We start from the raw sequence: 55965 nt of genomic DNA, 5'->3' as shown, positions 1-55965 counted from the left end.
CCGGGGCGCCAGCTGCGACCTCGACACCATCGTCGGGCAACTGCGCGGGGGGCGGGCATGAGCGCCACCCTGCTGCTGACCCTCGGGCTGGCCGTGCTGATCGGGGTCAGCCTCGGCCTGCTCGGCGGCGGCGGATCCATCCTCGCCGTGCCGCTGCTGGTGTACGTCGCCGGCCTGCCGGCCAAGGAGGCCATCGCCACGTCCCTGCTCGTGGTCGGCGCCACCAGCGCGGTCGGGGTGCTGCCGCACGCCCGCGCCCACCGGGTCCGCTGGCGCACCGGGCTGGTCTTCGGCCTGGCCGGGATGACCGGCGCGTACGCCGGTGGCCGGCTGGCCGCCTTCATCCCGGCGGCGGTCCTGCTCACCGGGTTCGCGGTGATGATGCTGGCCACCGCGGTCGCGATGATCCGGGGTCGCCGGAACGCCGCGGGCCGGCCGGTGCCGCACGAGCTGCCGGCGCTGCGGGTGATCCTCGACGGGATCGTGGTCGGGCTGGTCACCGGCCTGGTCGGCGCGGGCGGCGGCTTCCTGGTGGTGCCCGCCCTGGCCCTGCTCGGCGGCCTGCCGATGCCGGTCGCCGTCGGCACCTCGCTGGTGGTCATCGCGATGAAGTCCTTCGCCGGCCTCGCCGGCTACCTCTCCAGCGTGAGCATCAACTGGGGCCTCGCCCTCGCGGTGACCGCCGCCGCGATCGTCGGCAGCGTCCTCGGCGGTCGCCTCGCCGGGAAGATTCCCGCGGATCTCCTGCGCAAGTCGTTCGGCTGGTTCGTTGTGGTGATGGGCGTGTTCGTCCTCGCCCAGCAACTGCCGCCGCGAATCGGGCTCGGCCTGGTCGCCGTGGGGGCGCTTGCCGCAGCCGGTACGGTCACGGTGGCGGTGGTGCGCCGCCAGAGGGGGGAACACAGTGGACAGCAGCGCCTGGGACGCCCGGTACGCGAGCGCGTCGGGACTGGTGTGGAGCGCTGAGCCCAACCGTTTCGTGGTCGAGTCGGTCGCCGGGTTGACCCCCGGCGCCGCGCTCGACCTGGCGGCCGGCGAGGGCCGCAACGCGGTCTGGCTGGCCGAGCGGGGCTGGCGGGTCACCGCCGTCGACTTCGCCCCGGTGGCCGTCGAGCGGGGCCGCGAGCTGGCCGCGCGGCGGGGCGTCACCGTCGAGTGGCGGGTCGCGGACGTCACCGCGTACCGGCCGGTGCCCGGCAGCTACGACCTGGTGCTGCTCAGCTACCTGCACCTGCCCGCCGCCGACCTGGCCGGCGTGCTCGCCTCGGCCCGCGAGGCGCTGCGCCCGGGCGGCAGCCTCGTCGTCGTCGGCCACGACCTGGCCAACCTGCGTGACGGCACCGGCGGGCCGCAGGACCCGGCCGTCCTGCTCACCCCGGAGAGCGTCGTCGACGGCCTCGCCGGGCTGCGCATCCAGCGCGCCGAGACGGCCCGCCGCCCGGTCCCCACCGCCGACGGCGGCAGCATCGATGCCCTCGACACGGTCGTCGTCGCCACCCGGCCCACCGACTGAGCGCGGCGTGCCGGGCACGGGCGGCCGGGCGCTCACGGGCGCAGGATCAGGCGGATCGGGTTGCCCTGCTTCTTCTGCACCCGGCGCACCGCCTCCGGCGCGTCGGCCAGCGCCAGCACGTCGCTGACCGACGCGGACAGGTCCAGCCGGCCCAGCCCGGTGAGCGTCACCAACTGCCCGACGTGCTCGGCCTCGGAACCGTAGTGGCCGAGCACCGCCTGCCGGTTGTAGCTGAACCGGCTGTCGGAGGGGATGCTGACCGGCTGGTTGGCGATGCCCGCGAGCACCAGCCGGCCGTGCCGGCCGAGCACCGTCAGGGCCTGCTCGCGGACCGCATTCACGCCGGCGAAGTCGAACGCCACGTCGAGCCCCCGGGTGCCGGTCAGCTCCAGCACGGCGTCCTTGAAGCCGCCGTCCTTCGGATCGAGGGCCAGGTCCGCGCCGAGCACCAGGGCCCGGTCCCGGGCCGCCGGCAGCGGGTCCACGGCGATCACCGGGGCCGCGCCGACCAGTTGCAGCAACTGCACCGCGTGCGCGCCGAGGCCGCCGACACCCCACACCCCGACCGCCTCCGCCGGCCGGACCCGCCCGGTGTCGGTCACGGCCGCCCACGGCGTGGAGACCGCGTCCGGGATGATGCAGGCCTGCTCGAACGGGAGCAGGTCCGGCACCGGTACGAGGGTGTCCTCCCGGGCCAGGGTGTACTCGGCCCAGCCGCCGTCGTAGTCGACACCACGGGTGAGCACGAGGCCGAACCGGTCCCGCTCCCCCGCCTGGAGCAGCACCCGCGCGCCCGGCTGCCAGCCCCGCACCCCCTCGCCGCACACGTCCACGGTCCCGGCCACCTCGTGGCCGAGCGTGACCACGTCGCCGTCCAGGTACAGCGGGGTCAGGGTGCCGTCGATCAGGTGCACGTCCGACAGGCACACCCCGGCGGCGGCCACCCGGACGCGTACCTCCCCGCGTCCCGGCTCGGGCACCGGCACCGACTCCATCCGCAGCGCCCGCTCGGCCACGTACAGCCGTCCGGCCAGCATCTCCGCCACGCCGCACCCCTCTCTCCGGCGTCCCCGACCGCCGACGGCCCGACGCCGGACGCGCCGAGCCGGAGTCGGCGTACCCGGAACACGCCGGGCAATGCCGGCCGCGGCGGAAAACCGCGCCTGACCGACGGCGGGGCGACGGGCCGGTAACATCCCGTCACGGGATCGGCGGAGAGGACCACCGGGTGGGCGCGCGATTCGAGGAACTGGCCTGGCGGGAGACCCCGATCGGCGAGATCAGCCTGCGCCGGCGCCGCGACCCGTCGCTCGACGTCGACGTGTACGAGGTGAAACTCGACGACGAGTTCCTGATGTCCAGCCTCTTCCCGGTCGCGGAGATCGAACTCGCCCGGCTCGGGCTGGCCCCGCTGACCGGCGAGGCCCTGGACGTGGTGGTGGGCGGGCTCGGGCTCGGCTACACCGCGCGGACCGCGCTGGAGGATCCCCGGGTGCGCTCCCTGCTGGTGGTGGAGGCGATCGAGGACGTGATCGACTGGCACCGCCAGGACCTGCTCCCGTTCGCCGCCGGGCTGGCCGCGGACCCGCGTACGCGGTTCGTCCGGGCGGACTTCTTCGCGGCGGTGGCCACCGGCGCCGGGTTCGACCCGGAGTCGCCGGGCCGGCGGTTCCACGCGGTGCTGCTGGACGTGGACCACTCGCCGCGCCAGGTGCTGCACCCCAGCCACGCCGGCTTCTACACGGTCGAGGGGCTGCGGCGCCTCGCCGCGCTGCTGCATCCCGACGGCGTCTTCGCGCTCTGGTCGAACGACCCGCCGGATTCGGCGTTCCAGCGGGTGCTCACCGCGGTGTTCCCCACCTCGGTGGCGCACGTCGTCCGGTTCCCCAACCCGCTGCAGGGCCGGGAGGCCGCGAACACCGTGTACGTGGCGCGCTTCTGACCGTGTGACGAAGTCCCCAACTTACGCGAACGTAAGTTACCGGGCGGTTAAGTTAGGCTGAGGGCCGTCATCCGGCAGCGAGGAGAGACGGCGATGGACGCGACCGCGGAGCGCCCCTGGACCCGCAGCTACGCCCCCGGCGTACCGGCCACCGTCGCCGAGCCGGCCGGCTCGCTGGTGGACCTGCTGACCGACGCGGCCCGCCGGTTCGGCCCCCGGGTGGCGCTGGACTTCTACGGGGCCGCCACCACGTACGCGGAGCTGGCCGACCAGGTGTCCCGGGCCGCCGAGGCGTTGCGCCGGCTCGGGGTGGGGCGCGGCGACCGGGTGGCCCTGGTGCTGCCGAACTGCCCGCAGCACGTGGTCGCCTTCTACGCGGTGCTGCGCCTCGGCGCGGTGGTGGTCGAGCACAACCCGCTCTACACCGCCGAGGAGCTGGCCCACCAGCTCACCGACCACGGCGCCCGGGTGGCGATCGTCTGGGACAAGGTCGCGGCGCTGGTCACCGGGCGCGGCGCGGTGGAGACCGTGGTCGCCGTCGACCTCACCGGGGCGCTGCCCCGGGTCAAGCGGTGGGCGCTGCGGCTGCCGCTGCCCAAGGTGCGCGCCGCCCGCGCCGCGATGACCGCCGCGGCGCCCGGCGCCCGGCCCTGGTCGGCGCTGGTCGCCGCCGCGCCGCCGCTGCCCGCCGACCATCCCGCGCCCGCCGTCGAGGACATCGCGCTGCTCCAGTACACCGGCGGCACCACCGGCGTCCCGAAGGGCGCGATCCTCACCCACCGCAACCTGCGGGCCAACGCCGCGCAGGGCCGCGCCTGGGTGCCCGGCCTGCGCGACGGCGAGGAGACCGTGTACGCGGTGCTGCCGCTGTTCCACGCGTACGGGCTGACGCTCTGCCTGACCTTCGCGGTGGGCATCGGGGCGACGCTGGTGCTGTTCCCCCGCTTCGACGTCGACCAGGTGCTCGACGCGGCCCGCCGCCGGCCCCCGACCTTCCTGCCCGCCGTACCGCCGATCTACCAGCGGCTGGCCACCGCCGCCCGGGAACGCGGCGTCGACCTCACCTCGGTCCGGTACGCCATCTCCGGCGCGATGGCGCTGCCGCCGGCCACGGTCGAGCTGTGGGAGTCGGTGACCGGCGGCCTGCTCGTCGAGGGGTACGGGATGACCGAAACCTCCCCGATCACCCTGGGCAACCCGGTCGCCCCGACCCGCCGGCCGGGCACCGTCGGGGTGCCGTTCCCCTCCACCGAGGTACGCATCGTCGACCCGGAGGACCCGTCCCGGGACCGCGCCCCAGGAGAGGCCGGCGAGCTGCTGATCCGCGGCCCGCAGGTGTTCGCCGGCTACTGGAACCGTCCGGAGGAGACGGCGCGGGTGCTGCTGACGGGCGGCTGGCTGCGGACCGGCGACATCGTCACCATGGACGCCGACGGCTTCGTGACCGTGGTGGACCGGATCAAGGAGCTGATCATCACCGGCGGGTTCAACGTGTACCCGTCCGAGGTGGAGGAGGCGCTGCGGCGCATCCCCGGCGTACGCGAGGCCGCCGCCGTCGGCCTGCCCTCCGCAGACGGCGAGGAGGTCGTCGCGGCGGTGGTGCTCGACCCCGGCGCCGGCGCGGACCCGCAGTCGGTCCGGGCCGCCTGCCGGACGCACCTCGCCGGCTACAAGGTGCCCCGCCGGATCGTGGTGGTCGAGGACCTGCCCCGCTCCCAGATCGGCAAGGTGCTCCGCCGCGAGGTACGCGACAAACTGATCGCCGAGAACTGAACCGCCTTGTCGCGGGCAGCGCGTAGCTCCAGGGTCACAGAAATCGCGGTGCGTAGGGTGTGAGCGTGGTTGATCGGCGCCAGATCATGAACTTCCGCGTCCGGGCCCAGCAGCTCGACCGAGCCGAGGGCACGCTCGCGGACACCGCCGTGCTCGACATCGGGGCGCAGGACACCGGCCCAAATGGGGGCCGGTGGGCGATGGCCGTACGCGGGGTCGACGTGGCGGCGCTGTCCGGCGAGGGTCTGGTCCTGCTCTGGAGCGTGCGCGGCGCTCCCCACCTCTACCGCCGCGCCGACCTGCCGGAGGTGGCCGCCGCGGTCGAGCCGTTCTCCGACGCCGACGCGGGCAAGCGCATCTACGACGCCGCCAAGCCATTGAAGGCGGCCGGCATCAGGAACCTGGCCGCCCTCGATGAGGTGGCCGCCCAGATGCGCGCCATCGTCACCGAACCGACCGTCAAGGGGGACGTCTCTGGCCGCCTGGCCGAGGTGATGCCCGAGCCGTACCTGCGGTTCTGCCGGCCCTGCAACGCCACCCACCTGTACGAGATGCCGTTCCGGCTGGCCGCCGTGCGGGCGGGGCTGGAGCTGCAACTCGACACGTCGCCACCGGTCCTGCAACGCATCACCGGGTTCGCGAAGGCAGCCGCCCCGGGCGACAGGTTCGACCTCATCCGCGCGTACCTCCGGCTGCTCGGCCCGGCCGCCCCCAGACACGTCGCCGCCTACCTCGACGCTCCGGTGAAAGAGGTGAAGGCACACTGGCCGGAAGATGTGATCGAGGTGATGGTCGACGGCGAAGCCCGCTCGCTGCTGGCCGCCGACGAACCGGCGTTGGAGCCGGCCGACGGCAAGGTAACCCGCCTGCTCGGTCCCTTCGACCTCTTCCTCTAGGCGAAGGACCGGGAAACCCTGGTGCCGGACCCGGCCCAGGCCAAGGAGTTGTGGCCGGTACTGGGTCGCCCCGGTGCCGTCCTGGTCGACGGTGATCTGGTCGGCACCTGGCGTCCCCGCACGTCCGGCAGGGCGTTGAAGCTCGCCGTCCAGCCCTGGCGGAAGCTGCCCGACGCTGGACGCAAGGCAATCGTCGAACAAGCTGAACGCCTCGCCGCGTACCGTGGCGTCTCCCTCGCCGGCGTCGAGTTCGCCAGCTAGGGCCTGGTCGGCCAGTGCCCGCCTGCTCGCTGCGGGTGGTTAGCCGAGCGCAGGCCGGGTAGGCAGGCGCGACGCGTGGCCGACGACTCATCCGAGGGGGCGAAGGTGTCACCCGAGTATCGCAAGAGCCCCGAGGCGATCTCCCGGCTGTCGCCGGAGCAGTACCAGGTCACCCAGGAGGCGGGCACCGAGCCGGCCTTCCACAACGCCTACTGGGACAACAAGGAACCGGGCATCTACGTCGACGTGGTGTCCGGCGAACCCCTGTTCGCCTCGGTCAACAAATACGACAGCGGCACCGGCTGGCCGACGTTCACCAAGCCGATCGAGCCGAGGAACGTGGTCCAGGCCGGCGGGGGCTCCGCCATGTTCGGCATCGAGGTCCGGTCGGCGCACGGGGACAGCCATCTCGGCCACGTCTTCGACGACGGTCCCCCGGAGGCCGGCGGGCTGCGGTACTGCATGAACTCGGCCGCGCTCCGGTTCATCCCGCGCGACGACCTCGAGCGCGAAGGCTACGGCGAGTACCGCGGAGTGTTCGAGCACCCGGACGGGGGGCGATGAGATGACTGACAACACGGAGAAGGCCATCCTGGCCGGCGGCTGCTTCTGGGGCATGCAGGACCTGATCCGCAAGCGCGAGGGCGTGATCAAGACCAGGGTCGGCTACACCGGCGGGGACGTACCGAACGCCACCTACGAGAACCACGGCACCCACGCCGAGGCGATCGAGATCGTCTACGACCCGCAGAAGCTGTCCTACCGGGACCTGCTGGAGTTCTTCTTCCAGATCCACGACCCGACGACGAAGAACCGCCAGGGCAACGACGTCGGCCTCAGCTATCGGTCGGCCATCTTCTACTGCGACGACCAGCAGCGGCAGGTCGCCGAGGACACCATCGCCGACGTGGACGCCTCCGGCCTGTGGCCCGGCAAGGTGGTCACCGAGGTCAGCCCGGCGGGGCCGTTCTGGGAGGCCGAGCCCGAACACCAGGACTACCTGGAGAAGTACCCCGCGGGTTACACGTGCCACTTCCCCCGGCCCGACTGGAAGCTGCCCCGGCGCAGCGAGAGCGCCAGCCGGTAGCGGGATCGCTCGTATCGCCCGCGAGCAGCAGAAGCGCGCTCTAGGGTCGGGCTGAGGGGCAAGTCAGGACGAGATGGGGGACCGCCGTGGCTGTCAAGACCGAAGCGCGACCGCGCACCACCGAGATCCGGCCGTTCAATATCGAGGTCCCGGAGGCGGACCTTGAGGATCTGCGCGCGCGCATCAGGGCCACGCGCTGGCCGAACAAGGAGACCGTCAAGGATGAGTCGCAGGGCGTGCCGCTCGCCCTCATGCAGGACCTCGCTCGCTACTGGGCGACCGACTACGACTGGCGCAAGTGCGAGGCGCGGCTGAAGGCTCTCCCCAACTTCGTCACCGAGATTGACGGAGTGGAAATCCACTTCATCCACGTTCGCTCGAAGCACGAGGACGCGCTCCCGATCGTCGTCTGCCACGGCTGGCCCGGGTCGATCATCGAGCAGCTGAAGATCATCGAGCCGCTCACGGATCCGACGGCGCACGGCGCGAGCGCGTCGGACGCCTTCCACGTCGTGATCCCGTCGATGCCCGGATACGGATTCTCCGGCCAGCCGAACACGACCGGCTGGGATCCCGTACACATCGGCAAGGCCTACGTCGAGCTGATGAAGCGTCTCGGATACACCCGGTTCGTGGCGCAGGGCGGCGACTGGGGCGCGATCGTCGTCGACGCGATGGCCGGCGGCCGCGCCGACCCGGCAGCCGCCGAGCCGGCGCCACCGGAGCTGATCGGCATCCACACCAACATGCCGGGCGCGGTTCCGCCGGACCTCTTCCTCTCGGCCTTCGCCGGCAGTCCGGCTCCGGACGGTCTCTCCGACGAGGAGCGGGCCACGTACCAGCAGCTGCTCAGCTTCTTCGGGTCGCACGTGGCGTACGGGCTGATCATGGGGACGCGCCCGCAGACGCTCTACGGCCTGGCGGACTCACCCATCGATCTCGCCGCGTTCATGATCGACCACGGCGACGGGAGCGGTCAGCCCGGCATCGTTCAGCAGGTCCTCGAGGGACGTCTGCAGCGGCCGAGCGACCTCACGCGCGACGACATCCTGGACAACATCACGCTCTTCTGGCTCACCAACAGCGGGGTGTCGTCGGCGCGGCTGTACTGGGAGAGCAAGCTCCCCTTCTTCTCCACCAAGGGCGTGAGGATCCCGGTCGGCGTGAGCATCTTCCCCGACGAGATCTACCGGGTTCCGCGCAGCTGGGCGGAGCGGGCGTACCCCAACCTCGTCCACTTCAACCAGCACGACAGGGGCGGGCACTTCGCGTCCTGGGAGCAGCCGCAACTGCTCACGGAAGACCTGCGCGCGACGTTCCGATCGCTGCGCTAACGACGCTCCCGTTCGAACCTGCGCACGCCCTCGTTCACCGGCGCGACCGAGTGGTTCAACTCTGAGCCACTCGGCCCCGCCGAGCGGATCAGACAAGGCGCTGGATGCGGACCTTCGGGCGCTCGTTCCTCAGGTGCGCCAGCTTGTGCTGGCGCACCTGCTCGTATCGTCACGTCCTATCATCCGGATCCCAGTCGCGCAGCAGGTCGAACACCGTCGAGCGAGCCATCGGCCGGCTTCATGAACGCGACCCTATCGCCGGGCAACGCCGCGCCAAACGGACGCGTATAGAGTGCGATGATCGCAGAGCGCGATGCACGGATCCAGAATGGACGCTCCTCTTGGGAACCCTCACCGATCGACTGCGCCGCAGGCTGAACCGGACCTTCAAGCGCGGCGCGGTCCTACTCGCAGCCACCATGGTCGCAGTGTTCGCCCTGCCGTCCGCGGCCATGGCCGAAGACAACTACTACAAGACCTGCGAGTATGACTACGTGAGCTGCCAGACCGGTGTGGCAGCCGGGCTCGTGCAAGGCGAATGCATGACGACGAGCCTCGCCTACGCATATACGTCGATCTGCGTCGACTACAACGGCGACTACGTCTACGTCAGGGATGGCAAGGCCGACGGCCACGCCGCGGTGGGCTACGTCGGCTCTGCCAACGGCGTCAGCGACCGCTTCTGCCGGAACAACCAAGGGTACGGCACCTGGGTCAGGTGCAACTTCGACTGGGTCGAGGCAGGCGCGCACAGCGCGTCCGCAGGGTACTTGGAACAGTTCTACATCATGGAACTCGACTACCTCTGGTCGTGGTCCGGCAAGTAGCGGCTGGGTAGACCCGGGTCGGCTCGGGCCGGTCACCGCCGCCGGCTCGCTAACTGCAACCCGGCCCAGTGGCCTCGGATCAGACGAGGCGCTGGATGCGGACCTTCGGCCGCTCGTTCCTCAGGTGCGCCAGCTTGTGCTGGCGCACCTGCTCGTCCCAGACCTCCTGGTCGTAGTCCGGGTCCGGCGGGATCCTCCGGTGCGAGCCGTCGCTGTAGTGGAACTTCTCGTCCCCGGCCCGCAGGATGCTCACCGCAACCACCCGAGGAAACGCCGATGCAGCGCGCCCGCCGGCGCCCAGGTCAGATCCGCGGTGGCCCGGACGAGCTGCGCTCCCATGTAGAGCGCCAACGACACCGGCGCGTCCGCGAACTCCGCCCGCAACTCCCGCCGCCGCGTCGTGCACGGCCACGGCGCACCGCAACCACCACAGCTCCAGATCGGCAACACCGGCCCGTGCGTGGTCACGCGCGACCTCCCAGCAGCGCCGCCGTCAACGACCGCGCCTGCCGGCTGGTCGCCCACTCCACCTGCCAACACGGGTACGGAGCCAGCCGCGCCCACCACGCCCGGCAGCCGACACACATCCCGTCGAGACCCCGCAGATGTACGCCAAGGATCAGCTGCTCCTGATGCTTCACCGCTCGTCCCCAGTCGGCCAGTGCCCACGGCTGATCGGAATGCGGTGGCGGGTGTGGCAGGGCAGGTCGGCTCCGCAGCGACAGACCCACCGCCGTTTCCGCGAGGACCAGACCGGCCGGTGTCGTCGGACGAGGGTCAGCGCGGCCGCGAGCAGATATTCCTCGTACGAGACGCGCTGCCTGCCCTCGGTCGACCTGGCACGAGCGCCGGCGACCATTCGGCTCACCGGTGGCCCCTCGTCCCGTAGCCGGTGCGCTGGTCCAGCGGCATCCGCACAGCCGGCGCGATCTGCGTCGGTACGCGATGCCATTGCGTGTCCCGCAACCGCTCCGCCTGGTCGAGCAGCCGCTGTCGCGCGTTCGCCTGCTCGCGTTCCTGGATGACCTGCCCGACGCCGGGCTGCGCGGGCTCGGGCCGGCGCATCAGCTTGCGGACCAGGTCGCGGATGGACATTGCCACACAGCCTCTCTCGCATCGGCGGGCGCAGGCCGGTGCTCTGGAAGACGAGCAGGTGGCCGCGGCGGTGAGGACGTCCCGTTACCGCAAGGCATGGTTGCTGACCGGAGCCGGGCGGTAACGGGGCGCCATCCGAAAGCTAGTGCACTAGATTCGTGTCAGGCAAGGGAGGCGCGCAAACTTGGCACACCAGGTTGTCTGTGATCGACTGGGCAGGCTGACCGGAGGTACTTGCAATGCCGACGCCGCCCGCCTACCTGAGGATCGCCACCGACCTACGCGACGCGATCACGTCCGGCGACCTTCCTGCCGGAGCGAAGCTCCCGTCCGAAACCGGCCTGATGCGCCAGTACGGCGTGAGCCGGACCGTCGCCAAGTGGGCGATCGCCGTGCTCAAGGGCGAGGGCATTGTGGAGGGCCGCGCCGGGTCCGGCGTCTACGTCCGCGACACTCGCCGGCTGGTCCGCCACGCTCAGGGCCGAGACATTCGCGCCAACGATGGCCCGACCTCGCCATTCGCCCGGGATGCGGCTCGTGCGGGCCAGCAGGGCACCTGGGAGCACGACAGCCGCCACGACCACGCGGACGAACGGATCGCCGCCCGGCTCGGCGTCGAGCCTGGCGCGCCAGTGATGCGCACGGCGTACCGCTTCCTGGCTGACGGTGAGCCGATCCAGCTCTCCACCTCGTACGAGCCGCTGGCCATCACGCAGGGCACGCCCGTGGAGTGGCCGGAGGCCGGCTCGGCGGTGGGCGTGGTTGCCCGCATGGACGCGATCGGCGTCCGGGTGGATGAGGTCGTGGAGCGCGTGAGCCTGCGGGCGGCGACCGCTGGCGAGGCCGAGGCTCTCCGCCTGTCCGCGCGGGCCTTCGTGCACACCATCGAGCGGACCTACCTCGCCAGTGGCCTGCCGGTCGAGACGGCGGACATCGTGCTGCCAGGCGGCCGGTACGACCTCGTCTATCGGATCCCAGTCGACTGACGCACCAAGTCCTCCGGCACGCCCGGCGACCTGTGGCACGCGGTATACGTGGTCCCGAGGGGTCATCACAGCCGGCACCGCTGCTCCGCCGGCTCCCACTCAGCCGCCTGGATCTGCGGACCCGTGCTCTGCCTTGGGGCATCGCTCCGACCGCCCATCGCCACCTCCGCTGATAGGGGCGCGACGGCCAGCCCGTGAGAGAGCATGGCTACGCCGCACCCGGCCGAGGGAGGCGAGCGCCTCACCCGAACCGGACACTAGGGCGGGTTGGTGATGGTGGAATTACCGCTAGTTATGACGCCAGGCTGATGCCCAACCGGTCGGCCAGCAACCGAAGTTCGTTCGGGACGGCCCGCCGCTTCACCCGCTGCACCATCGCCACGACGGCGTCCTGAACAAGAGGGTTCAGCGCGAACGGCACCGGCGCGGCCTGCTCCGCCCGCACGAACGCCGCCAGCGCCTCGGCGTCCCGGCGGCCGGAGTCAGCCAGCGCACGACCGAGGTCGACCCAGTACGACATCTGACGAATCGACGCCGAGAGAACCTGCGGCCGTACCGTGCGGGACAGCTCGATCACCCGACCGGGCTCCCCCGACTCCGCCGCGATGGACATCTCCCACAGGCCCACGTTCGTCGGCCCGAACCCGCAGCCGTTGAACCCGCCGCCGTCAGACGGATCCCCGAGGGTCGCCGCCTCTCGGGCCGCCTCGGCGAGGTGATCGCGGGCCAGGTCCAGCCGCCCGCTCACCGTTGACGTCAACGCCGCCGAAAGGTGCAGCTGACCGAGCATCTGCCGGACCCGCTCGTCGGAGGCAGCGGCCTGAAGCTCAGCCAGCGACCGGTCGGCGGCCCTGGCGGCCAGCGGCGCGGACTCGATCGGCAGGCTCTGCGCGTACGCGAACCGGGACGCCCCCAGCCACGCCGGCTCCTCGACCTCCTCCGCAGCGGCCACCGCCACCCGCGCCGCGTTGAGCGCGAGGTGCCGATACCCGAGGTGCCGCAGGCACGTCGAAGCCTGGTACGCCACCTGGGCGAGCACGGTCCCACCGACCGCGGCGGCCTCCAACAGGAGGCCGGGCAGCATCCGAGCCATTGCCGGATAGTTGGAGCGGTTGCGGAGCTGGTCGCTGCGGGCGATGTCGGCGGCCAGTTCCTCCCTGGTCCGGGTCAACGGCCTGCGCTCGCCGTCCTCGATCTCGATGAGTGCGGACCAGATCGCCGGCACGCACTCGGCGGCGCGCTCCCGGGCCGGGTCGCCGGGGTCGGTGCCCTGACCGAGCAGGTCGGCCACCGTGACCTGGAGGGCAGCGGCGATGGCCACCAGCGTGGAGCGACGGTCGATGGTCTTCCGGCCGGACTCGACCTGCGAGATGTACGACTGGCTGACGCCCGCGAGCCCAGCAAGGACGGCCTGACTCATCCCGCCACGGCGCATCCGCCAGTAGCGGATCCGGGCACCGATCGTGTCGGTCTTCCTAGCCATGTCTTCGCCTGCTTCCCAGGTGGAGGACTGGGACTACGGCCGGCCCAGGGCCTGGCCGCCACTCGGACGGTACACCGCGCAGCTCTGGACCGCGTGACGCGAACACCACTCCCTGTCTTCACGACTCGCAGTCCCGGAAGGAACTAACGTCTATCGTCTACAGCCTTCGCGCAGACGGATTCACCGGCACAGGGACGGGCAGATGAGCGACGACCACGACGCCGCCGGAGCCATGAGCTTCATCTTCGAAGCCGGCGTGCTCAAGCGCGCCGCCCGTACCGGCTGGTGGTTCGCCGGCGTGAAGCACCCCGAGTCTGTCGCTGAGCACTCGTTCCGCACCGCGCTCATCGGCATGGTGCTCGCCGCCATGGAGGGCGCCGACCCCGCCCGGGTGTCCATGCTCTGCGTCCTGCACGACACCCAGGAAACCCGGATCACCGACATCCCACACATCGCCAAGCGATACCTCACCGCCCAGCCCAACACCACCGTCACCGCAGACCAGGTTGCCGACTGCCCACCGGCCGTCGCCGACGTCATCACCGCCGCCGTCGTCGAGTACGAGGCCGGTGAGACCCTGGAAGCAGTCGTTGCCCGCGACGCCGACAAGCTCGAATGCCTCGTTCAAGCAGTCGAGTACCGCCACCAAGGCATCGACAACGTCCAGCGCTGGATCGACAGCTCACGGGCGGCGCTCAAGACCACGTCCGCTCACCGCCTCGCCGACGCCGCCCTCAGCGGACAACCCCTCGCCTGGCTCAACCCGCCCGGACAGCCGGCGTAAACCTTCCACTCGGCGTTGAACGGCCGCCGTTCCTATCGCCACGTCCGGCAAGACCGTGCATTCGGGCTCTGACCTGGAGGAACGGTTGGCATCGGCGGTTGTTGGTGGCCAGCGCTCGGTTCGGCTGGTCGTGACCTGCAGCGTTGCTGCGCTCCCGCTGCCCTACCGAAGGCTCCGACTCCTTGACCCTCAGCCAACGGTAGGGATGCATCTAGCGGGTGGCTGAAGCACCGGGCGACGACTCCGGGCAGCTGTCGAGGAGCGGCTGCCAAGTGTTGTTCAGGTCAGTGGCGGTCAATGCGCGTCCATCGGCCGCCGCATCGAGAGTATCGGCGGCGCGGTTTAGAGCGGTCTTGAACTCCGGATTACTCGCGTGGGCTGCGACTGGACGGAGGTCACGAGCCCACGCCTGGAAGTAGGCAGCTTTCGCCGCGCTTGCCGCGCCCGGCTTACCGTTGCCCTTGTAGTCCGCTTCCAGCGCTTGTTCGAAGGCGAGCCGCTCCGGAGAATCGCCGTACGAGTGACGGTCGAAGACCAAGCGGAAGTCGCTACAAACCTGCGCTGTGTTGTCAACCGGGTCCGCGGCTCCTTCCGATGATGTGCCACAGCCGACAGGGAACAACCCGAGGACCATGACAGCAGGCATCACAAGCCAGCGGCGCATTGCACCCACCTTCTCCAAGATCGGACACAGGCTAGCCGATGGCGGTCAGCCCGGCGATGAACAGGGCCGATACTTCGAGGGGTTGAAGCGGAACATGAGCACACCATCAACTTCCGCGAAGCCGGCACCCCGACTGCGGTCGCTCCCCGCCACAGCGCCACGTACCTGAACCACACAAAGGCCAGAGGCCAGGTCACGGCGCGCTCTCAGCCGTGAGGCCCGAGGGGTGTCGCTGTCCTCCATCGAAGCTGGTGGTCAGGCTCGTCGCGGTACTCCAGAACGCCGGCCTTCACCAGAGCCTGCAGCATGTCCCATAGCGCCTGACCGAGCGGATTGTTCGATCAGAACACCCACTTGACCTGCATGACCGGTTGATCCTGGAACAGACCCAGCAATCGACCCAACTTGTACTGAGCGCCATCCACGTCCGTCCACTGGGCGAGATCATCCGCTAGGGCCATGGAACTGATCCTCACATGCGCCGGCCAACCTCTATGATCACCTTCGACCCCGGGTCACGACCCAGCGTTCGGTCATGGCCGGGGGTCGACCGTCCTCCGAGGCCGTTTCGTCAGCCATCGTGCGAGACCAGGCATCGCCAGCAGCCGGTGTCCTACTCCGGGTGATGCGTGACATCGCGGCTTCACTTGATGAGTGACATGCCGAGCTGCTCGGCTCCGGTCGCAACGCTGGTAGCGGGAGCACATCGCGCCTCGCTTACGGACCCTTCAAGCGGCTGGCGAGCGAGGCTTCAACCACCGCAGGCAGTTTCTCACCGGGAGCAGGCCGCCCGCTGAGCCACCTACCGGTGCCTTCGGGGTCCAGGCGCCAACGGGTTACCTGCGGCTCGGTCACCCATACCGTGTCCGGTGTGTTCTGGTCCCAAGCCGCAAGTACACCGAGGCCACCGACCATAGCGGGCCGAGGAGGCGGCAGGACGACGGCGCCCGTCGCCAACTCCACTACCTGGTACTGCCAGTCACCAGGGACGGCAGGGTCGGCTTTGAACACGTCAAGCCGGAACTTTCCCGATGGAGACAGCGACGGTCGTCCGGGCCAACTCACGCCGGCGCCCTCAGCCGGGCAGTAGGCGGTGCGGTTCGGGCACCGCTTCGTAGTGCCGACATCGCCGTCGAACTCAGGATCTCCTGCTCCGGTACAGCCAGCCAGCAACACGGCGGCGGATACCCCGACGAGCGCCCCCGACCGTGCAAACACAGGCGGGAACGTACCACCGGACCGAGGCAAGACGATCGATCGTCTAAGCCCGAACCCGGCGTGGGCGGTCAGAACCAGCTCTCCCGGGCGTCCAACGTGGTCCGGTCCAGGCTCTCCAACAGGTCGAACTGCGGCCCTGTCCGCGGCAGTTCGTACCGGAAGAAGTACCGCGCCGCCTGCCGCTTCCCCGCCAGAAACTCCCCCTCCGCCCCCTCCGGCGACCCCAGCGCCTCGACGGCGAGCAACTGCTCCAACCACATCCACGCGACCACCACATGCCCGACCGCCTCCAGATACAGCGAGGCGTTGGCCAACGCCAGCTCCGGGTCGCCCGTCCCCCACAGCCGCCGGGTGACCCGGGCGATCCGGTCGACCGCCGCACCGAGGTCAGCGGCGAGTACCGCCGCCTCCCCGTCGGCCTTCCACGCTCGGCTGACCGTGGCCCGGATCGTGTCCAGCAGCAGCTCCAGCCCGGCCCCGTCGCGCATGGTGACCTTCCGGCCGAGCAGGTCCAGCGCCTGGATGCCGTGGGTGCCTTCGTGGATCGGGTTGAGCCGGTTGTCCCGCCAGTGCTGCTCGACGTCGTAGTCGCGGGTGTAGCCGTACCCGCCGTGCACCTGGATGGCGAGGTCGTTGGCGGCCAGGCACCACTGCGACGGCCAGCTCTTGGCGATCGGGGTGAGCAGGTCCAGCAGCAGGTGCGCCCGGTTGCGGTCGGCTTCGGCGGGGGCGGTCTTCTCCTCGTCGAGCAGCCGGCCGCAGTAGAGGATCAGGGCGAGCGCGCCCTCCACGTAGCTCTTCTGCGCCAGCAGCATCCGCCGTACGTCGGGGTGCGCCACGATCGGCACCTGCGGCGCGGTCGGGTCCTTGTCGGCGACCGGCCGGCCCTGCGGGCGCTGCCGGGCGTACGCCACCGACTTGAGGTAGGCGGTGTAGCCGAGGGCGGTGGCGCCGGCGCCCACGCCGATGCGCGCCTCGTTCATCATGTGGAACATCTGCGCGAGCCCCTGGTGTGGCTCCCCCACCAGGTAGCCGACCGCCCCGGCCCGCCCGTACGGCCGGTGCACGCCCTCGCCGAAGTTGAGCAGGGTGTTGGTGGTGCCCCGGTAGCCCATCTTGTGGTTGAGGCCGACCAGCACCACGTCGTTGCGCGGGCCGGGCTTCCCGTCGTCGTCCAGCAGCACCTTCGGCACGATGAACAGCGAGATGCCCTTCACCCCGGGCGGCCCGCCGGGGATCCGGGCGAGCACCAGGTGGACGATGTTCTCGGCCAGCTCGTGCTCCCCGCCGGAGATCCACATCTTGGTGCCGGTCAGCCGGTACGTCCCGTCATCCTGCGGCTCCGCCCGCGTGGTGATGTCGGCTAGGGAGCTGCCGGCCTGCGGCTCGGACAGACACATGGTGCCGAAGAACCGGCCCTCGACCATCGGCCGGACCCAGGTCTCGATCTGCTCGGCGCTGCCGTGGGTGAGCAGCAGGTTGGCGTTGCCGAGGGTGAGGAACGGGTACGCGGCGGTGGACACGTTGGCGGCCTGGAACCAGGCGAAGCAGGCGGCGGCCACCGCGTGCGGCAGCTGCATCCCGCCGATCGACTCGTCCAGGCTGGCGGCCAGCAGACCGGTCTGGGCGAAGACGTCGAGCGCCGCCTTGACCTGCGGGATGGTGTGCACCCGGCGGCCGTCGAAGGTCGGCTCGCTGGCGTCGGCGGCCTTGTTGTGGGTGGCGAAGTGCTCGGCGGCGACCCGGGCGGAGAGGTCCAGCACGGCGTCGAAGGTGTCCCGGGAGTGCTCGGCGTAGCGGGGCCGCTCGGTCAGCCGGGTCACGTCCAGCCAGTCGTACAGTAGGAACGCCAGGTCGCGGCGGGACAGCAGGGTGGACGACGACACGGTTCTCCTTCCGTGGGCCGTCGTCAGCCGCGGCGCAGCCCGGCGACGGCCTCCCGGAGGTCATCCTGGCTGATCGGGGCCGCCGGCGCACCTTCCGTGGCCTCCCGCATCGCCTTGGCGAGTTGCACCCGCCGCAGCACCTCGCGCAGGTCGGCCCCGGTGAGGCCGGGGGTCTCCGCGGCCAACCCGACCGGGTCGACGTCGGCGGCGAACATCCGGAAGCCGGGCTGCTCGTGCCGGTCGATCAGCTCGCGGATCATCTTGGTGATGATCTCGGCACGGCCGGTCTCGTCCGGCGCCGGCACGGCGATCTTGAGGTCGAAGCGGCCGGAGCGGATCAGCGAGGCGTCCACCCGCTGCGGGAAGTTGGTGGTGGCCACCACGATGACGTCCGGGTTCTCCTCGAAGAGGGTGTTCATCTCCTGCTTGAAGATGCCGGCCACCGCGTTGACCGCCTGGCTGGCGGCGTCCCCGCCGGCCCCGGCGTAGCTGATGATGCTGTCGAACTCGTCGAAGAGCATGACGGTGGGCCGCCGGTAGCCGCGCGCCTCTCGGAAGATCCGCTTGATGTTGCGTTCGGAGCCGCCGAGGTACTTGTCGAGGATCTCCGGGGTGCGGATCTCCACGAAGTCGGCGCCGATCTCGTTGGCCAGGGCCCGGGCCAGCATGGTCTTGCCGGTGCCCGGCGGGCCGTACAGGAGGATGCCCTGCGGCCGGCGCGCGCCCCAGCGGGCCATCACCTGCGGGTGCCGGAACGACACCGCGACCTCGCGGAACCGGGCGACCACGTCGGCCAGGCCGCCGACCTGGTCGAGGGTCACCGTCGCGCTGCGGGCCGGCGCCGCGGGGGCCACCCGCCGGCCCACGGTGTACGACCGGCCGCGCAGCACGGTCAGCTCCGGGCTGTCTCCGGCCAGCTCGCGGACGGCCTGGAGCACCACCCCGGCCATGGCCCGCAGGTGGGCCGGGGTGATCTCGGCGCTGGGCACGGCGGCGCGGACGGTCAGCCCGGCGTCGTCCTGGCTGACCTGGGGGCGCAGCCCCAGCTCCTCGGCCTGCCGCAGCATGTCCTGGCCGGCCTGGTCGCGGGGCGGTTCGGCGAGCGCGGTGCCGGCGGGGCGCAGCCCGAGCCGGCGGCCGGCCTCGGCCGCCATCCGGCCGACGCCGGCGGCCAGCCCTTCCCCGGTACGCGCGGCGAGCCGCTGGGCGAGCAGCAGCCCGACCGGGCCGGCCAGGCCGAGGGCGAGCAGCCCGACGGCCGGGCCGGGACCGTCGACCCGCAGGTACGCCTCGAAGCGGTGCATTCCGCCGTCGGCGCGCAGCGTGCAGCGGACCTCCCGGACCGGAGCCGGGAAGCCGGTGCTGGCCAGCAGTTCGACCGGCCCGTCCTGGGCGGCGGCGAGCAGCGCAGCAGCGTCCACGACGGTGACCCGGGCGCCGAGCAGGGTCGATGTCTCCTCGTCCGGCCTGACCTCGTACCCCATGCGTTCCCGTCCCTCGCTGCGGCGGTCCCCGCTGCCGAGTCTGGCACCGGACCACCGCCGCTGCCACCGCATCGCCCGGCGGCGCCGGTCGGCGCCGGCCGGGCGGCACCGGTCAGCTCGCCTCGGCCAGCAGGCCGTCGACCAGGTCGCGGGGCAGCCCGTGGGTGTCGTGCAGCCAGTGGTAGTCGCGCTCGGTCAGCGGTCCGCGCGCGCGGACCCGGTCGACCAGCGGGCGGCCCCGGCGCAGCAGCCCCCGGAAGCGCCGCTCCTCGTCGGCGAGCACCGCGCGCAGCCGCGGGACGTCGGGGTCCTGCCGGAACCGCCGCCCGGCGTCGCGGAACGGGTCGTCGGGCAGCTCGCCCAGGCTGCGCGTCGGGTCGTCCCGCCACAGCACGGTGAGCGCCCGCCGGACCAGCCGGCGCAGCACGTACTCCCGGCCGGTGTTGCCGGGGCGTACCCCGTCGCCGAGCACCACCACCGCGGAGCGCAGGTGGTCGACGACGATCCGCAGGTCGCTCTCGCCGAGCGGCCACCGGTCGCGGACCGCCTCGACCCACGGGCGCAGGCCCGCGCCCTGGTAGACGTCCCGGCCGCCGGTCAGCACCATCTCCAGGCGTTCCAGGCCCATGCCGGTGTCGATGCTGGACAGCGGCAGCGGGGTGAGCCGGCCGTCGTCGTGCCGGTGGTGGCGCATCTGCACGTGGTTCCAGACCTCCATCCACCGGTCGTCGGTGCCGGGTGTGCCGGTGGGCGGCCCGTCGCCGGTCCACACGAAGATCTCCGAGTCGGGGCCGCACGGGCCGGTGGGGCCGTTGGACCACCAGTTCTCCACGCCGTTCGCCTCCACCGGTACGCCCAGCCCGGTCCAGGTCGTCCAGGCGGTCTCGTCCGGGCCGACCTGCTCGTCGCCGCCGAAGACGGTGGCGTGCAGCCGGCCGCGGTCGATGCCGAAGCCCTCGGTGAGCAGCTGGTGGCCCCAGCGGAGGCTGGTCGCGATGTCGTAGTCGCCGAGCGACCACGAGCCGAGCATGTCGAAGACGGTCAGGTGGGTACGGTCGCCGACCTCGTCCAGGTCGGTGGTGCGCAGGCAGCGCCACGTCGACCAGGCGCCGTCCGCCGGGGTGCGGGCGGCCCAGCAGGTACGGGGTGAGCGGGTGCATGCCGGAGGTGGTGAACAGCACCGGGTCGCCGGGCGGCGGGACCAGCGAGCTCTCCGGCGCGTCCCGATGGTCGAGCCGGTGGTAGTGGTCGAGGAAGGTGCGGACGATCTCGTCGGGTGTCATGGCGTGGGCCTTTCCGGGTCGGTGCGACCGGAAAGGGTCCGCCGCTGCGGGCGGTGGCGTGACACGAAAACGCCGGCGGACCGTTTCCGGTCGCCGGCGAGGTGGGATTCGTCAGGCGGCGGCAACCGGCGAGCGGGAAGCTCGCGCGGCCGCGACGGTGTAGCGCCTGATCTGCATGCCCCGACGGTAGCGCGGGCCGGGCGGCGCCGCCCAGTGCTTTTCCGCACCGGGCGGCGCCGGGACCGGTCAGAAGGTCAACCGGACCACCTGCGGCTCGTGGTCGGAGACCTGGGTGGGGAACTCGCTGTTGACGTGCACCACGTCGTAGGCGTACGGCTGGGTGGCCAGCCACGCCGACAGCAGGATGTGGTCGAGGACCTGCGAGTTGCCCTCGTACACGTAGGTGTAGCGCTCGGCCACCGGCAGCGTCCGGGGCAGGTCGACCAGCTCGCCGGAGCCGACCAGCAGGTTCGCCGTCTGGCTGAAGTCGTAGTCGTTGATGTCGCCGAGCACGACGATCGCCGCGTTCGGGTCGACGGCCCGGATCGAGTCGACGAACGAGTTGACGATGGTGGCCTGCTGATGGCGCTGGGTCTCCGACGACGCGGCCGGCGGCTGGTAGCGGCCCATCAGCGGCTGGTCGCCGCCCTTGGAGTTGAAGTGGTTGGCGATCACGAACAGCGGCCGGTTGTTCCAGCGGAACTCACCCGCCAGGGGCTTGCGGCTGGCGTTGAACGCGGCGTCGGCCGGCTGCACCCGCCCCGGCGAGTACGACAGCTGCGGCACCCCGCCGGCGTTGGTCACCGTGGTGGCGGCGGTGGCGGTGCCGCCCGGCCGGTCGGTGAACGTCAGCCCCCGGTCGGTGCGGAACAGGAAGACCTGCCGGATGTTGCCGCCCGGCTCGCCGCCGTCCGCGTCGTTGGTCGGGTTGATCTGCCGGTACGCGTACGCCGGGCCGCCCTTGGCGCTGATCGCCGCGATGAGCTTGCTCATGGTCTGGTCGCAGGCGACCACGCCGTTGTCGGTGGCCCCGTTGTTGTCCTGGACCTCTTCGAGGGCCACCAGGTCGGGTGAGCGGAGGTTGGTGACGATCTGGCCGGCGAGGGCGTCGAACTTGCTCTGCGGGTCGGTCGGGTCGAGGTTCTCCACGTTGAACGTGGCGACCGCGAGCTGGCCGGTCCCGGCGGCGGTGGTGGTCTCGGCGGCCAGCCCGCCCGACACGACGGCCGGGAACGACGAGGGCAGCAGGAAGTAGTCGCCGAAGTCGTAGCTGAGCACGCCGGTCAGGGCCGCGCCGAAGGTGTCGCCGACGGTGACGGTGGGGGCGGCGGCGAGGGTGTCGCCGACCATCACCCGCTCCGGGTTGAAGTCGCCGGCCTGGGTGACGATGCCGCCCCGGGCGCTGCGTACGCCGGAGCCGCCCGGCACGACGGGGAACTCGCCGTACTGGTTGGTCGGGCCGACCACGGCGGCGGAGGCGATCTGCACCCGCATGCCTTCCAGGGACTCCCAGAAGTCGAGGCCGTCGGTGGCCGGGTCGAAGGTGCCGGAGGTCTCCACGTTGCCGGTGGCGTCGTCCTCGATCACCGCGCCGGGCGGGACCCGGCCGCCGGCGCCGACCACGGTCGCCGCGGGCAGCGCCTGGCCGGTGCCGAGGGTGCTCTTGCTGGCGTACGCCATGGTGGTCACGGTCAGGTTGGTGGTCGCGCCGCCGGGGCGTACCTCGCTGACGCTGCCGGTCACCGACACGTCGTCGCCGACGTTGACGGTGGGCGCGCCGGAGGTGGAGACGTAGAGCCCCTCGGAGGTGGCGTCGGAGGTGTCCGGGCAGGGGTCCTGGAGCCAGAAGCCGGCGGTGGACTTCGCGGTGACGATGCCCCGGGTGGTGCGGGTGCCGGTGAGCGCGGCGAGGTGTCCGGCGCCCTGGATGTCGCGGATCCGGGTGCCGGTCGGGCAGGTGCCGCCGCCGCCCCCGCCGCTGGCCGAGTTGGCCGGGGTGGGCGTGCCGGCGGCGAAGTCGGCCGCGTTGTTGTCGGTGTCGGTGGCCGGGTTGGTCCGGGCCACCGAGGACGTGTTGCTGCCGCCTGGGGCACGGGTGCCCTCGGCGTCGCTGGCCGAGGAACCGTAGCCGACGAAGTCCCGGTTGCCGGAGGCGAACGCGCAGCCGGTGGAGCAGGTCAGCGCGGTGGTGGTGGTCCGCAGCGCGACCTTGCCGGAGGTGGCGGAGAGGTTGGTGGTGCCGGTGGCGTCGGCGGTGGGCAGCGCGGTCCCGGTGGCGCCGCCGGAGGCGAGCTTGACCAGGTAGTACCCGCCGGCCGCGATAGAGCCGGAGAGGGCGGTGACCGACCAGCTGCTGCCGGCGGCCGAGGCGTACTGGATGCTCCAGCCGGTGAGGCTGACGCTGGTGGCGGAGCGGTTGTAGAGCTCGACGAAGTCGTTCCGGTAGGTGGCGCCGGTGTTGCCACCGCCGCCGTAGATCTCGCTGACGACGACGTCGGGGGACGCCGCCGCGGCCGGCGCGGCGACGAGTGTCGCCGCGAGGACGCCGACCGCGAGGCCGGCCGGCAGATTTCGACGCATGGTGCCTCCTGGCGGGACGCCCGGGCGTCGGGGGTGTTCGCCCGGGCGGGATGGACGGTCCGGGACGAGCCCGGACCGCATAGGGATGCGTCTATCATTCCCGACCCAGTCGATCTTGCGATAGCCCACATTCGCGCAACGGCGCATGAACGGCGGGTGACTGCATCGACGTATTGACATGCGAAGGCAACCGGCCGGTAACATTCCGGCACCTCGGGCGGCGCGGGCCACCCCCGAACCCGTGCCGTACCCCCTCCGAGGTGCCGCACAGGCACGTGGGCGGCCCGTGGGCGACCCCGCCTCGACCGGCGGCGTCGCCGCCCGTCACCCCCGGAAGGAACCACCCCCGTGAAACCGCTGATGTCGAGATGGCTGCTCGCCCTCACGGTCGCCGCGGCGACCCTGGTCGGGCTCCCCTCCCCCGCCCGGGCAGCCGTCTTCACCCCCTCCAGCAACCCCATCCTGTTCGTGCACGGCTGGAACAGCAGCGCCTCCACCTGGAACACGATGATCAGCCGCTTCCAGGCCGACGGCTGGCCGTCGAGCCACCTGCGAGCCTTCTCGTACAACACCAGCCAGTCCAACGCGACCACCGCCCAGCAGGTCAGCCAGGAGGTCGACAAGCTGCTCGCCGCCACCGGCGCGACCGAGGTGGACATCATCACCCACTCGATGGGCGCGCTCTCCTCGCGCTACTACCTGAAGAACCTGGCCAGCAGCGGCAAGGTGGACCGCTGGGTCTCCCTCGGCGGCCCGAACCACGGCACCAGCTCGGCGAACACCTGCTCCAGCACCGCTTGCGTGGAGATGCGGATCGGCTCGACCTTCCTCGCCACCCTCAACGCCGGGGGCGAGACGCCGGGCGCCTTCGTCTACGGCACCTGGCGCTCGCCCTGCGACGGCGTGATCAACCCGGTGGACAGCACGATCCTGTCCGGCGCCACCAACACCCAGACCGCCTGCGTCCTCCACACCAACCTGCAGAACGACGCCACCATCTACGGCCAGGTACGCAACTTCGTCAACCCGTGACCGCATCGCTCTGACCGCGATCTTGGGCAGTTTCCGTTCAGGACGAGCGGAAACTGCCCAAGATCCACAGAAGAGGCGGCGGACACGGCCGGTGATGCGGGCAGGGACAACGGGATCGGGGCCGCTCTGCCATGATCGGTGGATGCCGATCCGCAGGCCCGGGGCACCCGTGCGCCGCATGATCGCGCTGCTCCTGGCCGCTGTCGTCGCCGCCGGCTGCTCCCTCGGCGAGGTGCTGGCCGACTACGGCGACCCGGTCGACCTGCGACCGGCGGACGTGGTCGGCACCTGGCGCAGCGGCCCGCAGCGCGTCATCACCTTCGACGACCAGGGCGGCTTCACCGCGGAGTGGCTGCCCTACGACGTGTTCGACGAGTTCCTGCCCGTCGGCCTCGAGCGGGACGCGAACGTCACCGGCGCGGGCACCTGGGCGGTGCGGGCGCCGTTCGGGAACCCGGACGGGCCGAGTTCCCGGGTGGCGCTCACGGTCGAGGAGCTGGCCGGCACGCGGACCGGCAAGGGGTCGTTCGAGCTCACCGCCCTGCGCCAGGACGGGCCGGTCCGGCTCCTCTTCTTCTACGTCGGCCCGGGTGGGAACAGCTGGACGGCGTACGAGAAGTGTGGCGACTGCGCGCCGGTCGCGACGTCCTCGCCGTCCGCCCACGCGAGCCGGGGCGCGGTGCCCCGGCACAGCCGCTGAGGCACCCGAGCGACGGCCGCCGCGGTCAGGCCGTGGTGGTGGAGACCAGGGGTGCCGGGGCGAGGGGCTGGGGCTCCTTGCTCCGCCGGTTCGGCAGCGACAGCCGGAGCACCTTCCACCAGGCCGAGGCGACCTGCTTGGGCAGCGGGCCGGTGGTGTACTTCAGCCCGTACCGGTCGAACAGCGCCCGGACCTGCGGGGCGATCTCCTGGTAGCGGTTGCTGGGCAGGTCGGGGAAGAGGTGGTGCTCGATCTGGTACGACAGGTTGCCGGTCATGATGTGCAGCAGCCGGCTGCCGCTGATGTTGGCCGAGCCGAGCATCTGCCGCAGGTACCACTCGCCCTTGGTCTCGCCCTCGATGGAGGTCTTCTCGAAGGTCTCCACCCCGCTGGGGAAGTGCCCGCACATGATCACCGAGTGGCTCCACACGTTGCGGATCAGGTTCGCGGTGAAGGTGGCGGCGAGGGTGGTGAGGAAGGACGGCCCGGACAGCAGCGGGTGCACCACGTAGTCCTTGAGCACCTGGCGGCGGATCTTGCGGCCGACCGCCCGGAGCCGGGCCCGGAACTCCGGGGTCTTGTGCCGGCCGTCGCGCAGGCTCTCCCCCAGCTCCAGGTCGTACGCGGCGATGCCGTACTCGAAGAAGCAGGCGTTGATCAGGTTGTACAGCGGCTGACCGAGGTACGCCGGCTTCCACGGCTGGTCCTCGTCGACCCGCATGATGCCGTACCCGAGGTCGTTGTCCTTGCCGACCACGTTGGTGTACCGGTGGTGCAGCTCGTTGTGCGAGTGCTTCCACTGGTCGGCCGGGGAGACGTGGTCCCAGTCCCAGGTGGTGGAGTGGATCTTCGGGTCGCGCATCCAGTCCCACTGGCCGTGCAGGACGTTGTGGCCGATCTCCATGTTGTCCAGGATCTTGGCGACCGCGAGGCCGGCCGTGCCGACGATCCAGGCCGGCGGGAACAGCGAGAAGAGCAGCACCACCCGGCTGCTGATCTCCAGCGTCCGCTGGGTCTTGATCACCTTGCGGATGTAGCGGGCGTCCCGCTCACCCCGGTCGGCGAGCACCCGGTCCCGGATCGCGTCCAGCTCCTTGCCGATGATCTCGATGTCCGCGGCGCTGAGGTGGGCGATCGGGTTGTCGGCCTTCTTCTGGATCACGGTCACGTCGGTGGCTCCCGTCAGAGTTCGATGTCGCAGGTACCGGCGGCAGCCGACACGCAGGTCTGGATGAGCACCCCGTCGCCGGGGACGGCGGTGGTGAGGTCCCCGTTGCGCAGGTCCCGGACCGCGCCCTGGCGCAGCGGGACCACGCAGCCGAAGCAGATCCCCATCCGGCAGCCCGACGGCATGAGCACCCCGGCGTTCTCGCCGGCGTCGAGGATCGGAGTTGCCCCGTCTGCCTCGACGGAAACCCCGGCGCCGGTGAAGGTCACCGTGCCGCCCTCGCCCGGCGTGACGACAGTGGGCCGGAACCGCTCGGTGTGCAGCCGGTCCGACACGCTCCGGGACGCCCAGTGCTCCTCCACCGCGTCGAGCAGGCCGACCGGCCCGCACGCCCAGGTCTCCCGGTCGGCGTGGTCGGGCACCAGGTCGTCCAGCTCGTGCACGCCGAGCAGCCCGTCGGTCTCGGTGTGCCGCTCGACCAGCCGCAGCGCGCCCGCCGCGGCGAGCTGCCGCAGCTCGGCGCCGAAGATCACGTCGTCGCGGGTGGGCGCGGAGTGCACCAGCACCACGTCGGCCCGCTCCGCCAGGCCGGCGCGGAGCATCCCCATGACCGGGGTGATGCCGCTGCCGGCGGTGAGGAAGAGGACCCGCTCCGGGGTCGCCGCCGGCAGCGTGAAGTCGCCCTGCGCCTGGTCGAGCTGGACGATCGTGCCGGGCCGGATCCGGCGGACCAGATGGTTGCTGACCTTGCCGTCCGGGATCGCCTTGACCGTGATGCTGATCCGGCCGTCCGCGCTGCCCGGCGCCGAGGTGAGCGAGTACGCCCGCCACTGCCGCACCCCGTTGACGTCCACGCCGAGGCGCACGTACTGGCCGGGGACGTGGCCGCGCCAGCCGCGCCCGGGCTGGATCACCACGGTCGCCGCGTCCCGGGTCTCCGGGCGTACGTCGACGATCCGGCCGCGCAGCGCGACGCCGGAGCGCAGTGGCGCGACCAGGTCGAGGTAGTCCTGCGGCAGCAGCGGGGTGGTGACCGTGCCAGCCAGCCGCAGCAGCCGGTCCCGGAAGGAGACCTTCCGTGGGCGACGCGGGACAGTTGTGGTCATATGACCAGGGTGGTCGCGTGATCGCATAACATCTTGACCGGCAAAGGTGAATCAGCCGCAGGTTTTTGTTCGGGGAGAACAACAGATGTCGGACGAGTTCGGGACGAACCACCGCGCCGCCCGCCTCGAACTCGACGCGCAGGTGGCCGCGCTGCTGCGCGACGGGCTCCCGGTGGTGGCCGAACGGACCGTCAGCGCGATCATCGCCGAGGTGCCCGACTACTCCCGCGCCCTCACCGGCGCGATGCGGGAGAAGATCGAGAACGCGGTACGCATCGCGCTTGGCACGTTCCTCCAGCTCATCGAGGGGGCGCAGTCCACCGACCCGAGCACCCCGCTGGCCCCCGCCCTGGAGGCCGCGTACGCCCTGGGCAGCGGGGAGGCCCGCTCCGGGCGGAGCATGGACGCGCTGCTGGCCGCGTACCGGGTGGGGGCCCGGGTCGCCTGGCGGGAGGTCTCCACCACCACCGTACGCAGCGGGCTGGCCGCCGAGACCGTGGCCGAGTTCGCCGAGCTGATGTTCGCGTACATCGACGAGCTCTCCGCGGCCAGCGTGGCCGGGCACTCCGACGAGCTGGCCAGCGCCGGCCGGGTCCGGCGGCGCTACCTGGAACGCCTCACCCAGCAACTGCTCGCCGGGGAGCCGGAGGAGATCCTGCGCCGCGGCGCCGAACTGGCGGACTGGCCCCCGCCGCACACCCTCACCGTCGTGCTGCTGCCCCGGCCGAACCTCCGCGCGGTCCTCGCCCTGCTCGGCCCGCACACGCTGGAGAGCGGCGAGGACCTGCCCGGCATGGACCCGGCCGAGGAAATGGCCGTCCTGCTGGTGCCGGACATGCACGGCGGCCGGCGCCGGCAGCTCGCCCGGCTGCTGCACGGCCACCGGGCGGTGCTCGGGCCCGCCCGGCCGTGGCACCGGGTCGCCGCGTCGTACCAGCGGGCCACCCGGGCCCTCACGCTCGGCCTCGGCAGCCCGGACGCCGCACCGGTCGACACCGAGGAGCACCTGGCCGAACTGCTGCTCAGCATGGACCCGGAGGGGCTGGCCGACCTGCGCGCCCAGGCGCTGCGCCCGCTGGCCTCGCTCCCCCCGGCCACCGCCCACCGCCTCGCCGAGACGCTGCGCTCCTGGCTGCTGCACCAGGGCCGGCGCGAGGACGTGGCCGCCGAGCTGTTCGTGCACCCGCAGACCGTCCGCTACCGGATGGGCAAGCTGCGCGAACTGTACGGGGACCGGCTGCACGACCCGGCCACCGTGCTGGCGCTCACCCTCGCCCTCGCCGTCCCCCCGACCCCGCCGGCGGCGGTGTAAGGAAGGGCCCCTTCTTAACGCCTGGCGCGGTGAAAGGGCCCCTTCTTAACGCTCGGGCACCCGGCTTGCCGCCCGGGCACCGGGCCCAGCGGCCCCGTGGCTCCGGGTCCTCCGGCCCTGTCCCCCGCCCCGTCAGGCCGGCAGGGTCGGAGGGGGACGAGCAACGAGGAGGCGCCACCATGACCCAGCCATCGACCCGGACGGAGCACACCGCGACGGTACGGGTGCTGGAGGCGGCGGCCCGGCAGTCCCTGCACGCGCCGTCGGTGTTCAACACCCAGCCCTGGCGCTGGCGGGTCACCCCAACGGCGCTCTACCTGCGGGCCGACCCGGACCGGCAGCTCACCACGACCGATCCGGACGGCCGGCTGCTGGCCCTCAGCTGCGGCGCCGCCCTGCACCACGCCCGGGTGTCGCTGGCCGCCGCCGGCTGGGGCGTGGCCGTGGACCGGTTCCCCGACCCGGATGACCCGGCGCTGCTCGCCCGGCTGCGCACCACCGGCCCGGCCGACCTGGACCTCACCGCCGGCCGCCTGGTCGACGCCATCCCCCGCCGCCGCACCGACCGCCGCGCCTACGGCGACCGGCCGGTGCCGGAGGCGCTGCTGTCCCGGCTGCGCGCCGCGGTCGAGGCCGAGGACACCTGCCTGCACGTGGTCCGGCTCGACCAGATGCCGATGCTGGCCGTCGCCACCGCCCGCGCCGCCGACGCCGAGCTGGCCGACCCGGCGTACCGGGAGGAACTGCGCCGGTGGACCAACCGGCCGCCGGAGAGCGGCGACGGCGTGCCCACCGCCACCGCCGTGCGGCCCGCGCCCCGCCGGGTGCCGCTGCGCGACTACGCGCCGGGCGGCGCGGCCGGGCTCAGCGCCGGCGCCAACTTCGACCGGGGCGCCGCGTACGTGATCCTCTTCGGCGAGCGGGACGACCCGGCGGCCTGGCTGCGCGGCGGTGAGGCCCTGTCGGCGCTGCTGCTCACCGCGACCGCCGAGGGGCTGGCCACCGCGCCGATCAGCGACGCCGTCGAGCTGGCCTGGCCCCGCCGGATGATGCGCGACCTGCTCGCCGGGGTCGGCGAACCCTACCTGGTGGTCCGCGTGGGTTGGGGGTCGGACGACGAACTGCCGCCCGCGCCGCGCCGGGTCCCCGCCGACGCGATCGAGGTCAGCCGCACCCACCCCGACGGGTGACCGTGGCCGTTCGGGGCACGGCGGGACACCGCCTCCGCCTACCGTCCGATCGAGGGCAGGAGACGTGGGGAGGCTGGCGTGGAGAAGTACCCCGCCATCGAGGACCACGGGCTCATCGGTGACCTCCAGACGGCCGCCCTGGTGACCTGCGACGGCTCCATCGACTGGTTCTGCGCGCCGCGCTTCGACTCACCCAGCATCTTCGCCGCCCTGTTGGACCGGTTGAAGGGTGGCTACTTCCGCATCGCCCCGGACGAGGTCCGGTACGTGACCAAGCAGCTCTACCAGCCCGACACGCCGATCCTGATCACCCGCTTCATCAGCGCCGACGGGGTCGCGGAGATCATCGACTACATGCCGATCGCCGGTGACCGGCCCACCGACCAGCACCGCGTGGTGCGGATGGTCCGCATGATCCGGGGCAGCATGCGCTTCAAGCTGGAGTGCCGGCCCCGGTTCAACTACGGCCGGGACGGTCACGACCTGGAGGTGCACCCCGAGGGCTACGTCTTCCGCAGCCCGACGGCGAGCCTCACGCTCAACCCGGTCCGCCCGGTCCCGCGGCTGCTGCGCGAGCGGGACGTCGACAACGACGGCCACGACCTGGTCGGCCGGGTCACCCTCCAGGAGGGCGAGACCGGCGGCGTTGTCCTCGAGACCGGCTCCGTCCGGCCACCGCGCATCGTCCCGGCCGAGGAGGTCGCGGCGATGTTCGAGCGCACCCTCGAATACTGGCGCCGGTGGCTGGACCGCTCCACGTACGGCGGGCGCTGGCGGGAGATGGTGGAACGGTCCGCGATCACCCTCAAGCTCATGACGTACGCCCCGACCGGCGCCATGATCGCCGCGCCGACCGCCGCCCTGCCCGAGCAGATCGGGGGCACCCGCAACTGGGACTACCGCTACACCTGGATCCGGGACACGTCCTTCTCGGTGCACGCCCTGCTCGGCCTCGGCTTCACCGACGAGGCCAGCCGGTACGTGGACTGGCTGGACGAGCGGATCCGGGAGGCCGGCGACAACGCCGCTCCCCTGAAGATCATGTACCGCGTCGACGGCTCGTCCGACCTGCACGAGGAGACCCTCGACCACTTCGAGGGCTACCGCGGCTCCGGGCCGGTCCGGATCGGCAACGGCGCGGCCGACCAGCTGCAACTCGACATCCACGGCGAGGCCCTGTACGCCATGCACCTCGCCGACGAGCAGGGCATCCGGCCGTCGCACCAGGTCTGGCGCAGCACCGTCCGGATGGTCGACTGGCTCTGCCACAGCTGGGACCAGCCCGACGCGGGCATCTGGGAGAGCCGACACCATCCCCGCAACTACACCTACGGGCGGCTGATGTCCTGGGTCGCCTTCGACCGGGCGATCCGCCTCGCCCGCCGCCACGGCAGGCCGGGGGACGTCAACCGCTGGGTCGAGCAACGCGACATGATCTACAACCAGATCATGGAGCGCGGCTACCACCTGGGCCGCCGCTCCTTCGTGCAGAGCTACGGCGAGCCCGTTCTCGACGCGGCGCTGCTCATCATGCCGGCGGTCGGCTTCGTCACCCCCACCGATCCGCTGTGGCGGTCGACCCTGGAGGCCATCGAGGAGGACCTCGTCTCCGACAGCCTGGTCCACCGGTACGACCCGGCGGCGGCGCCCGACGGGCTGCCGGGCGACGAGGGCACCTTCAACATGTGCACCTTCTGGTACGTGGCCGCCCTCGCCGGCGCCGGCCGACTCGACGACGCCCGCCTCACCTTCGAGAAGATGTTCACGTTCAGCAGCAACCTGCGCCTCTACGCCGAGGAGATCGCCCTCACCGGCGAACAGATCGGCAACTTTCCCCAGGCGTTCAGCCACCTCGCCCTCATCACCACCGCGCTGTACCTCGACGAACTCCTCGACCTCCGAAAACGCTGACCGTCGGACGGCGCCTCCGGTGGCGAAAACGGGCTGCCGGGGTGCTCGCGGGCCGACACCATGGGGCGGTGAGAACGCGACTGCGTCGCCTGCATGTGGACGGCCGGGCGTACACCTGGCGGGCCGTCATCACCGCCGCCACCGGGCCCGACGGCCACTACCACCGGATCGTCCGGGTGCGGGTATGGGGCGCGGGAAAGAACGGCTGCGCGCTCCAGGCCGACCTCGTCGAGCGGTACGACGGCCCGGAGACCTACCCGTACCCGGGGGCCGAGGACCTGCGGGCGCTGATCCGGTACGGGCTGCGGGCCGGCTGGGCCGCCGGGGCGGTGGGCGGCGCCGTCGTGCTCCGGGAGGGCAGCGGCCCGGTCCTGCCCCGGTTCGCCGTCACCGACCTGCTGCTCCGGTCGGCCTGACCGCCGTCGCTCCCCCGGGCGGCGGGACCAACTCCCCGACACGGGGGATCCCGGCCGGGCACTCACGACGCACGCTGAAGGCAGCACGGCCGGCGAGCGGAGGGGTGACTCCTGATGACCACGGATTCCTCGGACGCGCTGCCGTTCGTCGACGAACACCGGGTCCTCGCCCCGGCCCCCGTACCCGCCGTGTGGCGGGCCCTCGCCCGGCAGGTGCCGGGTGCCGGGGGCGGCGGCGCCCTGGCCCGCCTCCTCGGCGCCGAGCCGCGGCACGCCGCCGGCAGGCTCTTCGACCCGGGAGCGACCCTGCCCGGCTTCGCGGTGGCCGAGGCGGTGCCCGGCCGGTCGGTCCGGCTCACCGGCCGGCACCGGTTCTCCCGGTACGCGCTGGTCCTCACCCTCACCGCGCGGCCCGGCGGCACCGTGCTCAGCGCCCGCACGTACGCCGAGTTCCCGGGGCTGCCCGGCCGGCTCTACCGCCTGCTGGTGATCGGCTCCGGCGCGCATCGCGTGCTGGTGGCCCGGATGCTGCGCACCGTACGCCGCCGGGCCGCCCGCGACGCCGCGGACTGAGCGCGGGTCAGGCCGGAGCGGGACCGGGACCGCCGAACCCGAAGACGACCACGGTACGGGGGACGCCGTGCCCGCCCGGCTCGGTGCGGGAGCCGACCCGGTGGAAGCCGCACTTCTCGGCGACCCGGATCGAGGCCGTGTTCCCCTCGTCCGCCTCGAGGACCACCTCCCGCAGCCGCAGCTCGGCCAACGCCCAACCGACCAGCAGCCGCACCGCCCGCGGGGCGACGCCCCGGCCGCGATGCCCGGGGAACACGCTGTAGGCGACGGTGGCCACGGCGTCGTCCCGGAACTGGAGGTTGATGATCCCCACCGGTTCGTCGGTCGTCGCGTCGGCGATCACCAGTGGGGCCGCCCGCCCGCTGGCCCAGGCCGCGTCGGCCCGGGCCAGGCTGGTCCGCCGGGCCTCGTCGTCCATCGGCTCGTCGTCCAGCCAGCGGCGGCTCTCCGGGTCGTGGCTCGCCGCCACGATGGCGTCGAGGTCGGACGCCCGCCGCACCCGCAGGCTGAGTTCGCCGCCGCTGAGCGGCGTGGCGGGCGGCTCGATCGGCCGGGAACGGGCCATGGCAGGCATCGTACGGTCCTCCCGGTCACCGCCGCCCGAGCCCGGCGCTGCCGAGCACCCCGATCATCACGGCGGCCACCAGGATCGCCGCGGGCGCCGGCGCCCAGACCGGCGCGACCCGCAGCAGCAGGCCCCCGAGCGCCGCCCCGGCGAGCAGCCCGGCCAGCCGGGACAGCCCGCCCCGGGTGGCGGCGAACCGGTGCGGATCCAGCAGCCCGTGCCGCACCACGTCGGTCAACGAGCCGGTGAGATAGGTTGTCGAGGCGCCCGGCACCCCGGCGTTGAGGGTGAGCGCCGTCTGCGTACCGCTGGCCGCCGCCGCGACGCCCAACAGGACCAGCCCCGCCGCGTACCCCGGCCGCGCGTCGGTGGCCAGCCAGCCGACGGCCACCACCACCAGCAGCACCACCTCGACCGCCGCCACCACCGCCGTACGCCGGCGCCAGCCCGACGCGGCGGCGCGCAACGCCAGGCTGCCGCCGGCCACGCCGGCCGCGTACCCGCCGACCGCGACCGCTCCCCCGGCGACGGCGCGGACCTCCCCGGCGGCCAGGGCCCGGCCGACCTGCACCAGGTTGCCGGTGATCACGCTGGCGAAGAAGCCGCCGAGCCGGGTCACGCAGACCACGTCCAGGACACCGGACGCGACGGCCAGCACCACCAGCAGCCGCAGCACCGTCGGTCGAGGCGTGGAGTCGTCCCCGGTCACGTCGCGGCAGCCGACGCCGTCAGGCGGGGACGACGTACGGGAAGCCGGTGGAACCGGCGATCTCTTCGCCGAACTCGCCGCTCCGCGCAGGCGAGCGGGGTGTCGAACTGGTGCGACATCGAGTGGCTCCCGGCGTTGGCGGAGGGCCCGAACGCGCTGAGCCTAATCGGCGCAGTAGCCGCATTTCGTCCTGTTCGGCCACCGCATCGCTCGCCGCAGCACCGTCAACCAGCTGCGCCGGCGGCAGTCAGATAACCGGAGGCGCTTCGTCACCGGTCCGGGCAGACTGCGCACCGATGAGCGGCGATACCGAGGACCCTGCCCACGGATGGCACTACGCGAGCCCGCGGACCCTGGCGGGGGCGTTGCAACGCGGCCTCGGCCGCGGTGCCTACCAGGCCCTGGTCGACCCCACCGCGCCCGCGCTGGTCATCGACTGCCTCCGCCGTGACCACCGCTGGTTCTGGCAGGTCGACGAACGGGAGGTCTACCTGGCCAGACTGGTACGGGACCTGCGGCTACCCGCACGGCCGATCGTGGCGCGTCTGTCCGCGGCCCCTTCCGAGGAGTCGGACGACGACAACGAGTTCGCCAACACCCTCGCCGTGCTGGAGGTGCTCGGCCGCGCCGGATACGACGGCGTGGTGGAGGAGATCCGCAGCTACCTCCGCGACGGCGAGCGATGGCTCGACGTCGTTCAGACCGTGGCGCGGTCCTGGCCGGTCGAGTGGTGGGACGACCTGCGGAAAGCAATCTCCGGTCGCCTGGACACTGCCAACCCCGACCGGCTGCTCTGGCGGTCACCTCCGTGGACTACCTGGGCCGACCGCGACGCCCGCATCGGAGCCGCGGTGGATGCCGCCCGCCGCCCGCTCGGGCCGCCCCGGCCCTTCGCCGGCACCGCGTCCACCGCCCTGCTGGACCTGCTCGGGGACCCCGGCCGCGCGGCGGACTGGCGACCGGCCCTGCGGGAGCTGCGCCGACGGCCACCCGAACCCGCGCTGCTGGCACGAGTCGACGGATTGCTCGCGGCGGAGGTCGGACACCCGCTCGCCGACGCCGTGGTCCAGTTGGGCGCGCTCGCCGTACCCGCCGCCAGGTCGTGGGCGCGCACGCCCCGCCACCCGCTGTTCTGGACCGGGCTGCGGCTGCTGGCCGCCCACGGCGGGCCGGCCGACGGCCCGGCTCTGCTCGCCGGCCTCGACTGGCTGGACAGCCGCCCGGATGACCTGTGCGGCTACGACGTGCTGGTGACCGGCCTGGCTCGGCTGGGCGGTCCCGACGGGGCTGCGGTGCTGCCGTGGTTGCGCCGGCTCTGGTTCAGCCCGCACTCGTACGAGCGGGCCGACTACCTGCGGGCGAGAACCGCCCTGGATCCCGCCGGCGCGGCCCGGGCCCTGTTCGAAGGGCTGTGGGATTGCGAGTCGGAGGTACGGCTCCTGGCGACCCGACAGGTCGCCCTCGACGATCCGGCCCGCGACCGGCTGCACCAACTGCGCGATGACACGATGGAAGTGGCGGAGGTCCGCGCCGCGGCAGCGGAACGACTCGACTGACCGCTAGCCGCCCAGCTGGCCCGACAACCCGGCCGCCGTCGCGACCGGCCGGTCGGCGGGCGCGGGCAGCAGCACCGACAACACCCTGGTGTACGGGCGGAAGCCGGCGCTGTCGTACATCCGGCGGGCCGGGTTCCCGTCGGCCACCGACAGGCCGACGGCCGGCAGCCCCGCCTCCCGCGCGCCCCGCAACGCGTGCGTCAGCAGCGCCCGGCCGAAGCCGCAGCCCTGGGCGCGCGGCGCCACGGCGAGGTTCAGCACCCAGGCGCAGACGTCCTCGGTCCACGGCACCGGTCCGGCACACAGCACGTGGCCGGCGCTGCGCCCGTCGGGATCCACCAGCCGCGCCGAGGCGGGCGGCAGCGGCGGCACCGGCTCACCGCGGTCGAACATCGCCCGCACCTCGTCGGTGTCGCTGGCCAGCCACGACCCGTCCGGATGACCCGGCCCGTACGCCGCCGCCAACCCCTCGGCCAGCTCGTCGTCCCAGCCCGGGCTGCCCAGCGACCACCCGGCCGGCAGCGCCACCGGCGGCGGCACCTCGGCCAGGTCGTGGCGCATGTCGGTGGCGGCCCGGTGCAGGGTCAGCCCGCCGGCCACCAGCGCGGCCGCCACACCCTCATCGGGCGTCTCCAGCCGGCACCCGGCGAGATCACGGCGCGCCTGCTCGGCGAGCCGGCTCAGGGCGGTGCCGGCCTCCGGGCGTACCTCCGCCGCGACCGACGTCCCGGCGTCGTCGCGGAGGCGCATCCGGGCGAGCGCCGTGCCGTCGTCGGCGACAAGCAGCGAGTCGGCGGGGTCTTCGGGATGGGGGCGGACCGGCATTCGCGTGAGGCTAGTGGCCCGCCGGTCCGGGCTCCACCGATAAAGCCGCTCCGGTGGTCCGCTCCGCCAGGCCCTGGTGCAGGTCGAGGGTCCAGTTCTGGCCGATGAGGTCGTGACCGAAGCTGTGGTGCGGCTCCGCGTCGGCGAGGGCGAACCCGAAGGCCTCGTAGATCCGGCGCGCGGACACCAGCACGTCGTTGGTCCACAACGTGACCTGCCGGTAGCCGGCGTCACGCGCGAAGGCAAGGCACCTCTCGACCAGACGGGTTCCGACGCCGAGGCCACGGGCGGTCGGAGTGACCAGCAGGATCCGCAACTTGGCCACCCCGGGCTCGTCGCCGGCGACGCAGAAGACGCATCCCGCGCGTTCGCCGTCGACCTCGGCGATCCAGGCCGCTTCCCGAGCCGGATCGTGGTCAGCGGCGTAGTCGGCCACGATCCTGGCCACCAGCGCCTCGAAGTCGGTGTTCCAGCCGAACTGCTGGTCGTAGACCTCACCATGGGCCATCACCACCCAGCCCAGGTCGCCGGGACGGTCGGCTGGACGCACCACGACTCGCGGCTGCTGGTCCTGCTGTGACATCGGTTGCCCTCCCGACGGCTGGCTGCCAACTCCCACCACTGACACGACTGTTTCAGTGGCCGTAGGCTACCCCCATGTCCCCGGACACGACCACCCCGTCGGCCCGACAGGTCGAGCTGCTGGAGGCCGCCTACCGGTACGCGCTCGAGAACGGCCTGGCCGACCTGTCACTGCGTCCGCTGGCCGCGGCCATCGGCTCCAGCCCTCGGGTGCTGATGTTCCTCTTCGGCAACAAGGACGGCCTGGTACGGGCACTGCTGTCGCGGGCCCGCACCGACGAGCTGGCGCTCCTGGACCGCCTCGCACAGACCAGCCACGGCGCGCCGATCGGCCTGGTCCCGGCCGCCGAGCAGGTCTGGGCGTGGCTCGCGGCCGACGAGCACCGGCCGCTGCTGCGGCTGTGGGTCGAGGCGTACGCCCGCTCCCTGGTCGAGCCCGACGGCGCGTGGGCCGGGTTCGCCCGGGCGACGGTGAACGACTGGCTCGCCGTTCTGGCCGCGTGCCAACCACAGCCCGAGAAGGACAGCGAGGAGGGCGCCACCCGCCGCACCCTGGCACTGGCGGTGCTCCGCGGCGCTCTGCTCGACCTCCTCGCCACCGGCGACCGGCGCCGGGTCACCGCCGCCGTCCGGCACCAACTGGCCCTGCTGTGATCCCGGCACCCAGCGTCGCCGCCCCGTAGCGGGCCGGGGAGCCTAGCTCCGCCGGGCGTCCTTGACGAACACGATCCCGTCGGTGCTCGCCACGTGGGCCGGATCGAGCGGGGCGTAACCGAACCACGGGGAAATCCGGGCAGCGGGCGTCATGGTGGCGAGCGCCGTGGCCAGTCGGCGGGCGTCGACGAGGTAACGCTCCTCCGGCAACGCGTACAGCAGCCCTTCGACGGTGTCCGGAGGCGGGGTGTCGACTCCCTGGTGGCGGATCGTGCCGAGGGCTGTGGCGAGGAAGGCGTACGCCTCGCCCAGGTGGGCGTTGACGATGGCGCCGGCGCTCCACCACTCCACCGGTCCCTCCCACATCTGCATCGTGCTCTTGTTCCGCTGGAGATGGCCGTTGTGGGCGTGCACCAGCACCGGGCCCCGTTCCGCGATGGCGAGGAGGTTGGCGGCCATCATCGAATCCCGCACGCCCAGCAGCCGCGCCATGCGGCTCGGTGACGTGTCGGCCATCGAGGAGTGGTACCGCAGCAGCCCGGCTGCGGTACGCCCGTACAGGCGTGCTCGGTGCCAGTCCTCCGGTGAGGACGCCGCGATCAGCTGGGGTGTCTGCGCGTCGAGCAGGGCCACCAGATCGTCGGCGAGCAGCCGCAACTGCCTGGCCTCGGGCGTCTGCCCCACGGACCGGGACGGGTCCATCATCGCGGCGGGATCGGTCCACCGGTCGTCGGCGCCGAGCAGGCGGTCGAGCGTTTCCGCGGCGCAGGGAAGCAGGTCGGCGTCAACCCGGGCGGCGAGGTAGCCGTGGAGTGCGGTGAGGGCCTGTCGGGGGCTCGCGGCACCGGTGATCTCCAGCGGCCCGTCGAAACCGGCAAAGCGCAGCCGTTCGGACGCGGGCCGGCCGTCGTTGTACGCGCGCATCCAGCGCACCAGCTCGCGGTTGGCCGCGAAGGCGCCCCACTCGTGGCTGAAGCCGCCCGCCATGACCTCGTCGAGGGTGCCCGTGCCCGAGGTGACGTAGTCGTCCACGAGCAGGCCCATCATGCAGTCGCTCTCGATCGCGATCGTCCGGTAACTCTCCTGCTCGACGAGCTGCCGGAAGAGCTCGTTGCGCAGGTCGAGCAGCACGTCCTCGCCGTGGGTGGGCTCGCCGAGGGCGAGCAGCCGCGGCCGCGCCGGGAGCAGGCGCATGACGGCAGCAGCGTCGACGGCGTGGGCGGTGTCTGTGATGCCAGGAGTCATACCGTCAACGCTATCGTTGAACCAACGGTTGAAACTTATCCGCACTATTGGCAGGGCAATGAGGCGAAACCTTCAACATGGTGAGCGGCTGAGGCCGGTTGACCTGGCGCGTGGGCACGGGCTGTCCACGCAGGCGATCAGGAACTACGAGGCGGCCGGCATCCTTCCGGGCGCCGACCGCACCCCGCACGGCTACCGCACCTACACGCCACTGCACGCGCAGGCCCTGCGCGCGTTCCTCGCCCTCGTGCCCGGGCACGGCCACCAGACGGCCACGTCGATCATGCAGGCGATCAACCGGGACGCGACCGAGGACGCGCTCCGGCTCATCGACGAGAGCCACGCCCAGCTTCTCGACGACTGCCGCACCCTCCAGGCCGTCGAAGCCGCGCTCCGCGACCTCGAGCCGGTGCCGCAGGAACGCGGCGACACGTTCGTCGGTCCCCTGTCGAGAAGGCTCGGCATCCGCCCGGCCACCCTCCGTAAATGGGAACGCGCCGGCGTGGTGCAGCCCCGCCGCGACCCGCAGACGGGCTACCGGGTCTACCGCGCGGCCGACGTGCGCGACGCCCGGCTGGCCCACCAGCTCAGGCGGGGCGGCTACCTGCTGGAGCAGATCGCCCAGCTGATCGCCCAGGTCCGCTCCGCCGGAGGCGTCGCGCCGCTCGAGTCGATGCTGCGCGACTGGCGCGGCCGCCTCTCGGCCCGGAGCCGCGCCATGCTCACCGGCGCTGCCGCACTGGACGCCTACCTCAACTGCCGACCGGCCCCGTGCCGAGACGAGCCGGGCGCCCGCACCACCGCCTCGTCAACCACGGATCTGACCCAGCCACCGCGCAGCGCCCGCTGATCGTCGCCGTCGACCCTCGAACGGCCTGGGCACCGTGATCGCGAGGCGCGGCTTCAGCGCCTGCGGTGGGGCGATGACGGTCAGCCTGCTGCTGACGACGGCTTCACCACCTGGTACATGGCGTGGTCCTGCCACCGGCCGGCGATGTTGAGGTACTCCGGCGCCATGCCGAACCGCACGAACCCGTTGCGTTCCAGCACCCGCTGCGACCTGACGTTGTGCAGCAGGGTCTCTGCCTGCACCCGGTGCAGCCCCAACTCCTCGAAGGCCACCCGCACGATCTCGCGCACCGCTCTGGTCGCGAACCCTCGGCCATTGTGGCCGGCGCTCACCCAGTAGCCCATGGCGCATGACTGGAACGGGCCGCGCACGATGCCGTTGAGCGTGATGCGGCCGATCACGTGACCGGAGTCGTCGAGGATGACGTGGGGCAGCTTCGATCCCTGTTCGTGCTGCTGGAGATCGGCTTCGATGACGGCGCGCTGGCCGTCTGCCGTGAAGTAGTCCTCGCTCCGGATCGGGTCCCACGGCGCGAGGAACTCACGGTTGACGCGGAGCAACTCGGCCAGGGCCGGCGCATCCTCCGAGGTGATGAGTCGGGTGATCTTCACTCACCCATCGTCCCAGGCAGGCGTGTCCGACGGTACGTCCCGGGATCGCTGCCGCGATCCCGGGACGTCCGTCAGACTCCGGCAGGCTCCCGCTCCTCGGCCGGCGTGTTGCGCGGTAGCAACCTCGCCAGCGACGGTCCGGCCACCAACAGGACGGCCAGGGCGAGCACGACGAGCGCGATCGGGTGGGAGAGGACGATCAGCAGGTCACCGTCGCCCAGGGCCGACGTCTGGGTGAGCGCCTTCTCGAAGAGGGGTCCGATGACCAGGCCGAGGACAAGGGGAGCCATCGGCAGGTCGTAGAGCTTCATGAAGTATCCGGCGACGCCCGAGACGAAGACGATCCAGACACTGAACATGTTGTTGTCGATCGAGTACGCCCCGACGAAGCTCGTGAACAGGATGATCGGGTACAGGTACGCGTACGGGATCCGCAGCATCTGGGCGAAAATCGGGGCCATCGGCAGGTTGAGCACCAGGAGCATCACGTTGCCGATGAAGAACGAGACGAGCAGCCCCCACACCAGCGTCGGCTGGTTCTGGAAGAGGAGCGGGCCCGGCTGCAAACCGTAGATGGTGAATGCGCCCAGCAGGACGGCGGTCGTGCCGCCGCCGGGGATGCCGAGGGTGAGAGTTGGCACGAAGTTCGCGTTGGCCGCCGCGTTGTTGGCGCTCTCCGGCGATGCCACCCCCTCGATGGCCCCTTGACCGAGCTGGCCCTTGTTCCTGGAGACCCGCTTCTCGACGCCGTAGGCGATGAAGGAGGCGAGGGTCGAACCGGCGCCGGGCAGGCAGCCGAGGAGGAAGCCCAGGATGCTGCCGCGCCCGATCGGGGCGATGCTGCGGCGCAGTTCGTTTTTGGTGATGAGCAGGTCCCGGAAGCGGGTCCGGATCGGCGCCGCCGCGCCGATCCGGATCTGGTACATCACCTCGCCGACGGCGAACAGCCCGATCATGACCTCGACGAACGGCACGCCGCTGAGCAGGTTGACGCTGTCGAACGTGAACCGTGACGTGCCCGTGCCGGCGTCCAGCCCGACGGTCGCCAGCAGCAGCCCGGCCGCGGCCATCGCGAACCCGCGGATCCTCGACTCCCCCGAAAAGCTGACGATGGTGGCCAGGCCCAGGAGCATGATCGCCAGGTTCTCGACGGGACCGAACTTCAGCGCGAAGTCGGCGAAGGGCGGCGCGACCACCATCAGGAGGACCAGCGAGAAGATGGCGGCCACGAAGGAGCCGATAGCGGCGATGGACAGTGCCGCGCCGGCCCTCCCCCGCCTCGCCATCTGATAGCCGTCAAGCGTCGTCACGACGCTCGACGCCTCACCTGGAGTGGAGATCAGCACCGACGTGATGGTTCCGCCGTACTGCGCGCCGTAGTAGATCCCGGCGAGCATGATGAGCGCGGTCACGGGCTCGAAGTCCAGGGTCAGTGGCAGGAGCACCGCTACGCCGGTGGTCGACCCCAACCCCGGCAGCAACCCGATCACGGTGCCTGCGAGGACGCCGACGAAGCACCAGAGCAGGTTCTGGGGCGTCAGCGCGGTCTGGAACCCGAGAATGATGTTGTCGATCACCGCTCAGCCTTCCGTTCCCATTCCGAGCAGCCCTCCGGGAAGGGGGACGTGGAGGAACAGCCCGAACACGCCGTAGATCAGCCCGGTGGCGACGGCCGCGATCACCGCGGACTTCAGCAACGCCTGCCGTTCGACCCAGGTGGAGATCACGAAGACAAGGCCGCCGAACGCGGCCAGAAAGCCGATCACCTGCACGAGTAGGACCGCCCCGAGGGTCAGTCCGAAGACCTTCCAGAGGTTGCGGATCCGCTCCCGTCTGGTGCGCCCGCTGATGTCGACGTCGTCGTCCGCACCGCTCTCCGTCAGGTCGGTGCCCTCGGCAGCATGCGGCCCGGCAGCAGCCCCGTCCGGGCGGTGGCTCGGCTGGCCGTGCACGGACCGGAGGGCGACCCAGCCGCAGAGGACGGCGGTCAGGCCGCCGGCGAGGACCGGCAGGAAGCCGGGACCCACCCGGCCGCCGTCGACGAACACGCCGTAATAGGTGCCTCCCGCCGCAGCAGCGAGGCCGACCACGGCGAGCACGGCATACGCCGTGGCCTCGCCGTTGCTGCGGATACGAGCCAGCGTGTTCACTTGCCCTGGGCCTTCTTGAGCATGTCGGTGTTCTCCTTGAGGTACGCCGTGAAGTCGTCACCGAACAGCGCGTTCGGCTGCAGGTAGTTGCTGGCGATGTACTGCTTCGCCTTGTCGGACTCGATGAACTTCCTGCTCGCGTCGATCCAGAACTTCCTGGCTCCGTCGCTGATCCCGCCCGGCGCGATCAGGCCACGGAACTGGGCGAACGCGACGTCGATCCCCTGCTCCTTCGCGGTCGGGATGTCCTTCAGCTCGGGGTACTCGTACCGCTTCTCGGAGAACGCGCAGAGCGCCTTGAGTTTCCCGGCCTTGAGCTGCTCGACGACCTCGCCGGGGTTGAGCGACGCGACCTGGATCTGGTTGCCCAGCAGCGCCGCGAGCAGTTCGTCGCCCGACTCGAACGGGACCCGGTCGAACTTCGCGCCGGTGGCCTGCTCGGTGAGCGTGAAGACCACGTTGTCCAGGCCGGTCACGCCGGAGATGCCCGCGACGACGCGTCCGGACTTGCTGGCGTTCACGACGTCCGCGCACGTCGTCCACGGCGAGCTCGCTGGTACGACGGCGAGGGTGAAGTCGTCGCCGACCTTCATGATCGGGGTGAACCTGGTGTAGTCGAAGCCCACTTTGGTGTTGAGCGGCAGGGCCAGCAGCGCCGTCTCGCTCGGCAGGAGGTAGTTCGGGTCACCCGTCTTGCTCAGGAAGTAGGAGTAGCCGACGGCGCCCGAGCCGCCAACGCGGTTCTCCGTGTTGATCCGGAGGCCGGGAACGACGGCCTCCAGGCCGGCCGCGATCGAGCGGCCGGACATGTCGCTGCCGCCGCCCGCCCCGTACGGGACGACCATGGTGACGTTGCCCTTGGGCTTGAATGTCTCTCCGTCGCCTCCGGCCTTCTGGCCCTTGGCTTCACCGCACGCCGTCAGGATGAGAACCGACGCGGCCACGACCGCGGTGAGCAGCAAGCTGTTGCGCTTCATGACGACCCTTTCGTTGGTGGTGGTTGAGCTTCGGTTGGTGCAGGGATGGGTCCTTCCGTGGGGTCAGTGTGGGACGGTCATCGCTGACACCTGGCCGGCCTTGTGGGCCACGTCCGCCGCGATGCGTAGCAGGTCAAGGTATCCGTTGACGTCCCAGGCGCTGCGCCCGACGAACAGCCCGGTGACGCCGGGGGTGTGCAGCAGGTCCCGCGCGTTCCCCGGGTTGACCGACCCCCCGTACAGCAAGGCGGTCACCACGGCCCCGTACTCGGCGTCGAGGGCCCGGGTGACTTCTGCGATCTCGTCGACTGTGGGTTCCCGGCCCTTTTCTCCGATCGCCCAGACGGGTTCGTAGGCGAGCAGCACGCGGGATCCGGCGGGCACCCGATCAACAGCGGCAGCCACCTGCGAGAGCACGTGCTGTCTCGCATCACCGGCCGCCCGCACCTCGGCGGACTCTCCCACGCAGACCAGCGCTGTCAGGCCGTGGCGGAGAGTCGCCTGCACCTTTTGGTTGACGGTCCGATCGGTGTCACCGAAGTGCTCGCGTCGCTCCGAGTGTCCGATCTCGACGAGCGTCGCGCCCGCGTCGGCGACCTGCGGCACCGACACCTCGCCGGTCCAGGCTCCGGCGTCTTCCCAATGGGCGTTCTGGGCGCCGACGACGACGGGAGATTCCGGCCCCAAGGCGTCGCGAACCACGGATATCGCGGTCGCCGGGGGGACGACGAACGGCTGCACACCGGGCCAGCCGCCGCCGGCCGCGGCGTCCCTGAGCCGGGTGGCGAACGACGCGGCCTCGGCCCGGGTCTTGTTCATCTTCCAGCTGGTGCCGACCCACAGGACCACGGTCAGTCGCCCTCGTATGAGCGGATCGCCGCGACCTTGGCCGCGGAGGCGGAGTTGGGGTCGAAGGAGTAGGTGAGCCATTCCCGGGCGAGGCGGCGGGCCAACTCAAGCCCGATGACGCGCTGGCCGAAGGTGAGCACCTGGGCGTTGTTGGACCGGATGGCTCGTTCGACGGAGAACGAGTCGTGAGCCGTGACGGCCCGTACTCCGGGCACCTTGTTCGCGGCGATGGCCACGCCCAGTCCGGTGCCGCACACGAGCAGGGCGCGGTCGGCGGTCCCCTCGGCGATCAGTCGCGCGGCGGCGACCGCTATGTGCGGGTAGGCGACGTCCTCGCCGGAGGCGACGCCGACATCGATGACCTCGCGCACCCGCGGGTTGTCGGCCAGGTCGGCCTTGAGCGCCTCTTTGTAGCTGAAGCCGGCGCTGTCGGCGCCGACGACGATCCGAAGAGTCATGGCTGCTCCCGAAGGTGGTCGGTGGCGAAGTGAACGGCAAGAGCGTTGACGATCAGGGCGAACGAAACCGCGCCCGCGTCGGGCGTGCCGATGCTGCCGTCGCCGTGGGTGCGCGCGCGGCCGAGACGGGCGGGTATCTGCGCGGTTGCCTCTGCCGCCTGCGTCGCCGCGCGCGCGGCGGCCGACCACGCGGCGCCCAACGGCGTTCCCGCTCGGGTCCGGGCCTCGAGCACCTGCGCGAACGGCACGGCGGCGTCGACCATCGTCTTGTCGCCGGGCTCGGCGCCGCCCAGTCGCATGACGGTCGCGACAGCGGCGCCGGTCGCCCGGACGATGTCATCAGGGGTCGGCAGATTCTCGTCGTCCAACGTTGCGGCGGCGGCGGTGAGGGCCGCACCCCACAGGGCGCCGGAGGTTCCGCCGGCCCGTTCGGACCAGGCCTCGGCCGCTTGGATCAGCAGTCCCCGGACACCCGCCCGTTCATCGGCCGCCGCCTCGGCCGCCTCCGCGGCGGCTGCGGTGCCGCGCGCCATGCCGATGCCGTGGTCTCCGTCGCCGGCGACCGCGTCGATCTCGCCGAGGCGGGCCTCGTGCTGGAGCACGACGTCCCGCACATGGGCCAGTGCCCGCGCGACGCGGGCGGCGCAGGCGTGCGAGGCGGGCGACCCTGGCTGGATGCGCCGCGAAGGCCCGGCGGACGCGAGTACGCGGCGGGGCTGTTCGTCGATGACGGGGCCGCGGTGGAAGGCGGGGGCGTCTGCCGGCGCGACCCAGTACTTTTCGAGGTCGTCGTCCAGAAAGGTGACGGTCAGCGAGAGACCGGACATGTTCAGGCTGGTGACCTGCTCTCCGACCGTCGGCCTGACGATGGTCAGGCCGGCCTTCCCGAGTTGATGGGCGACTCGGCGGTAGACGACGAAGAGTTCCTCGTACTTGACCGAGCCGAGGCCGTTGACCAGGACCGCCACGCGGCTGCTCGACCGGCTGGCCCCGGCGCCGTCGAGGACCTCGCCGACCAGCAGATCCGCCAGCTCGTCGGCGCCGAGAAGCCGCTGCTTGCCGATTCCGGGCTCGCCGTGGATACCCAGCCCGATCGCCATGTGCCCCGGCTCGACGGTGAACAGGGGGTGACCGGCTCCGGGAAGGGTGCAGCCGTCGAAGGCGACGCCGAAGGAGAAGGTGGCCTCGTTGGCGCGGCGGCCGATCGCCTCCACCGCATCCAGGTCCAGGCCGTCTTCCGCCGCGCCACAAGCGATCTTGAGGACGATCATGTTGCCCGCGACGCCGCGGCGTTGATCACGTTTCTGTGGCGGGGCGGAGACGATGTCATCCGTCACGGCGAGCGTACGGACGTCGATGCCCTCGGCCCGCAGCCGTTCCGCGGCCTGGCCGAAGTGCAGGACGTCACCGGCATAGTTGCCGAAGCCGAGGATGATGCCGCCGCCGGCGTCGGCGGCGCGGGCGACCGAGTACACCTGGCTCGCGGACGGCGATGCGAAGATGTTGCCGCAGACGGCACCGTGCGCGAAGCCCGGGCCGACCCAACCGGCGAAGGCCGGGTAGTGGCCCGACCCACCGCCCAGCACCACCGCGACCCTGCCGGGCGGGGTGGCCGATGCGCGGACCACCCCGCCGTGCACCGGGATGACGTGCTCGCGGTGCGCGGCCACGAATCCTTCGACCGCCTCCCCGGCGAAGTCCGGGGCCGCGTTGACCAGGCGGGTCATCGCCGGGCTCCGAGCTTGGCCCGGAGGATGCCGCGCAGGTAGTCGCGGTTGCGCGCCGACACGCTCAGCCCGTCACCCCCGTAGTGCTCCACACTGATGGGGCCCTGGAAGCCCGCCTCGAGGGCGATCTCGATCGCGCGTCGGTAGCTGATCAGGCCGGACTCCGCGGGGGCGGGGACCGTGAAGTAGGCGCCGGTGGCCGGGTCATGGTCGCGGTAGTAGTTCTTGACGTGCCAGTAGTTGGCGTACGGGAGGGTCTTCAGGTGCATCTGCTCCCAGTCGTCGATGGGCCGGTGCTGCCGGATGAGGTTGCCGATGTCAGGGTTCAGGCCGACGTTCGGCATGTTGATGGCCTGGACGAGCGCGACGGCGTCCTCCGCCGTGCCCAGCAGGGTGTCCTCGTACATCTCGAGCGAGAGCTGGATACCGAGGCCTGCCGCATGCCGCCCGATGCGCGAGAAGCGCGCGACGGCAAGGTCGAAACTGGCCTTGTCCCGCTGCTGGTCGACGGCCCCGGGTTGGGTCCAGAACCATTCCGCGGCCCGCTGCTGCGCGGTCAGCGGCCGGTGCAGCCCCAGGCTGACCACTCCGGTGCCGATGGCCGCCGCGGCCTCGACCGTACGTAGCGCGTAGTCGACGTTGGCATCGCCGTGCTCCGGGTCGAGGATGCTCCGCCGGATGACCGAGATGGCGGTCACCCTTAGGTCCGCGTCCTTGAGCGTGCGGACCAGGTCCTCGCGCTGGCCGTCCGTGAGGTCGCCCGGACGCAGCCAGGTGTCGGTGAGGTCGACGTGCTCGAACCCGCAGGCGGTGACCTCGCCGAGGACCCTGGCCCATTCCGCGGGGCCGGCGTCCTCGACGGTGACGCCATCGCGAGTGCGTGCCGGGAACTGGATCAGGGCAGCGCCGATGGGCCACTGCTCTGCCGTCCAAACCATGCCTGTCTCCGATCGATGTTGCCGTTCATTGCCGGGCGGTTACCTCATCGTTGCCCATAGATCCTGTAGGATCCATGACTATGCGGGCTGTGTCCAGAGGTGCGGACGGTAGGATCTCCACCACCATGACAACGTCGATGACTTCCGATGGCGCCCCACTCGAGCCCGACCTCGGTCGGCCGGTCGAGCGACGCGCCCTGCGGGATGGCGTGTATGACGCGATCCTGGAACTGCTCCTCGCCGGCAGGGTCAAACCGGGCGCATCCCTGAGCATCGACGCCCTCGCCCGCCAACTCGGTGTCTCCCCTACGCCGGTGCGGGAGGCGATGGTGCAGCTCGAGCACACGGGCCTGGTCACCCGGGCCGCGCTGAAGGGTTACCGGGTGGCCCCGCCGCTATCGGCCGAGCGCATGTCCGAACTCGTCGACGCGCGCACCATCCTCGAGGTCGCCGCCGTGCGCGGCGCCGTACCGATGTCGGACGCGGCGCTGCTGGAGCTGAAGGCCGCACATTCGGACCACGTGCTCGCGGGCGACCACGTCAAGCGCATGCGGGCGAGAAACGACGAGCCGAGCTGGTCGGCCGTCCACCGGTACTACACCGCGGACTGGGCGTTCCACCGGGTGATCCTCAGCCACTGCGGAAACCAGTACCTGCTGCAGCTGGCCGAGTTCCTCTCGCCTCAGGTGCATCGACTGCGGCAGCTGCTGGGTCACGGCCTCACCGACGTGGACCAGGCCCTGGCCGAGCACGGCGACATCCTCGACGCGATCGCCACCGGCGACAACGAGCGGGCCGAGAACGCCATGCGGACGCACCTGCTGGCCGTGCGCGCCCGCTCGCTCGCCGAGAGCTGACCCGGACGGGCGGGAGCCGCAGGAGCTCCTTGACTCGGTCGAGGCGGCCAGTAGATCCTATAGGAAACAGGGATCCAGGAGGAGGCGTGCCGGACCTCCCGGCCGGAACGCCCAAGAGAGGAAGCAGATGCGCCAGACCGTCTCCGAGGCCCTGCCCCGGGTCGCGCTCACGATGGGCGATCCGGCCGGCATCGGCCCCGAACTCACCGTTCGACTCCTGGCCACGCCCGAGAACCTGCACAAGGCCGAGGTGTACGTCCTGACCGACGCAGCCGAGCTCAAGGCGGTCGCCGCCGAGGTCGGCGTCGAGGTGCCGGTGGCCGACGCGCCGACTCCCGGTCGCGCCGTCCTTGTCGGCAGCGAGCTGTCCGGGCGGCCAGTGGAGAGCAGGACCGTCAGCAAGGCGGCGGGCGAACGGGTGATGGTCGACCTGCTCAAGGCGCTCGACCTCTACCGGTCCGGCACGGTGGACGCGATCATGTTCACGCCGCTGAACAAGGGCTCGCTGCATCTGGCCGGTATGCACGAGGAGGACGAGCTCCGCTGGTTCGCCAAGAACCTCGGCTTCGAGGGCACCACCTCCGAGTTGAACTTCATACCCGGACTTGTCACCTCCCGGGTGACCTCGCACATCCCGCTGAAGGACGTCGCCGCGCGGATCAACGCCAACTCGGTCCTGGCGGCCATCCGCCTCCTCGACGACGTGGTCAAGGGGTCGGGGATCGCGGCACCCCGCCTCGCCGTCTGCGCGCTCAACCCGCACGCCGGCGAGAACGGCCAGTTCGGCCGCGAGGAGATCGAGCACATCGCCCCCGGGGTCGAGGCGGCCCGGGCTCAGGGAATCGACGCGACCGGACCCTATCCGTGCGACACCGTCTTCATCAGGGCCAGGAACGGCGACTTCGACGGCGTAATCACGATGTATCACGACCAGGGCCAGATCGCGATGAAGCTCATGGGCTTCGATCGGGGCGTGACCGTGCAGGGAGGGCTTCCCGTCCCGATCGCGACCCCGGCGCACGGCACCGCCTTCGAGATCGTCGGCAAGGGCGTCGCCAACCTCGGTCCCAGCCAGCACGCCTACGACCTGGCCGTCGCTCTTGGACGGCGTAACCGGCAGAACCGCGGATAGCGGCGCCGTACCGTTGACCGCCGTCGGCCAGCCCTCGGGATGCCGTTCCGCGGCGGTCTCGGCACCGCGAACCGGCTCGCCGTCTCGGTTTCCGGGCCGGCGCCACGCATGATCCCCGAGTGGTCGAGCGGGCGGTGCCGCTGGTGCGGCAGGCGGCCGAGGACCTGGCCGGCGAATTCAGCTCCCCGGGTCACCGGAGCGGATCGGATCGCCGGCTGACCGCCCGGCAGGTCGTCAGGGCAGGGACGTCGCCACGGCGTGTGCCCGGGCCCGGTCGGCGTACCCCTCGGCGTTGCGCACGATGCCCGCCCGTTCCTCGGCGGAGAGGTCACGCCGCACCCGGGCGGGCATGCCGACGACGAGCGAGCCGGGCGGAACCACCGTTCCTTCCAGCACCACCGCACCGGCGGCGACCAGCGAGCCGGCGCCGATCCGCGCACCGTTGAGCACGATGGCCCCCATGCCGATCAGGACGTCGTCCCCGACCGTGCAGCCGTGCAGCACGGCGCGGTGCCCGACGGAGACGCCGGTGCCGACGACCGTGGAAAAGCCCGGGTCGGCATGCACGACGCAACCGTCCTGGATGTTGCTGCCGGCGCCGATCGTGATGTCCTCGGTGTCGCCGCGCAGCACGCAGCCGTACCAGACGCTGGCACCGGGCGCCAGCCGCACGGAGCCGACGATGGTGGCGCCCGGCGCCACCCAGGCGTCGGGATGGATGTCCGACGTGCGGTCGCCGAAGTCGACGACCAGCGCTTGCGTGCTCACGATCGGGGCGTCTCCAGTCCTGCCGTGGTGTCGGAGCGGGAACGGCCGAGCCCGGCCAGCCAGGCCTCCGCCTCCGGGGAGCGGCCACCGAGCGAGTCGCCGAGGTCGAGGACGAAGGTGTGCTGCCCGTGGTCGGCGAGCAGGTCGAGGGCCTCCTGCGGGTCCCCGCGTTCCAGGGTCTCCAGGATCGCGCGGTGCCGTTCGACGTTTCCCCACAGTCCCTCGCCCGCCACCCGGGCCTGCTGGTTCATGCCCATGCAGAGGCGCATCTGCAACGACAGCGAACGGTAGGACTCCTCGAGCCGGCGGTGCCCGGCCAACCCCACCACGGCCAGATGGAAGTCGAACGCGCGATCGGTCACGGTTGCGGCGTCGCCGGCGCGGGCCGCCGCCTCCAGCTCGCGCAACGCCGCCCGGCAGCGCTCGAGGCGGTCCGGCGACCGCACCGGCACGCCCAGCTCGACCGCCATCCGCTCGAGCCGGTCGCGCAGGGTGAAGATCTCGTACACGTCGTGCAGGGTGATCGGCACGACGATCACCCCGCGCCGGGGCTGCTGCACGAGCAGGCCCTCCTGCTCCAGCACGCGCAACGCCTCGCGCAACGGCGGGCGGGAGATGCCGAGCTGATGGGTCAGCTGGTTCTCCACCACGCGATCGCCGGGCCGCAACTCGCCGGCGAGGATCATCTTCCGTACGGCGTCCGCGGCGAGCAGCGACAGGCTCGGCGGGGGCGTGATCCGGCGCAGCGTCCGATCCGTGCTCGTCGCGCTCGTCGTCTCCGGCATCGCGTACTCCTCGTCGCAACATCCTGTCTTCTGTAGACAACGTGCGACTCTACCGGTAACTTTCGCATTCGAACAGCCCACTGCTCCCCCGCGACCAGGCATCACGCCGACCGGAGGTGGATGGATGACCGCCCAACGCACGCCGCCGCTCACCGGAGTGACCGTGCTGGAGCTCGGGTCGTTCATGGCGGCACCGTTCGCCGCCATGCAACTCGCCGACCTCGGCGCCGAGGTCATCAAGGTCGAGCACCCGGCCGGCGGGGATCCCGTCCGCCAGACCGGCCCGTTCCTCGACACCGAGAGCTCGCCCTTCGTCCGCATCAACCGCCACAAGCGCTCGGTCGCCCTCGACCTCAAGTCACCGGATGCGCGTCCGGCGTTCCTCCGGCTGGTCGAGCGGGCCGACGTGCTGATCGAGAACCTCCGTCCCGGCGCCATGCGCCGGCTCGGCCTCGGACACCAGGAGCTGCGCAGGATCAACCCCCGCCTGGTGTACGCCTCGGCGTCGGGCTGGGGGCAGGACGGGCCGCTGGCGGACCTGCCGGGGCTGGACATCATGGCGCAGGCGCGCAGCGGCCTGATGAGCATCACCGGCCATCCCGGCGGCCCACCGGCGAAGGTGGGCGTACCGATCTGCGACCTGGTCTGTGGCCTCTACCTCGCGCTCGCGGTCACCGCCGCGCTGCGGGAACGGGACCGCTCCGGCACGGGGCAGCACATCGACGTCTCCCTGTTCGAGGCCGGCGTGTCCTTCGCCGTCTGGGAGGCGGGGAAGTACTTCGCGACCGGCGAGGTGGGTGGCCCACTGGGTTCCGCGCACCAGAGCAACGCCCCGTACCAGGCGGTGCACAGCGGCGACGGCTACGTGACCATCGGCGCCATCACCCCACGCAACTGGCGGGCCTTCTGTCATACCCTCGGGCTGACCCGCCTGCTCGAGGACCCCCGCTACGCCGACGCGTTCTCCCGGCTGCAGAACCGTGCGGAGTTGATCGAGACCATCGAGGCGGTGACCAGCACGCTGAGCACCGCGGAGATCGTCGAGCGGCTCAACCGGGCCGGGGTGCCGTGCGCACCGATCGCCGACTACGGCGAGGTGTTCACCGACGAGCACCTCACCGCCCGCGGCTTCTTCTGGGACGCCCCGCACCCAACCCTCGGGCCGGTACGCCAACTCGGCTCGCCGATGCGACTGTCCGAGACCCCGCTGCGGCGCTCCGCCGCAGGACCCGTCCTCGGTGCCGACACCCGCCAGGTGCTGCTCGCCGCCGGTTGCAGCGCTGCGGAGATCGATCACCTCGTCGCCTCCGGCGCCGCCCTGACCGAGGACGTCGGCGACCCGACCACCAGCCCCGCCGTGACAACGACGCCCAGGAGGTAGCCCCATGCCCTCGTCGCCCGGATCCGATGCCGAGATCCTCGTGCACAGGCAGGGCCCCGCCCTCACCGTGACCTTCAACCGGCCCCGGCAGCGAAACGCCATGACCTGGGCGATGTACGACGGCCTGTACGAGGCCTGCGAACGCGCCGACGCGGACGACGACGTACGGGTGCTTGTCCTGCGCGGTGCCGGCGACGCCTTCGTCGCCGGCACCGACATCAGCCAGTTCGCCGACTTCACCGGCGGAGACGACGGGGTCGAGTACGAGAAGAAGATCACGCGGGTGCTGGACCGGCTCGAGGACGTCGACGTGCCGACGGTGGCGGCCATCCGCGGCTACTGCGTCGGCGCGGGCCTGGCGATCGCGTCGGTGTGCGACCTGCGACTGGCGACACCCGAGGCGCGATTCGGCATCCCCATCGCCCGGACCCTGGGCAACTGCCTGTCGATGCCCACCTATGCGCTGCTGCTGCACCACCTCGGGCCGGCCCGGACCCTGGATCTGCTGCTCAACGCGACGTTCTACTCCGGCCGGGAGGCGCACGCGGCGGGCTTCGTGGCCGAGTCCACCGACGATCTCGACGAGGCTGTCGGGCAGACCGTCGACCGCCTGGCCGGGCATGCCCCACTCACCATGTGGGCGACCAAGGAGGCGGTCCGACGGCTGCGCCGGGGCCGCGTTGACGGCGACGACATCGTCGCCCGGGTGTACGGCAGCGACGACTTCCGCGCCGCCGTCCATGCCTTCACCACCAAGCAGACGACCACCTGGACCGGACGATGACCGCGATGCGACGAGGAAGCGAAGAAGCGTTGCTGCCCGCCCTGTCCGGGGCGTTCGGCGACGACGCCGAGGCGATCCGGGTCGGCGACCAGCGGGCGTCCCGGGAAGAGGTGCTCTCCGCCGCCACCGCGCTCGCCGACCGCATCGGCGGCAGCGACGCGGTCGCGGTGTGGGCGACCGCCAGCATGGAAACCGTGGTGGCCGTCGTGGCCGGCCTCCTCGCCGGGGTGCCCGTCGTGCCGGTGCCACCGGACTCCGGCCCGACCGAGCGGGATCACGTGCTGCGCGACTCCGCCGCCTCGCTCCTGCTCGTCCCCCCGACCGGTACCGGCACCGCGCCGCTGGCCGACGTGCCGGTCCCGGTCGCCGCCGTCGACCTGACCGCCCGCTCGTCGAGCAGCCACCCGGAGCCCGCGCCGGACAGCACCGCCCTGATCCTCTACACCTCTGGTACCACCGGCGCGCCGAAGGGAGCGCTGATCCCGCGCCAGGCGATCGCCGCCGACCTGGACGCCCTCGCCGACGCCTGGTCGTGGACGCCCGACGATCTGCTGGTGCACGGCCTCCCCCTGTTCCACGTGCACGGCCTCGTCCTCGGTGTGCTGGGCGCGCTGCGGGTCGGATCGCGGCTGGCCCACACCGGCCGACCCAAACCGGACGCGTACGCCGCCGCCGGTGGCAGCCTGTACTTCGGCGTGCCGACCGTGTGGTCACGCGTCTGCGCCGACCCGTCCTCGGCGCAAGCCCTGTCGTCGGCCCGGTTGCTGGTCTCCGGCAGCGCGCCGCTGCCGCTGCCCGTCTTCGAGCGGCTCGCCGAACTCACCGGGCGACCACCCGTCGAGCGGTACGGGATGACCGAGACACTGATCACCGTCAGCAGCCGCGCCGACGGCGAGCGGCGGCCCGGGTTCGTCGGCACCCGGCTCGCCGGAGTCGACAGCAGACTGGTCGGCGAGGACGGCAGCCAGGTCGCCCCCGACGACGAGACCCCGGGCGAGCTGCAGATCCGCGGGCCGATGATGTTCAGCGGGTACCTCAACCGGCCGGAGTCCAACCGCGAATCCTTCACCTCCGACGGCTGGTTCCGCACCGGAGACATCGCCACCATCGGCCCTGACGGGTGGCACCGGATCATCGGCCGCGCCTCGACCGACATGATCAAGAGCGGCGGGTACCGGATCGGCGCGGGCGAGGTGGAGAACGCGCTGCTCGCCCACCCCGCGGTGCGGGAGGCCGCGGTGATCGGCGCGCCCCATCCCGACCTCGGGCAGCAGGTGGTCGCGTACGTGGTCGCCGACGCGGCCACCGAGGCGCAGCTCATCGAGTTCGTGGCCGCCCGGATCTCCGCGCACAAGCGGCCGCGGCAGATCCACCTGGTGGAACAGCTCCCCCGCAACGCGATGGGCAAGGTGCAGAAGAAGCTGCTCGCCGGCGGATGAAACTCAGCCGGCCACGATCACCCCGCGAAGGTGGCCGGAGGGGCTCTGTTGCGTTGAGCGTTGGCAAGGTCAAGGCAAGCTCGACTGGTGAAGCTGCCGCGACCGTGGCTGCCACCGTTGCTGTCGAACGCGAGTCGAGGCCGATCACGTCACGTCTACCGGTGGCTGGGTGGCCGTCCAGGTCCAGGCGGCGCGGACGGCGACTGCGGCGATGTCGCCGGGGATACGGCGCGCTCACCGCTCGCGGCCCTCGGCGAGTGCCAGCGCGTCCGCTTCCCCGCCGGTGAGGCCGGCCAACCGGCGGTCGGCCAGTTCCTGGAGACGGTCCTTGTCGCTGATCACCACGCTCGCGTCGGCGTCCGGCAGTTCGTCCTCCAGCCGGCGGATCGGCCGGTACGCGAAGCCGGCGGCGCCGAGCAGGAGGGTGCACAGCCCAGCGACGATCGTGGCCATCGCGATTCCCCGGCCCGGGCCGGTCCCGATCACGGCGCCGAGGGTGGCCGCCACGGTGCCGTTCGAAGCCAGCGGCTTGAAGACGTTGTCGGCCAGCGGCGCCGCGGTGAGGAAGCCCGCCGGCACCGTCATCCAGGACAGCATCAGGCCGGTCGACAGGACCCGCCCCTGCAGCTCCAGGCCGACCTTGGCCTGCACGATGGCGAGCCAGTGGGTGTTGACGAGCGCGGTCGCCAGACCCATGCCGAACAGCCCCAGCGCCGGGAAGAGCGGGTGCGGATGCAGTCCCACCGTGAGCAGCGAGATGCCGAGGAACAGCACGCTGTACAGGATTCCGGTGGTCCGCCGTTCCGTCCCGCCCCACACGCTCATGACGATGCTGCCCAGGAGCAGGCCGACGCCGCTGGCGGCAAGCACCGTGCCGAGGAGCGTCGGATCGCCGAAGGACAGCGTCAGCGGTGTGGCCAGGACCTCGACGATGGAGAAGAAGTAGTTGAGCAGTGTGGTGAGCAGGATCAGCGCGAGCAGGCCGTGCCGGCGCGTGATGAACCGCCAGCCGCCGACGATCTCCTGCCGGAACGTCTCTTCCCGCTTCTTGAACATGCTGTCGGGGAACCGGACCGAGAGGGTGATGGTCACCGCGAACGCGAAGGAGAGCAGGTCGATGAGGACGATGCCGCGCAGCCCGATCGCGATCACCAGCGCGCCACCGATCAGCGGGGCCAACAGACTGCTGGTGGCGCCGCCCAGTGACACCATGCCGTTGGCCCGGCCGTAGTACCGCTTCGGGACCAGTTGCGTGACGGCGGCCAGGTAGGCGGGCTGCTGGAAGGCGCTGGAGACGGCGGTGACGGTGATCGCGGCGAAGACCTGCCAGAGCTGTAGCTCGCCCAGCCACAGCAGCAGCCCCAGGGCCACGGTGCCGGTGGCGGCCGCCGAGTCGGCGCACACCATGATCAGACGCCGGTTCCACCGGTCGGCGACAGCTCCCGCGATCGGGGAGAGCGCCACCGCGGGCAGCAACGCGAGTACCGCGGCGGTAGCGAACATCGAGATGGACCCGGTGTGCTGGTAGACCCACAAACTCAGCCCGAAGCTGGTGAGTCCGGTGCCGACCAGCGAAACGAGCTGTCCGATGGCGACCAGGTAGAACACCGTCAAGCTGG

General features: G+C 71.8%; 55 protein-coding genes and 1 pseudogene (2 of these 56 running past the window's edge). 27 read left to right on the top strand and 29 right to left on the bottom strand.

What is annotated here, in order from left to right; genetic code table 11:
* The 3 genes in view from ACGFI9_RS29380 to ACGFI9_RS29370 are tightly spaced (each overlapping or abutting the next) and all read left to right on the top strand, a layout consistent with a single transcriptional unit that may run on beyond the window.
* Positions 1 to 61, top strand: the end of a protein-coding gene (locus tag ACGFI9_RS29380; RefSeq protein WP_393183002.1) for a rhodanese-like domain-containing protein. 530 nt of this gene lie to the left of the window's left edge; the window shows 61 of its 591 coding nt (coding positions 531–591); its start codon lies beyond the left edge, outside the window; the stop codon is at positions 59 to 61.
* Positions 58 to 966, top strand: a complete 909-nt coding sequence (locus ACGFI9_RS29375) for a sulfite exporter TauE/SafE family protein (protein ID WP_393183001.1) — start codon at positions 58 to 60, stop codon at positions 964 to 966. Before ACGFI9_RS29380 ends, ACGFI9_RS29375 begins: the two co-directional genes overlap by 4 nt.
* The gene (locus tag ACGFI9_RS29370) at positions 905 to 1513 is read left to right on the top strand and encodes a class I SAM-dependent methyltransferase (protein WP_393182999.1); all 609 of its coding nucleotides are present in this window, start codon (positions 905 to 907) and stop codon (positions 1511 to 1513) included. The genes ACGFI9_RS29375 and ACGFI9_RS29370 overlap by 62 nt, the downstream gene beginning before the upstream one ends.
* Positions 1514 to 1545: 32 nt before the next feature.
* Here the strand turns inward: ACGFI9_RS29370 and ACGFI9_RS29365 are convergent, their stop codons facing one another.
* Positions 1546 to 2550, bottom strand: a complete 1005-nt coding sequence (locus tag ACGFI9_RS29365) for a zinc-binding dehydrogenase (RefSeq protein WP_393183110.1) — start codon at positions 2548 to 2550, stop codon at positions 1546 to 1548.
* A gap of 191 nt (positions 2551 to 2741) precedes the next feature.
* On the opposite strand from ACGFI9_RS29365, the gene ACGFI9_RS29360 reads away from it, so the two are divergent.
* The 7 genes and pseudogenes from ACGFI9_RS29360 (at position 2742) to ACGFI9_RS29330 (ending at position 9633) form a co-directional block, all read left to right on the top strand.
* Positions 2742 to 3455, top strand: a complete 714-nt coding sequence (locus tag ACGFI9_RS29360; RefSeq protein ID WP_393182998.1) for a spermidine synthase — start codon at positions 2742 to 2744, stop codon at positions 3453 to 3455.
* A 93-nt stretch (positions 3456 to 3548) separates the two neighbouring features.
* Entirely contained in the window at positions 3549 to 5228 is a 1680-nt protein-coding gene (locus ACGFI9_RS29355) for a long-chain-fatty-acid--CoA ligase (protein ID WP_393182996.1), read from the top strand.
* A gap of 86 nt (positions 5229 to 5314) precedes the next feature.
* A pseudogene (locus tag ACGFI9_RS29350) lies at positions 5315 to 6385 on the top strand (winged helix DNA-binding domain-containing protein).
* A 105-nt stretch (positions 6386 to 6490) separates the two neighbouring features.
* Positions 6491 to 6949 (top strand): peptide-methionine (R)-S-oxide reductase MsrB, encoded by a 459-nt coding sequence (gene msrB / locus ACGFI9_RS29345; protein WP_393182994.1) that lies wholly within the window; start codon positions 6491 to 6493, stop codon positions 6947 to 6949.
* A 1-nt stretch (position 6950) separates the two neighbouring features.
* Positions 6951 to 7472: a peptide-methionine (S)-S-oxide reductase MsrA gene (msrA, locus tag ACGFI9_RS29340; RefSeq protein ID WP_393182992.1), complete on the top strand. Its 522-nt coding sequence runs from the start codon at positions 6951 to 6953 to the stop codon at positions 7470 to 7472.
* A gap of 86 nt (positions 7473 to 7558) precedes the next feature.
* Entirely contained in the window at positions 7559 to 8806 is a 1248-nt protein-coding gene (locus ACGFI9_RS29335; protein WP_393182990.1) for an epoxide hydrolase family protein, read from the top strand.
* Positions 8807 to 9147: 341 nt separating this feature from the next.
* Positions 9148 to 9633, top strand: coding sequence for a hypothetical protein (locus ACGFI9_RS29330; RefSeq protein WP_393182988.1), 486 nt, complete (start codon positions 9148 to 9150; stop codon positions 9631 to 9633).
* Positions 9634 to 9712: 79 nt separating this feature from the next.
* Here ACGFI9_RS29330 and ACGFI9_RS29325 read toward each other — a convergent pair whose 3' ends face one another.
* The 4 genes from ACGFI9_RS29325 to ACGFI9_RS29310 form a co-directional block, all read right to left on the bottom strand.
* On the bottom strand, positions 9713 to 9886 hold the full coding sequence (locus tag ACGFI9_RS29325) for a hypothetical protein (protein WP_393182986.1): 174 nt from the start codon (positions 9884 to 9886) through the stop codon (positions 9713 to 9715).
* On the bottom strand, positions 9883 to 10101 hold the full coding sequence (locus ACGFI9_RS29320; protein ID WP_393182984.1) for a hypothetical protein: 219 nt from the start codon (positions 10099 to 10101) through the stop codon (positions 9883 to 9885). The genes ACGFI9_RS29325 and ACGFI9_RS29320 overlap by 4 nt, the downstream gene beginning before the upstream one ends.
* Positions 10098 to 10433, bottom strand: coding sequence for a hypothetical protein (locus ACGFI9_RS29315; protein ID WP_393183108.1), 336 nt, complete (start codon positions 10431 to 10433; stop codon positions 10098 to 10100). Before ACGFI9_RS29315 ends, ACGFI9_RS29320 begins: the two co-directional genes overlap by 4 nt.
* 64 nt (positions 10434 to 10497) lie before the next feature.
* Positions 10498 to 10728 carry a hypothetical protein gene (locus tag ACGFI9_RS29310; RefSeq protein WP_393182983.1) on the bottom strand — a complete coding sequence of 77 codons (231 nt, stop codon included), beginning with the start codon at positions 10726 to 10728 and terminating at the stop codon, positions 10498 to 10500.
* A 239-nt stretch (positions 10729 to 10967) separates the two neighbouring features.
* On the opposite strand from ACGFI9_RS29310, the gene ACGFI9_RS29305 reads away from it, so the two are divergent.
* Complete coding sequence (locus tag ACGFI9_RS29305; RefSeq protein ID WP_393182981.1) at positions 10968 to 11714, top strand: GntR family transcriptional regulator; 747 nt, start codon at positions 10968 to 10970, stop codon at positions 11712 to 11714.
* A gap of 292 nt (positions 11715 to 12006) precedes the next feature.
* Here ACGFI9_RS29305 and ACGFI9_RS29300 read toward each other — a convergent pair whose 3' ends face one another.
* Positions 12007 to 13197, bottom strand: coding sequence for a helix-turn-helix domain-containing protein (locus ACGFI9_RS29300; RefSeq protein WP_393182979.1), 1191 nt, complete (start codon positions 13195 to 13197; stop codon positions 12007 to 12009).
* 202 nt (positions 13198 to 13399) lie between these two features.
* Here ACGFI9_RS29300 and ACGFI9_RS29295 point away from each other — a divergent pair, with 202 nt between their 5' ends.
* Positions 13400 to 13981, top strand: coding sequence for an HD family hydrolase (locus ACGFI9_RS29295; RefSeq protein WP_393182977.1), 582 nt, complete (start codon positions 13400 to 13402; stop codon positions 13979 to 13981).
* 211 nt (positions 13982 to 14192) lie between these two features.
* Here the strand turns inward: ACGFI9_RS29295 and ACGFI9_RS29290 are convergent, their stop codons facing one another.
* The 5 genes from ACGFI9_RS29290 to ACGFI9_RS29270 form a co-directional block, all read right to left on the bottom strand.
* Positions 14193 to 14645: a hypothetical protein gene (locus ACGFI9_RS29290; protein ID WP_393182975.1), complete on the bottom strand. Its 453-nt coding sequence runs from the start codon at positions 14643 to 14645 to the stop codon at positions 14193 to 14195.
* A gap of 1286 nt (positions 14646 to 15931) precedes the next feature.
* Complete coding sequence (locus ACGFI9_RS29285) at positions 15932 to 17749, bottom strand: acyl-CoA dehydrogenase (protein WP_393182974.1); 1818 nt, start codon at positions 17747 to 17749, stop codon at positions 15932 to 15934.
* 23 nt (positions 17750 to 17772) lie between these two features.
* The gene (locus ACGFI9_RS29280; protein WP_393182972.1) at positions 17773 to 19233 is read right to left on the bottom strand and encodes an ATP-binding protein; all 1461 of its coding nucleotides are present in this window, start codon (positions 19231 to 19233) and stop codon (positions 17773 to 17775) included.
* Positions 19234 to 19345: 112 nt separating this feature from the next.
* Complete coding sequence (locus ACGFI9_RS29275) at positions 19346 to 20305, bottom strand: alanine--tRNA ligase-related protein (RefSeq protein ID WP_393183106.1); 960 nt, start codon at positions 20303 to 20305, stop codon at positions 19346 to 19348.
* Between the two features lie 457 nt (positions 20306 to 20762).
* Entirely contained in the window at positions 20763 to 23096 is a 2334-nt protein-coding gene (locus tag ACGFI9_RS29270; protein ID WP_393182970.1) for a lamin tail domain-containing protein, read from the bottom strand.
* A gap of 348 nt (positions 23097 to 23444) precedes the next feature.
* Here ACGFI9_RS29270 and ACGFI9_RS29265 point away from each other — a divergent pair, with 348 nt between their 5' ends.
* Positions 23445 to 24128: an esterase/lipase family protein gene (locus ACGFI9_RS29265; protein WP_393182968.1), complete on the top strand. Its 684-nt coding sequence runs from the start codon at positions 23445 to 23447 to the stop codon at positions 24126 to 24128.
* Positions 24129 to 24270: 142 nt separating this feature from the next.
* Positions 24271 to 24828, top strand: coding sequence for a hypothetical protein (locus ACGFI9_RS29260; RefSeq protein WP_393182967.1), 558 nt, complete (start codon positions 24271 to 24273; stop codon positions 24826 to 24828).
* 25 nt (positions 24829 to 24853) lie between these two features.
* Here the strand turns inward: ACGFI9_RS29260 and ACGFI9_RS29255 are convergent, their stop codons facing one another.
* Positions 24854 to 25996 carry a fatty acid desaturase family protein gene (locus tag ACGFI9_RS29255; protein ID WP_393182965.1) on the bottom strand — a complete coding sequence of 381 codons (1143 nt, stop codon included), beginning with the start codon at positions 25994 to 25996 and terminating at the stop codon, positions 24854 to 24856.
* 14 nt (positions 25997 to 26010) lie between these two features.
* Positions 26011 to 27102, bottom strand: a complete 1092-nt coding sequence (locus ACGFI9_RS29250) for a ferredoxin reductase (protein WP_393182963.1) — start codon at positions 27100 to 27102, stop codon at positions 26011 to 26013.
* Positions 27103 to 27187: 85 nt separating this feature from the next.
* On the opposite strand from ACGFI9_RS29250, the gene ACGFI9_RS29245 reads away from it, so the two are divergent.
* From ACGFI9_RS29245 to ACGFI9_RS29225, 5 genes are all read left to right on the top strand, one after another.
* On the top strand, positions 27188 to 28414 hold the full coding sequence (locus ACGFI9_RS29245) for a PucR family transcriptional regulator (protein WP_393182961.1): 1227 nt from the start codon (positions 27188 to 27190) through the stop codon (positions 28412 to 28414).
* Positions 28415 to 28593: 179 nt separating this feature from the next.
* Complete coding sequence (locus tag ACGFI9_RS29240; RefSeq protein ID WP_393182959.1) at positions 28594 to 29604, top strand: Acg family FMN-binding oxidoreductase; 1011 nt, start codon at positions 28594 to 28596, stop codon at positions 29602 to 29604.
* 78 nt (positions 29605 to 29682) lie between these two features.
* Positions 29683 to 31515, top strand: a complete 1833-nt coding sequence (locus ACGFI9_RS29235) for a glycoside hydrolase family 15 protein (protein ID WP_393182957.1) — start codon at positions 29683 to 29685, stop codon at positions 31513 to 31515.
* Positions 31516 to 31583: 68 nt separating this feature from the next.
* Positions 31584 to 31931, top strand: a complete 348-nt coding sequence (locus tag ACGFI9_RS29230) for an integrase (protein WP_393182955.1) — start codon at positions 31584 to 31586, stop codon at positions 31929 to 31931.
* 114 nt (positions 31932 to 32045) lie between these two features.
* Positions 32046 to 32504, top strand: coding sequence for a hypothetical protein (locus tag ACGFI9_RS29225; RefSeq protein WP_393182953.1), 459 nt, complete (start codon positions 32046 to 32048; stop codon positions 32502 to 32504).
* 7 nt (positions 32505 to 32511) lie between these two features.
* On the opposite strand, the gene ACGFI9_RS29220 is transcribed toward ACGFI9_RS29225, so the two are convergent.
* Both ACGFI9_RS29220 and ACGFI9_RS29215 read right to left on the bottom strand, forming a co-directional pair.
* Positions 32512 to 33069, bottom strand: coding sequence for a GNAT family N-acetyltransferase (locus ACGFI9_RS29220; protein ID WP_393182951.1), 558 nt, complete (start codon positions 33067 to 33069; stop codon positions 32512 to 32514).
* Positions 33070 to 33094: 25 nt separating this feature from the next.
* Positions 33095 to 33778 carry a DUF1275 family protein gene (locus ACGFI9_RS29215; protein ID WP_393182949.1) on the bottom strand — a complete coding sequence of 228 codons (684 nt, stop codon included), beginning with the start codon at positions 33776 to 33778 and terminating at the stop codon, positions 33095 to 33097.
* 296 nt (positions 33779 to 34074) lie between these two features.
* Between ACGFI9_RS29215 and ACGFI9_RS29210 the strand changes: the two genes are divergently transcribed.
* Positions 34075 to 35334 (top strand): hypothetical protein, encoded by a 1260-nt coding sequence (locus ACGFI9_RS29210; RefSeq protein ID WP_393182947.1) that lies wholly within the window; start codon positions 34075 to 34077, stop codon positions 35332 to 35334.
* Positions 35335 to 35337: 3 nt separating this feature from the next.
* Here ACGFI9_RS29210 and ACGFI9_RS29205 read toward each other — a convergent pair whose 3' ends face one another.
* Both ACGFI9_RS29205 and ACGFI9_RS29200 read right to left on the bottom strand, forming a co-directional pair.
* Complete coding sequence (locus ACGFI9_RS29205) at positions 35338 to 36159, bottom strand: GNAT family N-acetyltransferase (protein WP_393182945.1); 822 nt, start codon at positions 36157 to 36159, stop codon at positions 35338 to 35340.
* A 10-nt stretch (positions 36160 to 36169) separates the two neighbouring features.
* Positions 36170 to 36742 (bottom strand): GNAT family N-acetyltransferase, encoded by a 573-nt coding sequence (locus ACGFI9_RS29200; RefSeq protein ID WP_393182943.1) that lies wholly within the window; start codon positions 36740 to 36742, stop codon positions 36170 to 36172.
* Between the two features lie 74 nt (positions 36743 to 36816).
* Between ACGFI9_RS29200 and ACGFI9_RS29195 the strand changes: the two genes are divergently transcribed.
* Positions 36817 to 37395 (top strand): TetR/AcrR family transcriptional regulator, encoded by a 579-nt coding sequence (locus tag ACGFI9_RS29195; protein ID WP_393182941.1) that lies wholly within the window; start codon positions 36817 to 36819, stop codon positions 37393 to 37395.
* Positions 37396 to 37437: 42 nt separating this feature from the next.
* Here the strand turns inward: ACGFI9_RS29195 and ACGFI9_RS29190 are convergent, their stop codons facing one another.
* On the bottom strand, positions 37438 to 38640 hold the full coding sequence (locus ACGFI9_RS29190) for an erythromycin esterase family protein (RefSeq protein WP_393182939.1): 1203 nt from the start codon (positions 38638 to 38640) through the stop codon (positions 37438 to 37440).
* 58 nt (positions 38641 to 38698) lie between these two features.
* On the opposite strand from ACGFI9_RS29190, the gene ACGFI9_RS29185 reads away from it, so the two are divergent.
* Positions 38699 to 39490: a TioE family transcriptional regulator gene (locus ACGFI9_RS29185; RefSeq protein WP_393182937.1), complete on the top strand. Its 792-nt coding sequence runs from the start codon at positions 38699 to 38701 to the stop codon at positions 39488 to 39490.
* An 80-nt stretch (positions 39491 to 39570) separates the two neighbouring features.
* Here ACGFI9_RS29185 and ACGFI9_RS29180 read toward each other — a convergent pair whose 3' ends face one another.
* From ACGFI9_RS29180 to ACGFI9_RS29145, 8 genes are all read right to left on the bottom strand, one after another.
* Positions 39571 to 40101 (bottom strand): GNAT family N-acetyltransferase, encoded by a 531-nt coding sequence (locus ACGFI9_RS29180; RefSeq protein ID WP_393182935.1) that lies wholly within the window; start codon positions 40099 to 40101, stop codon positions 39571 to 39573.
* Between the two features lie 71 nt (positions 40102 to 40172).
* The gene (locus tag ACGFI9_RS29175) at positions 40173 to 41678 is read right to left on the bottom strand and encodes a tripartite tricarboxylate transporter permease (protein WP_393182933.1); all 1506 of its coding nucleotides are present in this window, start codon (positions 41676 to 41678) and stop codon (positions 40173 to 40175) included.
* Positions 41679 to 41681: 3 nt separating this feature from the next.
* A complete protein-coding gene (locus ACGFI9_RS29170; protein WP_393182932.1) occupies positions 41682 to 42251 on the bottom strand; it encodes a tripartite tricarboxylate transporter TctB family protein in 570 nt (189 codons plus the stop codon).
* Positions 42248 to 43228: a tripartite tricarboxylate transporter substrate binding protein gene (locus ACGFI9_RS29165; RefSeq protein WP_393182930.1), complete on the bottom strand. Its 981-nt coding sequence runs from the start codon at positions 43226 to 43228 to the stop codon at positions 42248 to 42250. Before ACGFI9_RS29165 ends, ACGFI9_RS29170 begins: the two co-directional genes overlap by 4 nt.
* Before the next feature lie 63 nt (positions 43229 to 43291).
* Positions 43292 to 44077 carry a triose-phosphate isomerase gene (locus ACGFI9_RS29160; protein WP_393182928.1) on the bottom strand — a complete coding sequence of 262 codons (786 nt, stop codon included), beginning with the start codon at positions 44075 to 44077 and terminating at the stop codon, positions 43292 to 43294.
* 2 nt (positions 44078 to 44079) lie between these two features.
* Complete coding sequence (locus ACGFI9_RS29155; protein ID WP_393182926.1) at positions 44080 to 44535, bottom strand: ribose-5-phosphate isomerase; 456 nt, start codon at positions 44533 to 44535, stop codon at positions 44080 to 44082.
* Positions 44532 to 46205, bottom strand: a complete 1674-nt coding sequence (locus ACGFI9_RS29150; RefSeq protein WP_393182924.1) for a dihydroxyacetone kinase family protein — start codon at positions 46203 to 46205, stop codon at positions 44532 to 44534. The genes ACGFI9_RS29155 and ACGFI9_RS29150 overlap by 4 nt, the downstream gene beginning before the upstream one ends.
* A gap of 53 nt (positions 46206 to 46258) precedes the next feature.
* Positions 46259 to 47200 carry a sugar phosphate isomerase/epimerase family protein gene (locus ACGFI9_RS29145; RefSeq protein ID WP_393182922.1) on the bottom strand — a complete coding sequence of 314 codons (942 nt, stop codon included), beginning with the start codon at positions 47198 to 47200 and terminating at the stop codon, positions 46259 to 46261.
* A gap of 137 nt (positions 47201 to 47337) precedes the next feature.
* Between ACGFI9_RS29145 and ACGFI9_RS29140 the strand changes: the two genes are divergently transcribed.
* Both ACGFI9_RS29140 and ACGFI9_RS29135 read left to right on the top strand, forming a co-directional pair.
* Positions 47338 to 48057: a GntR family transcriptional regulator gene (locus tag ACGFI9_RS29140; protein WP_393182920.1), complete on the top strand. Its 720-nt coding sequence runs from the start codon at positions 47338 to 47340 to the stop codon at positions 48055 to 48057.
* A gap of 127 nt (positions 48058 to 48184) precedes the next feature.
* Positions 48185 to 49189: a 4-hydroxythreonine-4-phosphate dehydrogenase PdxA gene (locus ACGFI9_RS29135; RefSeq protein WP_393182918.1), complete on the top strand. Its 1005-nt coding sequence runs from the start codon at positions 48185 to 48187 to the stop codon at positions 49187 to 49189.
* A 234-nt stretch (positions 49190 to 49423) separates the two neighbouring features.
* On the opposite strand, the gene ACGFI9_RS29130 is transcribed toward ACGFI9_RS29135, so the two are convergent.
* Both ACGFI9_RS29130 and ACGFI9_RS29125 read right to left on the bottom strand, forming a co-directional pair.
* The gene (locus ACGFI9_RS29130; RefSeq protein WP_393182916.1) at positions 49424 to 49957 is read right to left on the bottom strand and encodes a gamma carbonic anhydrase family protein; all 534 of its coding nucleotides are present in this window, start codon (positions 49955 to 49957) and stop codon (positions 49424 to 49426) included.
* Positions 49954 to 50742 carry a GntR family transcriptional regulator gene (locus tag ACGFI9_RS29125; RefSeq protein WP_393182915.1) on the bottom strand — a complete coding sequence of 263 codons (789 nt, stop codon included), beginning with the start codon at positions 50740 to 50742 and terminating at the stop codon, positions 49954 to 49956. Before ACGFI9_RS29125 ends, ACGFI9_RS29130 begins: the two co-directional genes overlap by 4 nt.
* Before the next feature lie 124 nt (positions 50743 to 50866).
* On the opposite strand from ACGFI9_RS29125, the gene ACGFI9_RS29120 reads away from it, so the two are divergent.
* From ACGFI9_RS29120 to ACGFI9_RS29110, 3 genes are read left to right on the top strand one after another with little or no spacing between them, the layout of a single operon-like run.
* Positions 50867 to 52123 (top strand): CaiB/BaiF CoA transferase family protein, encoded by a 1257-nt coding sequence (locus tag ACGFI9_RS29120; protein ID WP_393182913.1) that lies wholly within the window; start codon positions 50867 to 50869, stop codon positions 52121 to 52123.
* Positions 52124 to 52127: 4 nt separating this feature from the next.
* A complete protein-coding gene (locus ACGFI9_RS29115; RefSeq protein ID WP_393182911.1) occupies positions 52128 to 52907 on the top strand; it encodes an enoyl-CoA hydratase/isomerase family protein in 780 nt (259 codons plus the stop codon).
* Between the two features lie 5 nt (positions 52908 to 52912).
* Entirely contained in the window at positions 52913 to 54346 is a 1434-nt protein-coding gene (locus ACGFI9_RS29110; protein ID WP_393182909.1) for an acyl-CoA synthetase, read from the top strand.
* A 234-nt stretch (positions 54347 to 54580) separates the two neighbouring features.
* Here ACGFI9_RS29110 and ACGFI9_RS29105 read toward each other — a convergent pair whose 3' ends face one another.
* Positions 54581 to 55965, bottom strand: the final stretch of a protein-coding gene (locus ACGFI9_RS29105; RefSeq protein ID WP_393182907.1) for an amino acid adenylation domain-containing protein. Its footprint extends 10267 nt past the window's final position; 1385 of the gene's 11652 nt are visible here — the last part of the coding sequence; the start codon falls outside the window, past its right edge; it ends in the stop codon at positions 54581 to 54583.

The sequence above is a fragment of the Micromonospora sp. NPDC048930 genome (assembly GCF_043197935.1).
Taxonomy (GTDB): domain Bacteria; phylum Actinomycetota; class Actinomycetes; order Mycobacteriales; family Micromonosporaceae; genus Micromonospora.
Note: the sequence above shows the minus strand (reverse complement) of the source record. Positions and strands in the feature narration are given on the sequence as shown.

Coding starts and splice junctions, on each gene's coding strand:
- ACGFI9_RS29365 (WP_393183110.1), bottom strand. CDS start 2,550: ATGCTGGCCGGACGGCTGTACGTGGCCGAGCGGGCGCTGCGGATGGAG.
- ACGFI9_RS29165 (WP_393182930.1), bottom strand. CDS start 43,228: ATGAAGCGCAACAGCTTGCTGCTCACCGCGGTCGTGGCCGCGTCGGTT.
- ACGFI9_RS29355 (WP_393182996.1), top strand. CDS start 3,549: ATGGACGCGACCGCGGAGCGCCCCTGGACCCGCAGCTACGCCCCCGGC.
- ACGFI9_RS29220 (WP_393182951.1), bottom strand. CDS start 33,069: ATGGCCCGTTCCCGGCCGATCGAGCCGCCCGCCACGCCGCTCAGCGGC.
- ACGFI9_RS29305 (WP_393182981.1), top strand. CDS start 10,968: ATGCCGACGCCGCCCGCCTACCTGAGGATCGCCACCGACCTACGCGAC.
- ACGFI9_RS29280 (WP_393182972.1), bottom strand. CDS start 19,233: ATGGGGTACGAGGTCAGGCCGGACGAGGAGACATCGACCCTGCTCGGC.
- ACGFI9_RS29310 (WP_393182983.1), bottom strand. CDS start 10,728: ATGTCCATCCGCGACCTGGTCCGCAAGCTGATGCGCCGGCCCGAGCCC.
- ACGFI9_RS29200 (WP_393182943.1), bottom strand. CDS start 36,742: ATGTCACAGCAGGACCAGCAGCCGCGAGTCGTGGTGCGTCCAGCCGAC.
- ACGFI9_RS29240 (WP_393182959.1), top strand. CDS start 28,594: ATGACCCAGCCATCGACCCGGACGGAGCACACCGCGACGGTACGGGTG.
- ACGFI9_RS29260 (WP_393182967.1), top strand. CDS start 24,271: ATGCCGATCCGCAGGCCCGGGGCACCCGTGCGCCGCATGATCGCGCTG.
- ACGFI9_RS29120 (WP_393182913.1), top strand. CDS start 50,867: ATGACCGCCCAACGCACGCCGCCGCTCACCGGAGTGACCGTGCTGGAG.
- ACGFI9_RS29145 (WP_393182922.1), bottom strand. CDS start 47,200: ATGGTTTGGACGGCAGAGCAGTGGCCCATCGGCGCTGCCCTGATCCAG.
- ACGFI9_RS29250 (WP_393182963.1), bottom strand. CDS start 27,102: ATGACCACAACTGTCCCGCGTCGCCCACGGAAGGTCTCCTTCCGGGAC.
- ACGFI9_RS29300 (WP_393182979.1), bottom strand. CDS start 13,197: ATGGCTAGGAAGACCGACACGATCGGTGCCCGGATCCGCTACTGGCGG.
- ACGFI9_RS29225 (WP_393182953.1), top strand. CDS start 32,046: ATGACCACGGATTCCTCGGACGCGCTGCCGTTCGTCGACGAACACCGG.
- ACGFI9_RS29155 (WP_393182926.1), bottom strand. CDS start 44,535: ATGACTCTTCGGATCGTCGTCGGCGCCGACAGCGCCGGCTTCAGCTAC.
- ACGFI9_RS29290 (WP_393182975.1), bottom strand. CDS start 14,645: ATGCGCCGCTGGCTTGTGATGCCTGCTGTCATGGTCCTCGGGTTGTTC.
- ACGFI9_RS29140 (WP_393182920.1), top strand. CDS start 47,338: ATGACTTCCGATGGCGCCCCACTCGAGCCCGACCTCGGTCGGCCGGTC.
- ACGFI9_RS29245 (WP_393182961.1), top strand. CDS start 27,188: ATGTCGGACGAGTTCGGGACGAACCACCGCGCCGCCCGCCTCGAACTC.
- ACGFI9_RS29375 (WP_393183001.1), top strand. CDS start 58: ATGAGCGCCACCCTGCTGCTGACCCTCGGGCTGGCCGTGCTGATCGGG.
- ACGFI9_RS29195 (WP_393182941.1), top strand. CDS start 36,817: ATGTCCCCGGACACGACCACCCCGTCGGCCCGACAGGTCGAGCTGCTG.
- ACGFI9_RS29210 (WP_393182947.1), top strand. CDS start 34,075: ATGAGCGGCGATACCGAGGACCCTGCCCACGGATGGCACTACGCGAGC.
- ACGFI9_RS29135 (WP_393182918.1), top strand. CDS start 48,185: ATGCGCCAGACCGTCTCCGAGGCCCTGCCCCGGGTCGCGCTCACGATG.
- ACGFI9_RS29190 (WP_393182939.1), bottom strand. CDS start 38,640: ATGACTCCTGGCATCACAGACACCGCCCACGCCGTCGACGCTGCTGCC.
- ACGFI9_RS29110 (WP_393182909.1), top strand. CDS start 52,913: ATGCGACGAGGAAGCGAAGAAGCGTTGCTGCCCGCCCTGTCCGGGGCG.
- ACGFI9_RS29205 (WP_393182945.1), bottom strand. CDS start 36,159: ATGCCGGTCCGCCCCCATCCCGAAGACCCCGCCGACTCGCTGCTTGTC.
- ACGFI9_RS29125 (WP_393182915.1), bottom strand. CDS start 50,742: ATGCCGGAGACGACGAGCGCGACGAGCACGGATCGGACGCTGCGCCGG.
- ACGFI9_RS29295 (WP_393182977.1), top strand. CDS start 13,400: ATGAGCGACGACCACGACGCCGCCGGAGCCATGAGCTTCATCTTCGAA.
- ACGFI9_RS29115 (WP_393182911.1), top strand. CDS start 52,128: ATGCCCTCGTCGCCCGGATCCGATGCCGAGATCCTCGTGCACAGGCAG.
- ACGFI9_RS29185 (WP_393182937.1), top strand. CDS start 38,699: ATGAGGCGAAACCTTCAACATGGTGAGCGGCTGAGGCCGGTTGACCTG.
- msrA (WP_393182992.1), top strand. CDS start 6,951: ATGACTGACAACACGGAGAAGGCCATCCTGGCCGGCGGCTGCTTCTGG.
- ACGFI9_RS29270 (WP_393182970.1), bottom strand. CDS start 23,096: ATGCGTCGAAATCTGCCGGCCGGCCTCGCGGTCGGCGTCCTCGCGGCG.